We start from the raw sequence: 57671 nt of genomic DNA on the forward strand, positions 1-57671 counted from the left end.
GTATACTTATTTCAGGCTTCGCTGTAACGGGATTTCTAACAATCAAATCTGCAACATACATAATATATTATATGCTTGTATTAGACTATTTATTTTTTCTCTAATATATAGAAACATTACACGACATCATGCCATGTTGGGACTTTTATTTTTTCTGCCCTATCCCATTTATCGTATGGCTTTATATCGAGAACTGGAGTATTGTTAAATGCGTTTATACCTTTACCTATTATAACATTACCTTTAATTTCAACAACTTCAGCTACAGATATACCTATAGGATTTGGTCTGAATTGGGATCTTGTTGCGAAAACTCCCACCATAACTCCCTTCTTTTCTCTCAATAATCTTCCGTCAAAGTTAGCTAGATGTAGATGATATATTACTATAATGTGGGAGAACTCCTCTAATCCTTTTAATCCCTCCTCATATTCCTTATTTATATGGATTTCAACGGTTGCATCTCTAGATGCTGAATTGTCATTTCTCTTTATAAAACCTATATACTTAAAGCAAGCATCCATTAGTATATATTTGTGCTTGAAACTATTAATCTTACTAAGATTTATAAAGATGGAACTATAGCCTTAGACAATTTAACGTTCATGGCGAATAGTAGAGTCGTCACGCTTTTAGGTAGGAACGGAGCTGGTAAGACAACACTAACTAGAATTCTTTCTACCCAATTGTTACCCACTAGTGGGATTGCTCGGGTAGAAGGTTATGATGTAGTGAAGGATGCCAAGAAAGTTAGAAAAATAATAGCGTCAATACCTCAAGAGGCTAAGCCAATAGGCATAGCAAGTCCCATGGAACATTTGGTTATGTATTTAACATCTAGAGGATTATCGTTTAAAGAGGCTACTGAAATTTCTAGGAATGCTCTCAAAGAAGTCGGACTATGGGAGGCTAGAGATAAACCAAGTGACGAGCTTTCAGGAGGAATGAAAAGGAAGATTTTTGTCGCTATGGCTTTAGCGTCAAATGCTGAGTTAGTGCTATTGGACGAGCCTACTACAGGGTTAGACCCATATTCTAGGTTAGAAGTCTGGTCTATACTAAAGAGCATAAAGAGTAAAATTTTATTAACTACACATTATATGGAAGAGGCTGAAGAGCTTTCAGATGAGGTAATCCTTCTGCATAAGGGCAAACTAATAGCTAAGGGAAGCATAAAGGAACTTTTGGCTAAATTTGATAATAAGGTTAGGGTAGAGGGAATTGGAGAGTATAAGATAGGAAGATTAAGAATTAGTTATGTGGATAGGAATGAGGCATCTGATTACGTAGGGAAATACGTTATTAAGCCAATTACGTTGGAGGATCTGTTCATAATTTATAGTGGTGAGAGTCTTGAGGACTAGTTTTCTGTTAGCTTTTACAATATTTTATGGAGTGTCCTCAATAAGGAGAGGATTCGTATATGTGTTAACTTATCTTAGTATACCTTTAGCTGAACTGTTTTTAATATATATCATCACGAGAGGAGATTTCGTAAAGTTTGCCATTGTTGGAGGATTAATTAGCGTTATGGCTAACAACGGTTTTTCACTAATTGGCGATTTAGTGTTCTTAAGGCTTGAAAGTAGACTACAAGATTTGTTGGTTGCAACTAGTATAGGGCCTAGTGAGTATATCATGGGGTTAATGCTTGCAAATCTACTATACTCCTCTCCTGGTGTTATATTATACGTTATACTTGCGTTAGTGTATCACGTTTTGAATTTAATTAACTTCATACCGTTATTAGTTGACATTACTCTTCTCTTGTTCGCAACATCCTCCATAGGGTTCTTTTTGGCTAGCTTGGTACCTCATACAAGATATGGTTGGGGCCTCGCTGGTCTTCTATCTAGCATTTTAACCATAATACCACCTGTATTTTATCCCTATACCTTCCTCTCTAAATCTCTCTACGTTCCCTTGCTCGTAATACCCACTACAGCTTCTGCAATATTCTTACAAGGGATCACAAATTTAGTGAATACAAGTGTTGAAATGTTAGTTGTATCATTTCTAGTTCTATTATTCGAATCTGTATTGTTCTTTTTCCTCTCTGTTAGGTTTAGTAGATGGAGAGAAAGATGATAGCAAAGAAGAATTAGAGTTAACTTCATATTCTATAAATATATAGCCACAATTAGGGCATTTTTTCACAACCTTATTATTAATATGTTCCACCAGAATTTCAACAACTTTACCGCACTTAGGGCATGTTCTTCTAGCCATGAGATACCTCTTTTCCTATTAACCTTTTAAGCGTTTTTCCATATTGGTGAAAGTAGAAGGGCAGTAGTGCATAAAAATTAATTAGAACTATTTTAAGTTTCTAATTATGAACATTAGCAAACTTCTTCAACTGCCGCTAATTGATGATAATGAGAGTGATGCGGCGGTTGTAGTATTAATAGCTAAAGGCCAGTATATCATGTTGATAAAGAGGATTACTAATCCAAAAGATCCATGGTCGGGTCAAATGGCTTTGCCAGGAGGTCATAGAGAAAATAATGAGAGTACTCTTAAAGCAGCTATTAGAGAATGTGAGGAGGAGGTTGGAATCAGACCAAATATAAGGGCCAGTTTAGGAGTATTTTCACCCAATAACGCTAAAATAAAAGTTAGGGCGTATATTGCATTCCTTGATGAGCTAATAGAACCGAGGCCGAATCCAGTGGAGATAGATAAGGCATTTTGGGTTCACGAGAGTGAATTTGTAAGAGGAGATAACGCATTTTACTATAAGCAATATAGGATTTGGGGAATGACATATAGAATACTTTCTAAATTGTTTGAAATAGTCGAACTTAAAATTTAAATTTTATATATAATTAATGGTAACTGAATGATAAGAGCTGAGATTCCAACTTCATTATATATAACTTTTCAAGAGGTGATAAAGGATGTTGCAATTTATGAAATGGATGATGTTGTTATAATATCGTTAGATGACTCTTTAATTGAAATAAGAAGATCCATTAGTTCTGGAATTGCCAATACCGCTTTCTATTATGGAGAGGAAAAGCTATGCGAAATCTTTGATTTAAATGAAGTCCATGACTACGTTAATCAAGGACTGTACAAGTTTAATGATTATAAGGAATCTGTAAGGTATTGCTTATTTTCGATTTCAAAATTTATTAAGGAAAGATCTATTGAGGTCTCTTCTAAGAAATTTCTTTACGCTAACGCTGGGATATTCAGCAATATAAATAATTTTATTGAAGGGAATTATCCAATATTGGGTAAGAATAAAATTGAGGATGAAGTTCAATATTTGATAAGAGCTAATGATAAGGTAATAGTGTTGAGCGTGATAGTATCTTCAATAGAAAATAAGAAGATTTACGCTTTTGCTAGTATCGAAGATGGGGATGATAGTAGACAAATAGCTGTCTTATTTAATGATAGAATATATTATATTGATGAGTTAAAATTTGAGAACATTAATAACATCGAGACTGGGATAAGTAAGATAGTTGATTATATAATAAATTATGACGAGAGTAAGGAAGAAGAAATTGACAATTATTTGCTACTAACGATAAATAAAATAGGTAATCTCTCCGAAAGGTTTATTACTATAAGGAATATTATAGATGCTATAAGTGATATCGCCTCACATGTTAATCTAAGGATAAATTTTGATCACTTTGACGGAGATATTGATCTGAAGTTGATCGAAAGTCAAAATATTATTAGTATAGGTAAGGTTAAAGATAATAAAATACTTACGATAAATGGTTATGAAACAATAAATGACGCATATAGTGCAATTAGAAGATTAATAGAAATTGGGATTGAGAAAATGAGGAAAGAATCTATTTATTATTGATGCAAATTCTCTTTCCTTTTCTCTCAATAAGTATATCACACTCATTGAATGAAATCCAAAATTTTACTAAATCTCCTTCCCTCGAGATAAAGGACGCTGACTCATCTTCAGTTAGTACTTTATAGATTTTATCGTAGTCTGAATAGTTTCTTATAGTCAAAGAAGTATCCATAAACGTTTTTCAAGTACCTTGAGAGAGCCTTTACACCAAGGTGGGAACCGAGCTCATACTTCAAGATGTGGAGGAAGTTCACAACTAGGCCAACAAGCTTCATGTATCCGAGGATCTTGACTACGCTCTTGAACGAACTGCTCCTAAGGCCTAGGACCTTCAAATCCCTTATCACAGTTTCAACATCCCACCTATTCTCCCAAGTCGTTATTACCTCCTCAGAGGTCATGGTTAGGTCGGTCGTGAAGAAGTACCTCCTCCCGCAACCTTTATAATTATTAACTACAATTAATTTAATAGGAACGCCGAGGTACGTGACGGAGAACTCTCCCTCGGGGAACTCGGCGACCGGCACGGATCTACCTCCCTCGGTAACCCGCGCGCTCGCCTTAAGTTCCGAAACAACACCGGGCAGAAGAGTTCTCCTGTTCACGTACCACGAATCGAACGCTATTGAACTAACGTTAAGCCTCCTCCTCACTTTCTCTATCAGCTCAATTGCGATTTCGATCTTCGTTCTGAACTGGACTGGCTTCCCTTCTTGTTTCAAGATATTCACGACTTTTTGTGGTAGGTAGATCTCGAGGTGGATCAAGTAGACCTCGTTGGTTTCCAAGTCCCTTATTGTGGCTACAAGGATTTGGTGTGCTGGGATGTAGGTTTTATCCTTCCTGGAGTAGAAGAATTGGGTCATGTGAGCTGAGACCCACGCGGCTTCAGCGTAGTATTTCTCGTTTAGTGTGTCGTCTATTGAGAGCTGGACCTTGTGTTCCCCTACTAATTCCTTCACTACTTCGATTAGATCGACCTTAGCGACCTCCTCTAACTTCCTCAAGGCGTATTCGTAGTCAATTCCAGCCGTGGTGCACTTGGCCCTCATTGATCCATCCTCGATCAGAGATGCACCCAGTAACTTCACTAGGGATTTACTGCCTAGCGTCTTCTTCACTTTCTCTAGGTACTTCCTTACCTTTGCAAATCCCCTGTTGAAGAGACTCGTTATTTTCATTGTTTAGTCTTGGTATTATCATCCTAAAAAGTTTTTAAGGTATTTCAAATTGACGTCATTTTCAGGAAACTACTATTCAGTGTTTAACCATATTGCATACCTTCCATCCAAAGTGTCCATATGAGATTTGAACTCCACAATCCCTATTTCATCTAGAACTCTTTTAGCTAAAATAAGTTTATCAATCCACGATTTTACGAAATTTACCTTATCCTTAGCTTCCTTTAGTCCAAAATATTTATAGTAAAATAGTGATGGTGTATATATTGCTTCCAATACGGAATTATCACCAATAAAATATATCTTTAGATTATATTTTGTAAGAAACGAGACTATTTCATTGATCTTACTCATTATCTCATCAAAGTTATCGGTCTCGTAAGCGAATCTATGTTTCACTAATTCTGAAATTACATCGTCCACTTGCTCACAGTGGCCGTTCTGACATTTGGATAGTAACAATACATTATCCCTCGTATATTCGAACACATAATAAAATTCTCCACCCTCACAAGGTATCAATTTGTCTTTATTTACGCAGTAAACGTATCTTGACACAAATATACTCTCGATAAAAAACTATTTTTATAATTTATCCACTTTTTTATTAATGGATTGGATTGATGAATTAGCTAGAATCGTCAAAATATCAGACGGAAAAAAAGAAGGCTCTAGTAGATGGAAAATTACAGCTATACCACGAACTTACGAGGAACTTAAGGACGTGATTAAGTTTGCTAATGAAAGAAAATTGTCTATTTATCCTTTTTCATTCAATATGCACCATATAGGTCCTTCCATTAATACCGATATAGGAGTTAAATTAAGCCAATTTGATAAAATTATTGAGATTTCAGACGAGGATCTTTACGTTACATCACAAGTTGGAGTAAAAGTTTCGGACTTATTTGAAATGATAAAAGCCAAGGGCTTATTTCTTCCAGCATATTATGATGGATCCTTAGGAGGATTGTTGGCAACCAACTTACCTACGCCCTTTTCTTCATTTTACGGTTATCCTAAAAACTTAATATTAATGGCTAAGGTGATTACTGGAGATGGTATCATAGTCAAAGGTGGTGGTAAGACCCTTAAATTCTCTTCTGGCTACAAAATACACAAAATTCTATCTGGTATGCTGGGCTGGTTAGGTATCTATCTAGAGGCAACACTAAAGGTATATCCATTTCCTGAAATAATTACCACATTTCAGACTGATAAGATTGCCTTAACAAGTAAATACAGGCCAATTTCCATAATATACGAAGTTGATGAGAAAGGTGAAAGGACTCATGTTACATTTATTGGATTTAGAAAAGCAATGAGCAAAATAGAGGAGGAAATTGGAGTAAAAGGACAAGATGGTTTCTATGACGTGAACTACATTAATGGCGAAAGTGTTGTTTCAATCCATACTGTAAGAGGGAGAGAGGTTGAGGAGATTAAGAAGGCTAAGACTATTATGAAGGTTAAAAGGGGAATAGGAATTATTGGGACTGGTTATTGTAGATTGGAAGTAGATTCATTTGAAAATCTAGAGGTATTGAGGCGAGAAATAAATGGACATGTAGTAGTTGAAAGAGGAGATTATAAGGGAGATTACTGGGGAATTAGCGATAAAGAAACGTTGCATAAGCTTAAGGAAGCTTTTGATCCCAATAATATTCTTCTACCCGGGTTATTACTTTAATAGAGAAGTTTATATAAGTCAGAGAGAAAATAGAAACAGCATTTTATAAACTACCTTGACGACATTAAGTTCGTGATTAACAAACTAGCTGAGATAGTAGGCGAGGAGTGGGTAATAGCAAATGATGAAGCTAAGCTGTATTCATATCCTGCATTCATACCCTTAAAAATAGAACCACCAGTAGTCGTTTTACCTGGAAGTGAGGAAGAAGTAGTTTCTCTAGTGAATTTTCTTAACGAGAATAATATAAAGTATCTAGTAAGGGGTTCTGGGACAAGTTTAAGCGGTGCGACTACTCCGACACAAGGAGAGGTTATAATTTCGTTGACAAGACTAAACAGAATTTACTCAATAGATAATTTTGAAATCAGTGTAGGACCAGGATTAGCAAACTTTCTAATTAATAAAACCCTAGGCAATACTAACCTTTTCTACGCACCAGATCCTTCAAGTTATGTAGTATCATCAATAGGTGGTAATATAAGTCACGACTCTGGTGGGATGCACACTCCAAAATACGGTACTACTTTCGACAGTGTAATAAAATTAAGGGTTCTTCTGAGTAATGGAAAAGTTGAGGAAATCGGTGGTAATAATTTCTTTGATGCTACATCAATATTTGTAGGAGCAGAGGGTACTTTAGGGGTTATTTTAAGAGCAACGTTAAGGTTATTTCCAAAGCCTGAGGTCAGTAGAACTCTTCTAGCCTCGTTCAGTTCAATTGACGATGCAGGAAAGGCCGTTGTAAGTGTGTATAAGTCTGGTGTAACACCAGCAGCAATGGAGTTTCTGGATAGAAATTCGATTATTGCCATAGAGAATACTCAATATAAGGCAAATTACCCTATGGCCGAAGCTATCCTTTTAATAGAACTTGATGGATACGGTGCCAATGTAGAAGAGGAAGAGGCTAGAGTAGTGAAGGCAATAAGAGAGAATAACGGAGAAGTTTTCATTCCTAAAGATGATGAAGAGAAAAATAGATGGTGGTGGGGCAGAAAGGGGGCTTTTCCGTCATTTGCCTACTATTCTCCAGCTTATTTAACACTAGACGCTAATGTTCCTAGATCAACCTTGCCTACAATGTTAAGATTCACATATGAGATCAGTAAGAAATATGGATTGCCCGTTGCGAATAGTTTTCATGCGGGAGATGGCACTTTACATCCACTGATAGGGTTCGATCCCAAAAACGTTGATGAAACGATTAAGGCAATTAAAGCGGCTGAGGAGATAACGAAATTAGCTATAAAATTAGGTGGGGTGCCTAGTGGGGAACACGGTATTGGAATAGAGAAGATAAAGTTTATGAAGCTTTATTACTCAGAAGATGATTTGACCTTAATGCGAAGATTGAAGACAGTATTTGATCCCAAGAGACTTCTGAATCCGTGTAAATTAGTACCCCCGGCTAAGAATGAAATATGTAATACCGTTAATAGGGTGCATACTTACTTATTGGAGGGAGATATATGATCTCATCTTTGAAATTAACTGAAATGTGTACCCACTGTGGATTTTGTCTAGAAACTTGTCCAACTTACGTTGTAACTAGAAACGAGGTTCACTCACCTAGGGGTAGAATAGAAGCAGTGAGAGTTGGAATAAACAGTATTGGATTTGAGACATGTATGTATTGTAGGTTGTGTGAAACTGCTTGTCCAGCAGGTGTTAGATACGCTCAAATTATCACGCCAGTTAGGAAAAGCTCCACAAAGAAAACTTTAATGGAAAAGATGTTAGAGAATCCGAAATTACTAAGTAAGTCATTAAAACTATTAGGTAAGGTAAATAGCTATCCAGATGTAGAAAGGGTTATGAAATTCGTTAAACCTAATGAGATCTCAGAACCACTAGAAAATAATGAAGAAGGGGATATAATATTATTTCCTGGTTGTATAGAATCCGTTATATTTAGGAAAACTGTTGAAAAAGCTTACAAATTCTTAAGTAGAAATTATAAGGTAAAAATTATTAATGGATGTTGTGGGTTAGCTCACATAAGTAATGGAAATTATGAAGGGGCTAGAAAATTAGCAATAAAACTTGCTGAAAAGGCTAAGGGTAAAAAGGTCATTACATTACAGTCTAATTGTGCTGCCTTTATGAAGGAATACAAGGAATGGTTTGGTATAGAAATCAATTCATACGATTTTGCTGAATTTTTGATAAAAGAAGGGATAGAGTTACCTAAGGTTAACGATACATTTACTATTCACTATCCTTGTCACGCATATAGACAAAAGCTAGTTACACATATCCGTAATGCAGCTGAGAAAATGGGAATTAAAATAAGTGAAATGGAGGATCCACATTTTGAATGTGGAGCTGGTGGTGATTATTGGATCTTTCATCCTAAGTTATCTGATATGGTCATGAACATTAAGAGGGATAAGATAGCGAAAAGTGGGGTTAGAAAGGTTATTGTAACTAACAGCGTTTGTGCATTAGCTATAAGGTCAATGGGTTATAATGTGTATCATATTGCTGACTTATTGGATACCTAATAAATTCCATCTCTCGTTAGAATATTTTTCCTTGTAAAGTCTATTAGCTAATTTTATCTCACTTGAGGTTAGACTTCCCATAAATACATCTCTTTCATTCAATGCCTTAACGAAACCTTTTATCATAGCGTCAAAAATTTGATCCATTTCCACATCAATAAATTCGAATAAACCCACTATTCTACTCTTTAAGAAATCCTCAGTAACACCGGGTGCTCTAATCACCTTTAACCAGATCTTAGGTTCAAATCTAAGTAGCAAGGTACCGTGTTGTAATAACGCTTTATCATCCCTTACTTGCGCTGATCCAGATATTTTTCTCCCGGCAACTACCACATCGCTTGATCCACTTCTCAAATAACATAAGTCATGTTTTTTCATATCCCCCAGACCTCTAATGTCAACGTTCTCCCCCAAGATTTGAAGAGTGTATAATATGCCCTTAGCGATCTCTATAGCAGACTCATCAACACTTAACTTAGCTATTGTATTGTTAGTTGATAATACTACACTGTATGTAATTTCGTTGTCTTCTGGATGTAATAATGCACCTCCGCCAGTTGGTCTTCTAACCAATTTAAAGCCTAACTCTCTAATATTATCTAAGTAAGCAGCGTTAGCGTTTTGTCCCCTCCCAAGACTTACACCAGACGGAGACCACATGTATAGTCTTAATGTATCATAATTAACGCTATTTCTAATCAGCATTATTGCTTCATCAATTGCCATATTATAGTATGGATCTCTAGGACCATCAACTATTATTCTTAGCATTTTTGATCGCCTTAAGATAAGCTTCTTTTGCCCTATAAGAGGTCCTAGCTAATGGTGAGGAGATCACAGCTGAAAAACCCATAGCGTAAGCTATTTCCTCAAGCTTCTTAAATTCCTCTAAACTATAACGCTTCTTGACTTCCAACTGCTTACGACTTGGTCTCATATACTGTGAAAGTACTAATATATTAACTCCTACACTTCTCAAATCCCTCATTGTCTCTATGATCTCATCCCAAGTTTCACCAAAACCTAAGAGAATTGAAGACTTCTTTATTACGTTTTCAGCGTTTTTTAAAACATTAAGACTTTGCTCATATGATGCTCTAGGATCTCTTACTATTGGCGTTAATCTTCTTACAGTCTCAACGTTATGTGCAAATACGTCAACTCCGGCTTCAATTATCTTTTTAACTGCGCTAATATCTCCTCTAAAATCTGGAGTTAAAACTTCAATGATCACGTCTCGATTTAGCTCTTTTACTGCCTTTATCACGTTAACAAAATGTTGTGCTCCTCCATCAACTAGATCATCTCTATCAACACTAGTTATCACAACGTAATCCAGGTTCATTTCCTTTACTGCTTCTGCTACTCTTTTGGGCTCTTCATCATCCAATGGTGAAGGTTTTCCTTTTAATACATAGCAAAATCTGCAACCCCTAGTACAAATGCTTCCCATGATCATAAATGTTGCTGTCCCAGATCCCCAGCATTCCATAATATTTGGACATAGAGCCTCTTCACATACAGTAGCAATACTTTTTGCCTTTACAATCCCGGCAACCTTTTTGAAGTTTTCGTTCTCGTAAACTGTAATTTTAACTTTTTTCTCCATTCTCTAAACCTCAATAAACGCTATAACTGACCCTGGCGATACCTTATCTCCTTCTTTTACCAGAACTTTAACTACCTTTCCATTGTACTGGGATAAAATCTTCAATATTGCCTTTTCAATTTCCACCTCAGCTATTACATCTCCTGCTTTAATCTCACTTCCCTCTTTTATATATAATGAGACTATTTCCCCTCCCCAATCTCTTCTTCTAGGCCATATATCTTCTGGGATCTTTAACTCAACTTGCACAAACTATAAATTAATAATGGAAAATAAAAGCATAATGAAGCTCAGAGTACTATTAACTGAATATCCTAATGACCCATATTTAAATGTTGCAATAGATGAAGCGCTCTTATTATCTAGTAAGGACCTTCCTATTTTAAGGATATGGAGGAATGACAAGAGCGTAATTTTAGGTAGATTATCGAGTATAAGTGACGAGGTTAATTTAGATGAAATTGAGAGATATAATGTAAAGTTGGTTAGGAGGGTAAGCGGTGGTGGATCAGTTTTTCACGATATGGGTAATGTAAATTATAGTATTATAGCACGTGGCCAAGGTGGTATAGATTACCTTTATGGTCATTTACTAAAAGGTACGATTAATGCGATAGAAAGTTTAGTGCATGGTAAAGTTGATGTTTATAACGAAACTGATATTGCATTTAAGGGTTACAAGATTTCTGGTAATTCTGGATATATAAACGATGATAAGTATCTTTTACATGGCACATTACTTGTCAAGTCTGATTTGTATTTATTACATAAGCTATTAATTATACCTCCTAAAAATTACGAAAAAAAGAAAAATATTAATATGATAAAGTATAAAGTTAGCAATCTTTCAACCTTAGTAAAAGATGATATAACTTACGATGAAGTAGTTAACTCTTTCATAAGTAGCTTTTCGTCGCTTCTATATTGTGATGATCATTTCCTTGATGACATGACTAACGAGGAATTGAATCTCACAATGAAACTGGTTAAAGAAAAATACTCAAAAAAGGAATTTATTTATAAGGGATTTGAGATTAAATGAACTAACTCATTTCTCACTGGAATATGGTTTTATTGTATAATGGAAGTTGATAACTGATACGTTAACATCTCAACTTCTTTGAAACTTCTGCAACTCTTTTACCTAGGAACTTCGCAATGACGATCTCATTTTCATCTAATTCTTTTTTATTTCCCAAGTGTGATGCTCCATATGGACTTCCTCCAGTAGTGGTACTTGAGACTTCCCTTATTCCATATCCTACTGGAACTATTATCATTCCATGATGATAAGCGTAATTCGCCATTGCCAATATTGTGCTTTCATGTCCTCCATGTATTGTCGATGCCTCAGTAAAGAATCCTACTGGTTTTCCATATAATGCACCTTTCATCCATAGTTCAGCAGTTTGGTCTAAAAACAATTTTAGTTGACCAGTCATATTCCCATATCTAGTTGGAGATCCCATTACGATTCCATCAGCCCATTCAAGATCCGATAATGTAGCCTCCGGTATATCCTTAACAGTATCAATAGGAATTCTGAACTTCTTAACTGTTTCCTCTGGGAGGTATTCCTTTACCCTAGCTAATTTGACTTCATTTGTAACCTCTTTAGCCCCTTCCGCTACATATTTAGCTAAATCTACGATTGAACCATAACCATAGAATAGGACAAGAATCTTAGGGCATTCCATACGATAAGAGTTTCATGATACCTAAAAAAGTCAACTAAACTAGAACAAAAAATTATAGGTTTAAGGAAAATTACTCAAAAAAGTTATTTGGAGATCTTTTGTCCTTTAATCTCTAAAATACCACCTATGATGCTCAGTATTGAAAGTATACATGGAGCAAATAAACCCACTATCCCTCCACTAACCATGTACTTCCAGTTGTTCTTATACACGCCATATATTGTAGTTAAAGAGCCGATGAGCCCTATTATTCCTAATCCTATCACTGCATCCCCAGTTATGAGTAATATCCTTATCAGATGATCAATTAGTGGTTCTCTTGTAATTATACTCACTAAACTAGCTATTAGGGCAATAATACCACCTATACCACTTAGTATTCTTCCTATCATTTTTTATCACCTAGATTTCTATAACACCGTTAATGGATAAAAATTTTACTCCATTCACCTATGTAATAACAGATCTTGTCCAGCAACTGTTAAATATTAAAAAATAATATCTCCACTTTTAGAAATATAAAGTTTACCCTAGAGAATAAGAAAGCTAAGTCCTTTAGTGCATTTAGAATGTAGAAGTCAGATTTCAGATAATTTAACATTTTAGTTAAAAAGTTCTACAAATAAACGTTATATCTAAATGTACATTTGTACACATAACATTTATAAGCCAGATAGATTATTCACTTTTAATTAGTTGAACTAGGCGAATAAATCCAAAAGATTTAATAAAATAATTATATTCTAAATAGTATAAATTCTATCCAATTATATCTTATCGTACTACAAAAGTATATACTTTAACACATATTGCTTATAGTTTACTTCATCTATAATTATATTTGGTGATTAAAATGGCTTTATTCGTAGACATGTTAACAAGTCAACTTATAGCTATGGCAGTCAGCTTCCTAGTATTAGCTTATGCATTAGTTAAGACTTATAGAGTTCACAGTACTGTAGTTGACTATAGGAATGCGATGAAGAGTGCCTATGTACCTCTCCTCGCATTAGGAAGCTTTATCGCAATTACCGGAATTTACGGCCTATTAGTATGGCCATTGATAGGTAGTTATAACATATTATTCTACGACTTATATCCAATCCTAGGAATAGGATTAATTAGCATTGCAGTGAGTGTAAAGAATGATTACAAGCTCGAAGTTTTAGGTTTCATGGGATTATTATATGGATTAGTTACAATATATTATGGAGTGATTGGCTATTTGAACAATATGACTCTGGAGCCAATCGCATTATTAGCGCTTTATGCCTTAACAGGGTTGTCCTCTATATTCTTTTATCCAGTTGCTGTATTTCTTGATAACGCTAAACTCAGTAAGGCATTCTTAATAATTGACGCAGTACTACTGATACTTGCTGCGCTTATAGCAGGATATATAGCTTTAGAGGCAGTACCTAGTCATCTGGTTGGATTCGCTAAATGGACTCCTTTTTTATAAATATATTTTCCTTTTTTATAAATATATTTTCCTTTTTTAAAGTAATCATCTTTTATTATTACGATTTTTATATTTTTACATCCTTAAAGAAGCTGTAGAAGAGAACAGTCGCAATGAGATATAGTGACCCTGTTATGAAAAACGGTATATTCAAGTTTCCAATGTAAAATAAATAACCTGTCAGATTAGGTCCTAAAGATCGGGGAATTGCATCAAGAAGCTGGAGCATACTATTTGCTCTACTTCTTTCCTCTTCTTTGACAACTTTGAAAACTAGGGTATTCATTAATGGGCCAGTTGAATTCATTAATACGTTTCTCATTACGTAGATTACTCCAGCCATAAGTAAGGAAGTGGAAAAGGGTATCATAAATAGGAGTGCTATTGCGGCTAAATGCGTTATTACTATCGCTCTTATCCTCCCTAATGCTTTCGCTAAAAAAGGGGAGGTTAAAGTACCAAATGCTAAAGTTATCTCGGATATCGCATATATTGGAGAAAGCGATGAGGCTGTAGCGTGAAATTTTAAGTTAAACCATAAAGATAGCATAGGTAACAAAACCCCTGCTCCTAATCCTATTATTGCCTCGGTAGAAAGTTTTCCCAACATCTTAAAGGAAGAAATCTTAAGTGTCACTCTTTTTGTTCCTTTATAGTTTTCCTTAACAGGAATTAGTAGTAATACCGATAAGAATGTCAATATTGCATCGACTATTATAATACTTCTATAATTTAGTGCTATTGGCATTAAGGAACCAATTACTGAAAATATTGTATTTAAGGATGATCTGTAAGCCATTTCCTTATCTAAATCTTCACTTTTCTCAGCTAGTATTGAGGAGATTAGACCATAACCTTGATTTGTAAAAAGATATGCATAAGGTGTTATTAGGAGTAGAAGGAAGGAAACTCCTTCAATACCTCTAGATAGGTAGACGAATCTCTTCCTACCGTAAGCGTCTCCCAATACTGCCCAGAATAAGGACAATAACGTATTAACTATTATAGCACTTCCCAATATTGCTCCTATTGTTAAAGCATTTAGACCAAGCGATTTCAGATATAATGCAATTATTACAGTGTTTGCTCCCCAAACTATTCCTCCTACGGAAGAAGCTAATACCAATAAAAAATTCTCTATCTTCACACTTATGATAGACACTTATGTTCTTAAAAAGTTGTTAGAAATATAAGTATCATCATCTATCAAAACAAAATATATTAAAGAATGACTTATTAGTTAAGAGATTAGCTGTAATATTTAAATAGACACTTATAAAGTATAAATATATGCAAGGAGAAAGAGTTGTAATTTTAGGAGGAGGATTTGCTGGAATTTCAGCTAAGTTGACATATCCAAGTGCGATACTCGTTGACGAGAAGGACTTCATGGTTGTTACTCCAAGGTTAGTAGAAGTTGTAGAGAATAACCTTCCTCTATCTCACGCCTTAATTCCTAGGAAAGTTGACATTAAGGCTAAGGTTTTAAGTATCGATTTTAAGGAGAAGAAAGTAGTAACGACTGAAGGTGAAATCAAGTTCGATAAGCTAATAATTGCGTTGGGTTATGAGCAAGATTTAAGCAGGATAAAGGGGGCTGAAAAGTACGGTATAGGTTTCACTGTAGAAAATGTGGAAAAGATTAAATCATTTAAAGAAGGTTCAATAGTTACAATTCTTGGAGGAGGAGCACTTGGCGTTGAGTTAGCTGGAGCGTTAAGGAAAAGGGGTTTTACTGTAAACTTAGTAGAGGCAGAGAACAGATTAGTACCTTATCTGATTCCAGATCTCTCTAATGAGATTCAAAAAATTTTAGAAAGGCTAGACGTTAATGTAATTTTAAGAGCTAAGGTAGAGGAAGTTAAGGAAAATGTGGTAATTACTACGCAAGGAAGAATAAGGAGTGATTATATAATCTTTTCTGCTGGTTTTTCTGGCCCCAAAATAATAAAGGAAATTGGATTATCAAATAAAAACAACAGGATGTTAGTTGACAAATTCCTCAGATCAGTGGATTACGATTTCGTTTATGGCGCTGGTGATTGTGCCAACTTCAAGGACGGGTTTATTCCACAATCTGCACAAGTTTCCTTACAAGCTGGTGAGATTGCTATGAATAATGCAATAAAGGATGAGAAAGTCGAGTTTAAACCAGTACAGAGGGCTATAGTATTTAAGATTGGTGAAGATTACATCGGTTTGGTAAAGAATACCATAATAAGCGGTCCAATTGCTGCACTCATTAAATCCTTCGCTATTGGTTCCTTAGAGAGTAAAGTTAAGAAAGTGAACAGATTCGTTCTAGCTATGTGAATTAGCTTATCCTTTAACTTTATAGGAGTTAAGGGGACTTTCGCCCCATAACGTTAAACTTCCTAATTCTTATTCAAGATATTCTCCTCACCACAAACGACAAATCTGAACCTCACTTCTTCTCCCTCTTTGTGCCTCTTACTATTTGTTGCATAGCCCCCGTCAAACTTCTCGTCTTAAATCTTTTTCACAATTTATTAAATTCTTTATACTATAATTAGCTATATTTCCTCTATAGATTCAATATTGGATAAATAGTATTATTTTTTATGGAATAATTTCGAGTGCATCAGTAAGAACAAAGTAGTTCAGTCTATCTAGTTCTCTATTTCAACGTGACCTTAAAGCATTTTCCAAATAAAAAATATGAAGGGACAATGCTATATATCATTTATAGGAGAGGTATAATTTGAGGAGAATTGAAAGAAGAGCTACTCCCTCTCTATATTGCCCCTAGTTTCATGTGAGATAATGCTTACTGAGATTATCACTGCACTAAGAATGAGCATAGCTATCATTTCTACAAGTGGGAATAACGTTATTGAAGTAAAATAAAGGATAGTTGTGAGAAGTAAAGGGATGAAATTTCCAACCAAGAACCCTATATTCCAGCTTAAAGATACCCCAGTGCTTCTGATCTTAGTAGGGAAGTTCTCATTTACGTAAGTCATTATTCCCCCACCTCCAAATACAGAGACGAAGCCCAGAATTGAAACAAAAATTGGAATTAACGATCTTGAAGATAGAGGCATTAGTATGAAAACGGGTGAAAGCAATATTCCCAAAATCCCACCTATGATTGATATTTTCTTTCTGCCAATTCTTTCACTTAACTCACCTCCTATAAATGCCGAGATGATCGCTATTACACTATATATCAAGGACATGTATCCTATTTCAACCTTTGATAAGTGATTAACGGCATAAAGAAAGTTAGGTAACATGACGTTAACTAATGCGTTCATTGAAGCCCAAAGGGCAGTTAATGTTGATGCCAAAATAAATTGTCTCTTGTACGAGGAGATTAGCACTTTAGCTGGTGATTTCACTCTCTCCTTATTCCTCCTAAACCTTAAGGATTCAGGCATCAAGAAGCCAAAGGGTAATATAAGAAGAGAGGTTAAGAACATTATTCTCCATCCTATTTCAGTATAGTTAGAACTACCTATTACGGTAATTATTATGAAAAATATTACCGATGCCAAGAGGTAAGCTGAACCGCCAACTGCAAATCCAGATCCTCCAAACCAACCTCTATGCTTTTCTGGTAAATCCTCAACACCTACTACAGTAATTCCAGCTGATAGTCCTCCCGTAAAGAAACCTTGTATCATATATAATACTATTAACAATAAGGGGGAGGGATCTGGTATTAGTGCTATTGCAACTAAAGGCAAGGCTGAACCTAAACTGGATATTCTAGTAACTAATTTCCTGCCGTATTTATCGCTTATTGGTCCCAATACGTAAGCTCCTGGTACTCTCATTATTACATCAACTAGTAGTAAGCCGTAAACCCCTAATAGTGAGAGTACGTATGAACCTTTAAATAACGTTTGAGAGATGTATGGTGAGTTAAATACTAACAATATTGAGTAATTATATACCAGAAACGTATAACTCATGAAATTTAGGAATATTAACTTAATTTCCCTGCTTGATAGTGAGCTCATCTCGTTTAAAATTTAACATTTAGATAAAAATAATATCGGTCTTCCCTCAGACAATATAATCTCTTGAGAATACTCGTGTACTCGCCATTTGAAATACTATATTTAGCAATTGTAATAGACTCCCTCTCCTACACAATAGGTGCACTACTTTACGGCTCACCAATTCCAGTTAGAGGAGTCAAAGAGATGGGTCATAAAATGATCGTTAACTCGATTTACGTAGCAGTATTAGCTAACGGTTTTGGTCTAATCCTTTCCATACTATCCCAACTACAAAACATATTAGGAGTAAATTGGAATATCTTTTACTTAGACATAGGTCTCCTCCAAATCCAAACCGGAGTAGCAATTAATATGGGAAAATTTCTATACAGTATTATTGTGATAATACTCAATTATTTTAAGGTACCTAGCCAATTCTACTCTTTAGTAACTCCACTTTTACAATATATTTCATTTCTAACAGATATACTCATTTTACTAAACTTTTACATGGACATAGGTCTTTTCATTCAATCATCATATATGGTGCTAATTGCAATTGGAATACTATTGATGGCTCTCCCATTTCAGATGGGGAGGGGAATTGGAAGCATGATAATAGCCTTTACCATAGTGTTTTACATCGGACTCCCCCTTTTACCAATACTGATATCCAATAGTTCCCCTCTCCAAAACCAAAACTTTGTCTTACAAGACATAGCGTTACAAACTGAGGAGTTCTACGCACAAATTCCAGCTCTATTTTACTCCTTCATCTTAATTCCATTAACGTACATGGGAGTATTGGTGGGATTTTCATTCATTTTACAGAGTTTCCTAGGCGGTTATATTGGAAAATTACCTATCCCAGTTGAAATTTGATGAAAAATCTATATAAACAAGTTAATTACCTTTTATTTGTATGTTATTACAACCAAAAGACGAAGAAGAGAAATTAATCCTTTCAACAGTTGACCAATTAATGGTAAAGTACGACGAGAGGTATTGGTTAGATAAAGATCAAAAGAGGGAATTCCCACTAGACTTTCTCAACGACTTCATGAAATTGGGATTAGGGTCAATTTTGATACCAGAAGAGTACGGCGGTATAGGGAAAGGAGTTAGACTAGCTTCCTTAATCCTTTATAACATCAACTTGAAGGGTGGCAATTCATATTTTGTACATGGACATTATTATAACACTGCCTTACTATCAAAACATAGTGGTAAGAGGATAAGAGAAAAGTACTTCAAGGATCTTGCAAATGGTGCTAAAGTACTATCATTAGCTTTAACTGAGCCAGAAGTTGGGTCGGATACGACGAAAATTAAGACAGTTGCTGAAAAAGTTGGGAATAGTTTCTTCATAAAGGGTCACAAGATATTCATTTCTAGGTTAAAGTACACTGACTTTATGATAGTAGTAGCAAGAACGACACCCTATGAAAAAGTTGAAAAGAAGACAGATGGGATAACCTTGTTTTTAGTTGATCTAAGAGAGGGAAGGGATGGAATTGAGATGAGGGAAATAAAGACCATGTCAAACACCAATGCTTATGAAGTGTTTATAGATGGTCTCAAAGTGCCAGAGGATAACGTTATAGGAGAGGTCGGAAAGGGTTTCTACTATTTACTTGACCTATTAAATGCGGAAAGGTTTATGATAGCAGCTGAAATGATCGGCAATGCGGAGTGGTTCATAAACAAAGCAGTTGAATACGCCAAGAACAGAGTCGTCTTCGACAAACAAATAGGTAGTTTTCAAGGTGTTCAATTTCCAATAGCTGAGGTATATGCTAAGTTGGTATCCCTCTCATCTTATTTTAATGAAGGTTTAAGAGTAATAGAAGAGGGGAAAGATACAAAAACTATTGGAAGTTACGCAAATATATCCAAATACTTAGCTACTGAGATAGCTTGGGAAGCTGGAAATGTCGCAATGGACGTTTACGGAGGTTATGGGTATGCTGTGGAAACTGGAATAGAGAGAAAACTTAGAGAGACTAGGTTATATAAGGTAGCCCCGATATCGCAAAACTTAATCCTAGCTTACATTGCTCATCACATTTTAGGACTTCCTAAATCATATTAACATTATTATCCCTTTTTCAGCTAACCTATTTACGTCCTCTTCTGAGTACCCTAATTCTAGCAAAACCTCTTTAGTATGTTCGCCAAGTTTAGGCGCTTTACTCCTATTTGACGTTATGTTTACTGGAAAGTTAACATACTTTACACCATCACTCTCATAAACTAACCTATTTCCATATCTTTTAAACGCCTCTTCAAGGTTTAATATTGGGGCAACTGGTACATCAGCCTTACCTAACAACTCAACCCAATACTCTCTAGTATTTTTCTCGAAAACTCCTTCCAATTCATTTATTATATAATCTCTATTTTCAATTCTCTTCTGCAAAGTGTCGAATTTACATAAGTCCTCTCTATTTAACGCCTTGCAAAGTCTTAAATACTGCTCATCATTAAACACTGCAACGTAAATATAACCATCAACAACCTTAAACGCTTGATATGGTACTAGATACCTATGTGCAGAACCCATCCTTTTAGGCACTTTCCCAGTATTCAAATACATGTAAGCGTCCTCTAGGGTTAAATAAAACTGAGTATAAATCATTGGAACGTCAATAAAGGCCGGTCCTCCTTTATTTAAAGCCCATAATACCATTACAGTGGCAAGTAACCCAGTAGTAATATCTGAAATTGAAGTTGCGAATTTTACCGGATTTTCCTCACCAGTCATGTCCATTAAACCACTTAGTGCTAGTATTATAGTATCGTAAGCTGGCCTATCTGCCTCTTCAGTGAAATTACCGAATCCCGTTATTGAACAGTAAATTATTTTAGAGTTAATCCTCTTCACACTCTCGTAGTCTACGCCAAGCTTCCTTAGTGCTGAAGGTCTATAATTAGTCACTATAACGTCTGCAGTTTTAACCAATTTCTTAAAGATCTCATAACCCTCCTCACTCTTCAAGTTAATTACAACACTCTTTTTACCTCTATTCGTACTCGCAAAATAGATACTAATTCCATTAATCTCAGGCTTAACTCTTCTCCTATCATCACCGAAAGGTGGTGGTTCAACCTTAATAACTTCCATACCTAAATCAGCTAGGATCTCACCTACTAATGGTGCTGATATGTTACTTCCCAGTTCGATAACCCTAACTTTTTCCATATTTTACGTTAGAAAGTAGAAGATAAATAAGATTATTTGCATGAAATTTCGAACATCTACCCTTTGGAAAGTTTATTAGTTTATTTAATTTATAATCACTTATGAGCATAGCTGGAAGAATAGAAAGACTACCCTGGACGTCTTTTCATACGAAACTCTTAGGATTGTTAACGCTAGGAGAGTTCTTCGAACTCTACGATCTATTCACTGGTGGTTTCGTAGCATCACAAGTTGCATCGTTTTTTAAAGTTCCATCAGCAACTGGAATTTACTACACTGTCGCAATCTTCTTTCTAGGAGCATTTGTAGGTGCAATAATATTCAATTATATAGGAGATTCAATAGGTAGACGAACAGCTCTGATTATTAATATGGCAATTACTTCAGTGGCGTTTGCTGTTGATACCATTTTCCCCCAATATTTTGACCTATGGATTGCTGAGATTCATAGCGGGAATGGGTGTTGGACCAGAGGCAATATTAGTTTTAGATGTTTTAATAACGGAGTTCTTTCCGTCAGCCATAAGAGGTAGGGCTTTAGCTATAGGTTACACTGCAGCGTGGACAGCACCTATAGTTGTCGCAGTTTTAGCTTACTTTTTATTACCTCATAAATACCTTCTATACGGTTGGCAATGGTTATTCATAATAGGAGGCTTAGGGATACTTACAATACTTCCATTTAGGTTCCTAATACCGGAATCCCCTAGATGGCTAGAAAGTAAGGGAAGAGTGGAAGAAGCTGATAAAATAGTTAAAAGGATAGAGGAGATTGCGATTAAGGAAAAGGGCCAATTAGGAGAACCATTACAAGTTCAAGTTATAACTTCGCAAAGGGTTAAGATATCTGAACTATTCTCGCCTTTGTATAGGAGGAGGACGGTGATGCTCTGGATATTTGAGTTCTTACAAGCTGGGGTATATTACGGTTTCGCATCACTGGCTCCATCAGTGCTATTTGCGAAGGGTTTCACATTAGTACATACTCTACAATACACTATGATAATCTATACTTCATATTTTATTAGTTCTTTAGCATCAATATTTATCATAGATAGTCAAAAGTTTGACAGAAAATGGCAGGTAAGTATAGTAATGCTATTAATGGGATTGGTAGGGTTAGCTTTCGGATTCTCCTCCTCTCCTCTGGAGGCAGTAGTATCTGGTTTCGCGTTCGGTTTTTTATCGAACATATTCTCCAACGCTTTCCATCAATACGGGGCTGAACTTTATCCAACCAGAGTAAGAGCTTTTGCAGATGGTGTACAATACTCCTTAAGTAGGTTAGGAAATTACATTTGGTTAACTATATTACCAATAGTACTATATAGTAATGGACCAGTTGCAATGTACACTATAGTGTTCATTATGGCTCTTATAGTGACCCTAGATGTAGCAATCTTAGGGCCTAAAGCGTCAAAGATTGAACTTGAAGAGTTATCAAAATAACAAGATGTAGGTTTTTAAAAAATTATATTAGAACATAAGTGTTGTAACCTTGTTCTGGTATATAGTAGATTGATGGATATTCACTACTTCCACTAGGCCAATACCATAGTATCCCTGGAATTGTTGAGGGTGGTGGATAGCTTGGATACACAAAATACCAGTAACCTATTGCATATAGTTCATTATTCGAATGAGCTATTGTCCAATTATAATTAAGCGTATTATTATATAATGGCCCGTTTTTATACATTGTAGTTGAAACGTTATAAAAACATTGCTGAGCAGTAGGATTATTACTCTGCAGTGTTACAAGATAAGCTTGAGACATAGTAATGGCTGTGATTGTAGATCCAAACTTCACTATTGCTACGTATCCATTAGTTTCCGTCATAGTTGATAATATTGTAGTATTAAGCCATTTTTGAGTACTTAAGTTATAAATTGTAAAATTAACACTATTGGGAGATTGCGGTTCGCTTCCTAAGCTAAAGTTAAGGAAATACCAATTACCTTGATAAAGCGTTAACAGATAAGTTTTGCCTGTAAACAAATTACTGGACAAATCGTAGATTCCGACATATAGTTTATTCCCTACAATCCAGGCTAAAATAGAGAGATTCTTATTGTTGTTACCATTACTACTACCAGTAGGTGTAATGGTAACATTCATAAGGTAAGCTTTAGCAGACGCATTAGAAATAAGTCTAAACCATAATCCAAAACTTAACCCAGTCTGGCTCGTTAATACGTGGGGAGCTGGATTATTAGCATTTTTAGAATTACCAACATAGTTACCACTTCCCGTCAGTACATATACTCCGATCCCTGCATTTGACGGGTTTAGGTAAGTGTAATCTAGTCTATACCACTTTCCTTGATAATAATACAGTATCCACAATATAATTATTTGCCCACTCTTAACATTGGCTGACAATATATAACTTCGATTTGAAGTCAAATTATACGCATAAACACCACTAACGTTGCCAATTAACTGACTCTGTTGAGGTAAATACACATTACCGCTAAATGGAAACTTAGTATTTAATGGAATATATCCCTTAGTACTAGAAAACAGTATAGTTGCGTTTTGACTACTACTAGGAAGAGTGTAAAATGAGTTTAATTGGGGTGAAGCAACGAAAGGTATAACAGTTACATACTTAGTAGGTGAATTAACCCAGACTAGGTAACTAACATTGAAGTAAGTATAGTTAGGTGGTAGTCCCTTAAACGTAACCTGTGAAACAACTACTTGAACTAGTTTAGAAATACCTATTACGTTTTCCTCTTGTAAGAAAGCAAGACCTTGAACTGAAAAGAATGCTGAGTAAATTGCAAAAGCAGAAAGTGCAATCAGCACTGTAGCGATTATTAACAACAAATTCGTGATAACATTAGGCATATATAGAATACTTAGCGAGGATTTATATATAACTTTTTCTTAATACAGAATAGAGATGCCTTCAGAGGTAACAGAAGAGTTCATTATAATTGTTGCAGTTGTGCTAATAGGATTAGTCTTATTCGGTTTTACAATGACGTATTTTCTCCCTCACGAAATATTTAGCCTAGCCCAACAACAAGCTAGCTCAATTTCCTCGTCAACAACAATATCCGTTGGACCATTAATATCTAATTCAGTTAATGCGAGCACTGTAATTGAGGTTTATAACCCAGCATTATCTGGAAACGTTACGCTAATAGTATTCCCAGAACCTTCATATTTACAGCAAGACGTAGGGCTAGTAACCCCACAGTCATCTCCACAGTTTTTTGTATATTCATCAAACGGCAAATTAGCTAAAAGTCTTTCAATAAATATACCAATATACGATGTAAGTGGTAAAATAGTTTACGGCTCTCAAATAACTGCTTATACTGTACCCTTCAATACCCCAGTCACGGTAGTAGTAAATGGAGTAAATGGGAATAACTATATATTAATAGTTTGGGTATTATATAATTCAAACGGTTATTGGTTTAGAATAGGATATACTTTCACGGGGGCGCCTTCAACATGAGGAAAGCCTTATCTTCTGCAATTTTCTTGATAATAACACTTATAATTCTTCTCTCCGTGTTAATACCAGCACTCCTAATATTTAACTCAACTCCTATCTATTCGAGTCAAGGGCAAATTGCAAGTACTGGTTATCAACAACTTCAGAAGAATGAACAAAACCAAGTATTTAGAGGAAATCCCAACATATACTACAATTCCTCCTTAACACCTTATATTGAATTTCTATATGGTTCGATTCCATATCCTCTTAACATAACTCAAATTTATTACTTCAACGGTACTACCTGGGTTCCCACTCTTAAACAACCGATTGTAGTAGCTGGGAATCAGAATATTTACTTACCATCATCAGCGTTTAACAATCCTATCTTAATAGTGTCTTCTCAAGCTAATTTCTACTTCCTAAACCCAAATACCTCAGTGACTACAGTAACAATCAGTGGCCCAGCAGGGAAAGTACCAGTATATGTTACTGCATTTGTTATTAATGGAAGTAAGATAATACCAGTAAGTATCCAAGTAGTTTTAGGAGCTAATCCGCCTTTACTAACCCCGCAAGTCTATTACCTTAATCCAGGTACGTATTCGATTAGTGATAAAAATGGTTCTACCATATTCTTGCAAGGTTATGGTTTGACCGCTACATTCCAAAACTGGACATTGGTAGGGTATGGGAACTTAAATTCACCCTCTAAACTTTCTACCACTTTTACCGTAACTGGACCTCTAGTTTTAACTGCAATATATAAAGCACAGTTACAGAAATTCAACGTATTAATAAATACTAATGGTTTACCACTAGGAAGCACTATAACTCTGAATAATAACCAAGTTACCCTAACCTCACTTAATAAGACAATACCAGTGTTAATAGATAACAAACAATACTATATAGGTTCTAACGGATTACAATTACAATTGACTTATGGATACCACGTAATACAATTTCCGTCTTACTATAATATAACATTCAACTATACCTCGACCTCAAGCAACTATATATCTGCTTATAACGCAATGCCAATTAAGAATGGTGTATCCATGCAGAATAATCAAGTAGTAACAATACAAGGTGGTCAAATAAATTGCTATCAGCTTACTGGATTATCATCATCTACTAGTAAGATAAGTGTAATAAACTCCTATACAGTATTTGTTAATGGGAGTGGAGAAATAACAGCCAGCTATAGAAGCTATTCGACATACTATTTAGTTATCGCAATGAATTATTTCGAATTTCCATCAGGAGTATGGGCTACATACAACAATACTCCAGTTAATGGAAGTATAGCAGGCCAGTTATTACAAGTTCAAATAGGGGGAACTAATCAGCAAATAGTATTAGGTAATCCTCAGAATTACATTCCAGAGAAAATTTACTTCAAAGCCGGTACAGAGTTAACTATTACATTAGATTATTTAATTGACATGAGTGGTAGTTTTACACTTACTATTCAATATTACCAGAATTACCAGATTGTTCACGCAAGCTATCTTCATTCTTATTATCCAATATATGTAACACTATACAATTTAACTACTAAATATGTTTATTTTCCTGAAGCTTCTCAAGGTAATTATGGGACAATAGGTATTAATTCACCAACTATATTGATAAACTATCAAGAGTGGAAATATTATGGAGAACCTTATACTGGAGGGGGTAATAGCAATGGATAAGAAGGGATTATCGAATGTCATTTCAATAATTATTTTAATTTTTATAGTATTGGTGGTTCTAGTTCCCATACTATATTATGTGCAATATTCGTCACAATATAACACTGTAACCCAGTCAATTGTAAACAACTACGTCTATTTGAAGAATCTTCAAATTTCACAAGTAACTACCGGTCACCCATCCCTTTATTATAATGGTAGTTCTATTTTCGTAACCTATTCGAATGGTACTTTTGTACCTCCTTCAAATTTAACCATAGTCTCCATCCTTTATCTTAATTCTAATGGAATATGGGTGAACGTGACATCAATTAAATATCCTTTAGTAATATCTCAAGGTCAACTCATAAATTTACCAAGTTATACTTCCGGTAAGCCTATAATTATAGTAACTTCTTTAGGTAACATATTCTTTCTACAACCTGGATCATCGATTGGACCATTTGCTACAGCAGGTAAAGGCGGAACTGAAATATTAGCGCAAATTTATACTAATAACGGTCCGTTATCAGTTTCAGCCAACGTTACATCTAATATTTATGGCTCATTTAAGAATTACACTACTCCAGTCGCTTTTGGTAACCAAACTGGTACTTTTATTGTGAAAGCCCCACAATACGTTTACTACCAAAACAGTAAGGGTCAAATAATTACTGGAGTATTTTATAATTGGATAAAATTGGGTCAAGCTACCCTTAATTCCACAACAAGCCAAGGAGTTAAAGTAACCTTGCAAGGTCAACCTCTTGTATTAATAGCCAATTACAGTATATTGACTACCACGGTTAACCTTCAAGTTAATACTAATGACCCTAACGTTCCGATTATCGTAAATATTGATGGTAGTAACTACACTGTTAAAGGAAGTAGCACTATCCAAGTTACTGCAGGATATATAAACATTACTATATACACCTTACAATTTAACGATACAACTCAGCAAAACATAGGTATAATTAAGTATTATATTTATTCAAACTCTACTTATAACAAAAACACTTATATTGCAAGATCGTTTATAATATTTGTACCTCCTTCTACGTCACAAACTCCTACAGTTTATATAAACTATAATAACATTTATAATTATTATCATGTATATATTAATGGATATAATTTACCTGGGAGCGTGTGTTTAATTTTAAATAATACAGTTTATAACTATAACTATAACCAAGGTTACTGGATTATTGGAGGAAAGTATAGTTTTGGTCCAACTGAAATATTTAATGGAGAATATACTTTTGGTGCTCAAACTGTAAAATTCAAATATTCTAATGGATCTACCTTTACTTATACATTTCCTAATATTCCGTCTTACGTTTTAATTAATCAGCCTATGACTATTAGTGTTTATTATGGCGAGACGATACAATGGTATCTTCTTTAAATTATAGAAAAAATTGAAAAACTGTTTGATTTTTTATATCTTAGTAAATTTAATCCAATACCATTAGCAAATGGTTTGTACTTATATGGTTATCTATCCGATCTACTTTGTAATATATTATCTGAAAATGGATAATTCAATCAAAAATTATGCAACATATATCTATTTAGTGATGGGCCTTTATGAAATATATTAGGTATGGACATAATGGTTTATTCACTTAATTCTATTAACACGATACGTCTTCAAGCTCATCCTCTCCTAGCCTTACTGTTGAAATGCAGAAGCAATCATTCTAATCTCGATCTACAGAAACAAATTGAAATTGTATAGGAGAGCTGAATTGCGTTATGTTTAAAATAGTAGCTGCTTGAAAATTACGTATGGTATATACGTTTAATTTTTCCAGTGTGAAATCTAAGGCACGTTTATATTATACACGCTGGGTGTATTTACGATTATTTAAATCTTTTTGAGGAGCATCTATGTAAGTATTTAAGGTTTAAGGGATTTGAGGTAAACTTACGTAAAGTACTATTTAAAAATATTCTTCTCATCATACGACAAGGTAATAAAATTGGTGTGAATACTGATTAAATACTGGGAACATTTTTATATCTCGTCACTAATATTATTTAGTGATGTTAATAGTGACGAATTTGATGAAGGATAGCTTAAGAGAGGAAGACAAATACAATTTATGGAATTTATCGGCTATGTCGTTTAATGGAGCTAATGTTTTATCTTCTCTCATTGTTTCACGTTTTCGTTTTAATTGGAACTACTATATTTCAGAATAATGGTGTTAACTTATGAGAAAAGCTCAGTCAGAATATATCGGTTTTATAATTGCTATAATAATAATAGTATTAATTTTGGTCCCCTTGTTTTATATACTTAGTAACTACTCTGTGCCTTCGGCTAAACAACTAGATTACGTTCAAGTTCTTAAGAATCAAATAAATGGGGGTGGAATTCTAATATTCTTCAATTCTACTTATCCAAAAAGTTCCTCAGGTTCGGTTTGGGCTAATTCTACTCTCATTGTACTAAAGGGTGGTGCTAATTTTACGCTAACTGGCGTCTATTACATGAAGGGTAGTGTTATCTATAATGTCACCTCTAAAGTAATACCCTTCATAATATCTAATGGACAAGCACAGCCCCTTAATAACGAGCATCTTCCACAGCCCTTAATTTACAATTTCTCATTACCGGGCTACGTATGGAACTACTCTATTGTTCTTCAAATCAGTGGTTATAATGTTACAGTGTTTGCTCAAGTTTACCCCAATGAGACTGCTTTCACTAGCTAGACCATTTTGTCCCTCTTTTCCTTACCATAAATACTCTATCAAACTCTATGAGTTTCTCTCCTTTTTGATTATATCCATAAGTCCTTATCTTGACTATTCCGAAATCCGGTCTACTTTTAGATTCCCTAACTTCAATGACCTCAGCCTCAGCGTAAATAGTGTCACCGGAAAATACTGGGTGTAAAAACTTTACGTTCTCTATTCCCAGCATAAATCCATTTTGGCTTGTTTGCTCAACTAATAGTCCAGCTACGATTGAGAGTGTTAGGAAGCCATTCACAACTAGTCTACCGTTAAAAGGTTCACCAGGGAAGTACTTTTCTGTATAGTCCTTGTTAAAGTGAATTTGGTTAGAATTATTTGTTAAAAGTGTAAACCAAATATTATCAACGTCTGTTATTGTTCTCCCAACTTTGCTTTTGAACTTTTGACCAACTTTGAAATCCTCAAAGAATGGTCCACTCTCTTCTTGGCTCATAATTATAAGAATCGGTTTAAGCTTTTAAGTATTTTAGGGAAGAGATGATCTTACATAGAGAATTCCTAGCTGTGAATGCAATGGAGGCATAATATATGAATTTATAACTCTTTCTCTCCTTACATTTAGTTAATTTCTTGAGTATTTTTTACGTTTAACTACTATATTTTCAATTAATGGGAAGATATACAGTTTCTGTTTGTGAAGCCTTTTAGCCTTTTGCAAAAATTCATGAAGTCCACAAAGTAACGTTCATAACAACTCTCTTAAATATCAGCGAAAATTTAACAACTCCACAAAGCACGGCTTCTTAGCATATCTTACTAATAAATGGTTATATAACAGCTCATAATATATAGAGTTATGGAAAGTGAGGTTAGAAAACTACTAGATAAGGCAGAAAAGCTAGTTGAGGAGTGTGTTAATTGTTCATCTGAGGATTGTGATGAGTGTGAAGAAGCGGAAAGGCTTCTTGACGAAATAAGGGAGAAGGTTCAATCAATACAAGATAAAAAGGTTGCTAGGAGGCTAACAGTAGTTTTAGACGATCTGGAGAATAAGTTAGAGAACAAGTTGGGTTGATTTACGGTAATATATCCATAGTGAGGAACGGGTTTTTTATTTTCTCATATCCCAACACTGTAAATGGACCGTGACCGGGATAGACTATTATTTCATCTTGTAATTTCTTTAATCTCTCTAAACTTTCTCTCAATAATTTCTCAGATCCACCTAAGTCTGTTCTACCAACTGTTCCGTAAAATAGCGTATCACCCGTAAAGATATATCCATTAGCTATGATACAAATACTCCCCATTGTGTGTCCTGGGGTTTCAATAATTTTTAACTTTTCTCCTCCTAGTTCTATTTCATCTCCCTCCTTTACGTAACCATCTGGTTTTACCACATCTGAAATTGATAGGTTAAGGAATGATTGGGCCATACTGCTTGCTCTCTTTAACAAGCCTAGGTCCTTTTCGTTAATTAGAAAAACTGAGGAAGGGAACTCGCTTTTCATTTGGTTTACTCCCATGACGTGGTCGAAGTGGCCATGTGTTGCTATAACATACTTTATGTTAATCTTCTCTTTTCTTACAGTTTGTATTAGTTCACTCATATCTCCTCCAGGATCTATTACTACCCCTTCCTTTTCGGCTATTATTAGGTAAGAGTTTGTTGCAAGTGGTCCAGTAATGAAATTTTTAACAATCATTATATATAATCTTACACACGTTAGGATAAAAACTTATTATATGAGGAGTTGATAATTCAATTTAATGATAGACGAAGATCAGCTCAATTTCATTAAAAAGAACTTAATGAAGTATTTAATGGAAGATTACCTCCCATTTCCAGTGAATAAAAGTGTTTGCCACGAATGGGCTAATGGTTTAAATATAAGGAAAGGAGGTGCTACAATAATTTACACTGGCTGTTCTTATCAATTAGCTGAGTTAGGAAAGAAATTTGACGAAGTTTTGCCTACTTTATCTAAGTTTAAAGGTGTGGAAAAGTTTTCGTCATTTCTAAAGGTCTTCTATAAGCCTAAGGATACGCGTTCGTATAAGATATTGAGGAATATCGCTTCAATCCTAAAGTCCAGCAATGTTGATTTCGGTTATTTATATGAGGATGAGCCCTATAGTGGAACAATCCTATTGGAAATGGGCATGATGGATGAATTCAAGGAATATGCTAAGAAATTAGTTCAACTTTTTGATTCTTACGGCGTGAAGAGAATAATAACTGTAGATCCTCATACTCACTATACGCTCTATAGGATAAAGGAAATGAACTCTTCATCATGGAATGTGGAAATTGTAAACTACTTCGAACTCATTAAAAACGTCAAGGTAAAGGGGGAGGGGACTTTTGTATTTCACGATTCATGTCTTTATTCGAGGTTTCTAGGGATGAGGAATTCCATTAGAGAAGTGATTAAAAACAGTGGAATAGTATTGAAGGAGGATGAGATGGTGACTGGTAAGGAGACATCAATGTGTTGTGGAGGTCCTTTGGCTCCAATAAATAAGGAGATTAGTGATAAGATAGCGAGGAATAGGGCTGAGGCTTTAAAAAGTGTTCACAACAAGGTTCTCTTAGCTTGTCCATTCTGTTACGCTAATCTTTCTCCTTATGTGGAAGCTTATGATTTCGCAGAGGTGGTAAGTGGTGAGTGATTGGGATATTGCAATAAAGAGGGGTGTAGAGCATAACGTTCCTAGGGTATTTAAGGTATTGAGAGAACATCCATATTTAGAGGATCTAGCTAGGAAGGTTAGAGAGGGAAAATTAGAGGTTCTTAGTAATCTAGATTATTACATAGAGATGACCATGAAGTCAGTGGAGAGGATTGGGGGTAAGGCGTATTTTGCGGAAAACGCTGAACAGGCTAGGGAAATTGTCGGTAAAATTGTAGGTAGTGGCAAGAGGGTGGTTATGGGAAAGTCAATGGTTGCGTATGAGACGGGAATTAGGAAGTATTTACAGTCAATAGGAAATGAGGTTTGGGAGACTGACTTAGGTGAATTGCTTATACAATTAGCTGACGAGCCTCCATCACATATAATTGCCCCCGCTGTACATATGACTAGGGAGAGAATAAGGGAGTTACTAAAGGAGAAATTGGGAGTAGATCCAGGGGATAAACATGAGGATATTGTTAAAGTTGCTAGGGAATTCTTGAGACAAAAGTTCTTGACAGCTGATATAGGAATTACTGGGGCTAATGCAGTAGCTGCAGATGCAGGGTCTATTGTTTTAGTGGAGAATGAGGGTAATATAAGGATGAGTAGTGTAGTTCCTCCAGTCCACATATCAATTACTGGCGTGGAGAAGATTTTACCAAATTTAGAGTATGCAATTTACGAAGCCTTAGTTCAGGCAGCTTATGCTGGTCTATATCCTCCAACTTACATAAACGTTACTTCTGGACCTTCATCAACTGGTGATGTTGAGCAAAAGAGGGTATCTCCAGCTCATGGCCCAAAGGAGTTTCACTTAATTTTAGTTGATAATGGTAGAAGAAAGGCTAATGAGGATCCAGTATTGAGGGAAGCGTTACTTTGTATAAGATGTGGCAGATGTCATTTTCATTGTCCAGTTTATAGGGCTTTAGATGGTAAATGGGGCGATCCTCCCTATTCTGGCCCAATGGGTGCAATGTGGAGTGGTGTAGTTTATAACGATTATAAGCCGGCTTTGCTTTGCTCTCATGCTGGTAACTGTAGGGAAGTATGTCCTATGAAAATAAATATTCCTAAGGTATTAGAATATTTGAAAAGTAAGTACTTTATGATGAAGGCTGGGACAAGGGAAAGGTGACGAGGTAAAAAGTTATCTTGCTGATTATTCTTGTGACACTATAGTTCCTCTTATTTTTATATCCCTTGTCATGCTCCCTATTATAACCATCATTAAACCGGCTACTGATGCTATAAAGAACGTGAGTTGGAATGCGTAATCGGATGGAAGTTGAACTGGTAAAAACGTTTCTTGTCCATTTATCGTCATTGGATATACTAAATATTGATAGTAAGTTGATAATAGAGATCCAGCAATTGATGGTCCAAAAGCTCCCCCGATTAGTCTAAATACCGTATTCATTCCAGTCGCAATTCCTAATACTCTTCTTTCAACTGAAAATGTTAGGATGTTTATTAATACAACGTTAAGCATTGCAGCTCCTAACGTGGCTAAGGAGGAAAGTATTATTATTGTTGCAAGACTATTTGAGGATCCTCCTATTGCTAGTAAACCTAAAATGAAATAGAAGAACGATAAAATTATGGATGAAATTACTACTATGAATTTAGTACCAGTTCTCAGTATAAGTCTAGAGGATAATAGGGCTCCTATCATTTGCATTAATGATACGGGCCACATTAGTAGTCCAGTGGTGAGAATATCTAGGTTGAATCCTACTGGATTCGGAAGTTCAAGGAGATAAGTTATTGCTTGATATGCCATGAAGATACCAAACCCTGCTACAAACGCGGCTATATTCGCAGCTAATACGTTCTTTTCCCTTAACAAGTTTATTGAAATTAATGGAAATGGAGCCCTAATTTCGTATAATATAAATCCAAAGAAGAAGAATATTCCTATAAGTACTGTTGTTAAAAAGTCAAGGGATAACCAACCCCAAGTAGGAGCCTCTGAAAGTGCTATTGTCATTAATGCCAAAGAGAGTCCTAATATTAAAGCGCCTATGTAATCGATTTTAGTGTTTGGATTAGTGTACTTGCTTTCTCTAATTTCCCTAGATGTTAAATAAGTTAGTAATATTACAAACGGTATTATAAAGTGGTAATTATATTGCCATCCTAAATCTTGAGCTACTGTTGCAGCTATTGGCAAACTTATTGCTGAGCCTATACCGAACATTGCGCTTACAATACCTTGGGCTCTTGGGACTAAATGTGGAGGAAATTCTTCCCTTATTAGGCTAAACGCTAGTGGAAACATTCCTAATCCAATTCCTTGAATTGTTCTGAAAATTATAAACAATGTAAAGTTTGGTGCGAATCCATCGAATGTAACAGCAATTGTGTAGATTATCATTACGTAAACTAATATACGTTTCTTCCCGTAAATGTCACCTAGTTTTCCTACAATTGGATTTGAAATAACTCCACTAACTAGATATGCAGTTAAAACCCAACTTACAGTTGCCGTATTTACGTTGAAGTCGTTCGCAATTGTGGGTAAAGATGGTATTAGCATTGCTTCAGTGTACATTACTGCAATCGCTATTGGAGCTAGGATAAACAGTGCTCTGTAAGCGTATCTCAGATCGTAATTATCGGACATTAAGATATATCTTTTTGAGTAATTTATAAACTTTATTTCATTGGCTTTTAACTTTATGGAGTTAGAGTGGAAAGTCCTCTTCCATAACGGTAGACCCAAGATCACCCCCTTAAAAATAAATCTACAGTATTACTAAGCGTTTTCTCTAATTTAACTAAAAATACTCTATATTGAATATATTATTAGTAAGTGAGAGAATGGATAAAAGCCTGAAATCCTCCTTCTTCACGTTACTCTTGAACAAGGTGAAGAGGGAATAGAGGAGCATTGCCAATAAGAAGGTCAACGTGCGAAACGCGAACTTTGTCGAACTGGTGTACAGAGAGGACTTTTCAACTTTGTGAGGATGCCTTTCTCACACTAATAACTCTTAAACGAAATTGCATAAATTATAAGGGTCAAAAGATAAGAATGAGTTAAACTTTTAACTAGCGCTAAGTTAAACATTTATACTTACAATTTAACATTTACTCCGTGGAAAGACATAAAGTGAAGGTTTATAAAAAAGGAATAATAGTTATTCCTAAGGAAATAAGGGAAAAGCTTGGAATAAAAGAGGGAGATATAATAGAATTAGTCGTTAATGGAGATAAGATAAGTATAGAAAAGCCTTTGACACTTTTGGACCTTTTTGGAATAGACGGAGATGATGCTTTAGAAATTGCTAAGGAGATAGTTAAGGAAAGGAGGAAAGAAGTTGAGAGAGAAATACGTTCTTGATGCAGGACCTCTATCTTTATTATTTGCCGGAAGAAAAGAAATTAAAAAGTATTTTGAAGAAATTTATACTGGCAATGCGATAATCTATATGAGTGAAGTAAATTTAGCTGAATTTCTATATATTTATATTTTAAAGAAGGGAAAAGATGTTGCGTTAGCTAGACATAGATACATTAGAAATTCTCCAATTAAAGTAATATATCCCAATGAAAGAATAACTGAAAATGCTGCTTTATTGAAGAGTAAATATTCTTATTTATCACTAGCTGATGCATTTCTAATAGCTACAGCAAAGGAAGTCAAAGGGAAAGTTATTACTACTGACGAAGACATAGAAAAGACTAAAGAAGTTGAAACAATAAAAATTCCTTTAGATTAAAGTTGACTAATTGAATGTATTTGAGAGTATAACCATTAAACTACGAACTATATTTCTGCTTTAAACTACACTAAAATTATCTAAAATTGTATATGTATCTTTCCTTGTAATTGAATTTAGTGCACATCATATCGCATGAAATATTATAGTGGTGATAATTTTCTATTTCTTGTCAACTTCGACAACGTTATGAGCGTTATAGTGTAAAGTACTTTTATACATAAGATGAATCAATATTATGATGATTTGGATAGAAGACGAGAATGGAAATAGACATCAGTGTGATAGTAACGGAAATTGCGAAAACTTAGCAATAGTTAAGGTTAATGTGAAAGAGTATGATAATGACGGTAAAATATACAGCGTTGAGGCAAAGTCGTTTGTCAAACTATCTAAATTTCCCATTACATTTAAGCTTAACCTGAAGACTGATCAGATTCTCTCATTAACTACTCAACAAATTTATTCTGAGATATATGGAAAGGCCTTTGCGTACTACAATCAATTAGCAATTGACATCGAACCTGTGACTGAACCTCCCAAAGAGGTAAAGTATGAGACTAAAAGCCTCGATCATGAGAAGTACATAAGGACATATCCATGCTGGCTCTATCCTGTCATTAACAATATTCCAGAGTATACTGTTTTCACGTTGATTAAGAGCGGAAATTCATATCAAGCACTATTCACACTTTCCAATAATTACGTTACAGCATATCTTTTTGGAGACTCAGTTAGACTCTACACTGGTTTTAATACTGATGAAATTAAGAGGAGCTATTTCCTCTCTGTAGGTACTTCAGATAATCCATACAAGGCTATTGAGAACGCAATAAACATTGCGTCAAAAGAAACTTTTACTTTCAAATTGAGAAAGGAAAAGGGATTTCCTGACAAAGTGATGAATGGATTAGGATGGTGTAGTTGGAACGCATTTCTAACAAAAGATCTGAATGAGGAGAATCTGATTAAAGTTGTAAAGGGAATAATCGAAAGGGGGCTAAGGTTAAATTGGGTAGTAATAGATGATGGTTGGCAAGACCAAAATAACGATAGAGCGATAAGGAGTCTAAACCCAGATAATAAGAAGTTCCCAAATGGGTTTAAAAATACTGTAAGAGCGTTAAAGTTACTAGGTGTTAAATATGTTGGCTTATGGCATGCTATAAATGCACATTGGGGAGGGATGTCTCAAGAATTAATGAAATCGCTCAACGTTAATGGACATTTCACCAATTTTCTCAATAGTTATGTACCCCCTCCAGATCTTGAGAGTGCAATAAATTTCTATAAGGAGTTTGATGGAAACATCTTAAAGGATTTCGATCTTGTTAAGGTTGATAATCAATGGATAATTCACGCGATATATGATGGGTTTCCAATAGGTTTGGCTAGTAGAAACATTCAACTTGCTTTGCAATATTCAGTAGGTAAGGATGTTATAAACTGTATGTCGATGAATCCAGAAAATTATTGTAACTACTTTTATAGTAATGTGATGAGGAATTCTATTGATTACGTACCATTCTGGAAAGATGGTACAAAACTTCACATTATGTTCAATGCGTACAACTCCTTACTAACATCTCATATAGTTTATCCAGACTGCGACATGTTTATGTCTTATGACCCTTACGCAAAGGTTCACTTAGTTGCAAGGGTTTTTAGCGGAGGGCCAATTTATATTACGGATAGACATCCAGAAAAGACAAACATTGAATTGCTGAAAATGGCAGTCCTTCCAAATGGTGAAGTTATTAGAGTTGATGAGCCGGCTTTAGTAACTGAGGATTTATTGTTTAAAGATCCACTAAAGGAAAGGGTTTTGTTGAAGCTCAAAAGTAAGGTCAAAGAATATAACGCTATTGCTTTCTTTAATCTAAACAGTGAAGAGGTAGAGGAAGAATATAATAATTATGAGGATTATTACTATTATAAGGTATTTTCTGCGGAATTCGGAGTAGGTAACTTTAAGGTTAGGCTAAAAGAACTTGACACTGAAATTGTTATTACTTTTCCGAAAAGTAACAAAGTTATAGGTTTAAGAGAATACATTTTACCACCATTTACTGTGATAACGAGCAATAATGTAGTAATTCCTAAGGCAGATGGCACACTATTATATGTTAAAGACTCTAAGCTAAATGAAGTTAAGGTAAGGGAAGGAATTCCAGTTATTATAGAATAAGGAAGATTTTCTTTCCTTAATATAATTTCTATTCTAACTGAATAGATTATCTCTAACGCTTATGAGGGAGTTGACCCTTAAGGAGAGCATTCTCGTAAAATATCAAGGATTTTTTTCATTCTATCTTCTGCGCTTTCGTGATACCCTACTATACCCTTTTTAATAATACTTAAAGATGAGACAATTTTAGATTCGTTACTCAATGGTCTTATTTCATCGTCATCGTAAACGAATATTTCATCTTCACTATATGGTACATCGTAGAAATCGTGATATAATATTAATCCATTATTCTCTCTCATTATCTCGTTTATCTCACTTCTCTTCTTCTCTAGCGTTTCATAACATTTACCCGTTATATCCTTTTTGTATCTCTTAAAGCCCTTTCTGTAAACTATTGCGTCGAAGAATTCCTTCCCAGCCTCATTCAATTTAGAAATAATTAGAACGTCATTCAGCTTTAAGTAATTTTCAGGTATGATATTAGGTATAAGATTTTTTTGTATCAATTTAGCTATCGCGTGAGATAACACAGCGTTATATAATCCTACCACACTATGAAAATAAATTGTCTCATACATGTACATCCTAGCCAAGAGGAATTGTTCAACAACTGGTATAGCTTTTTTCAATACTGCTAACTTTCCATTAACGTAAATTAATGATCTCTTAATCCTTTCGATATCGAAGTTTCCGTATCCCACACCAGCGAAATAAGAATCCCTCAGCAAGTAATCTCCCCTATCTGCATCTAATGGACTTGAAATTATTTGTGAGGCTAAGCTTTCCTCTTTAGTCTTTGGAGTAGACGATATCACCCTTTGTACGAAATTCACAACATCATAATTCTTAGACAGTTTATCAAGATAATTACCCAAGTGATAGTCTATAACTCTATTCCCAAATATCACATGAGTTTTCTTTCCATAATATTCTACATCAATCCCATACACTTCCTTAGTTAAGGATAATGCGTTTTCAAAAGTGTGAGAAAAGGGTAGATGTCCTATGTCATGAAGTAAACCAGCTAAACCTACTAATTTCAAATACTCATCATTAACAAAATCTAAATCAGTGTATTGTTCAGAATTTATCTTAATGTACTTGGTAAGTTCCTTGGCTAAGTGCATTACTCCTAAACTATGTTCAAACCTAGTATGTCTCATTCCCGGATACACTAAGTAGGCTAATCCAGTTTGTGTAACGTATCTTAACCTCTGAAATATTTCAGTAGAAATAATTGATAATACAAAATCCTCAACCTCAATATAACCATGAATTGGATCTCTTATAATCTTCATTAAAAATAAATTCGCAAAAGTACTTATTAACTTCACTTAAACTTTACCTTGTTAGGATTCATGTTTATAAGTATAAAATGGCCTCTTACTATTATGATAAAAAATATCAGAACGTATAAGTTATGTTACGAAGGAATAAACGATGAAAAGGATGCTTTAGCAATTAAAGGTTTAGCAGAGCATCCCATGGAGATTGTAGTAACTGAAATCGAGACTTCCGATGGTTACGTAGGTTATGGTGAGTCATTAGCATATGGCTGTTCTGATGTAGTTCAAGTCATGATAGAGAAAGTATTGAAACCGTTGCTTCTTAAAGAAGATGAGGAACTCATAGAATACTTATGGGATAAAATGTATAAAGCTACTCTAAGGTTCGGAAGAAGAGGAATAGCCATAGCTGGAATTAGTGGAGTAGATACCGCCCTATGGGACATAATGGGAAAGAAGGCAAAGAAACCAATTTATAAGTTACTTGGGGGAAGTAAAACGAAAGTAAGGGCTTACATAACTGGCGGTTACTATTCGGAAAAGAAAGATCTTGAAAAACTTAAGGATGAGGAAGCGTACTACGTTAAAATGGGATTTAAGGGAATTAAGGTAAAAATCGGTGCGAAAAGTATGGAGGAAGATATCGAGAGGCTTAAGGTAATTAGGGAAGTAGTTGGAGAAGAAGTCAAAATAGCCGTTGACGCTAACAACGTTTATACATTTGAAGAAGCCTTAGAGATGGGAAGAAAATTAGAGAAGTTGGGTATCTGGTTCTTTGAAGAACCAATTCAAACTGATTATCTTGATTTAAGTGCAAGACTTGCAGAGGAGTTGGAAGTTCCAATTGCTGGTTACGAAACTGCTTATACCAGATGGGAATTTTACGAAATAATGAGAAAGAGAGCAGTCGATATTGTACAAACTGATGTAATGTGGACGGGTGGAATATCTGAAATGATGAAAATAGGTAATATGGCAAAGGTAATGGGATATCCGTTAATTCCACATTATTCAGCGGGAGGTATATCGCTTATTGGTAATTTGCATGTTGCAGCGGCATTAAATTCACCTTGGATAGAGATGCACCTAAGGAAAAATGACTTAAGAGACAAAATATTCAAGGAAAGCATAGAAATTGACAATGGCCACCTTGTCGTTCCCGATAGACCGGGATTAGGTTATACGATTAGAGAGGGAGTTTTGGAAGAGTACAAATGCAAGTCATGAATTATTTTTTATCCCAATAATTAGAACTTTCTATCATGGAGAGAATAGGAGATTTACTTTCTAACCTTCCTACGGATTATGCTAAGGCATTAATTCAAATACTAACTGCTGATAATTGGAATAGACTAGATAGAGACGTTAACTTCTATCAGTTAGGTTTGGGTATAGGAAAAGTTGCAAATAGAATTAATAAGGAGACACTAAAGGTGCTCGTTAAGTCCTGTGAATATTATCAAAGCTTATGTAGAGGAATAGCGAGAGGAATGGATGGAATCGAATTAGACAAGGATTTAGTACTATATTTAGGAAATTTGAGCCCAATTATGGCAATGGAATTATTAGCGAATCTAGAACTTTACAAATATCCAGACATTATGAAGATGTTAGCTGTCAACGTCGCTCAATTAAAGCATATTCCAAATGTGGGGAGTAATATTGCAAGGCAATTCGATAAATTACCTTTTGAGATAAGGAAGCAGATATTAGATATATTTAAGGATAATTCAATGTTCCTCTATGAGTTTTTGCAATCAGTCAACCTAAACAAGGTAGATAACATTGAAAACTTCTTGAACAAAATTAAGGAAGTTGACGAGATAATAGGTTATAGATTTTATGAAGTTAACGATAAAATAAAGGAAAAATTACTCAATTTTCCAAGTATTAGCGTAGGAGTAGGGAAAGGCTTTCAAAACTTGTCATATCACTGGAAGATGAAGGTTATGGAAAAAGTTAAAAGGGATAAGGAATTCGCTAAAGGCTTTCTATCATCGATTGATTTGTCTTTATTAGAAGATGAATTCTTGGACATAATAATTAAGATAGGTGAAAATGATTTGGAATTATCCAGAGTTTTAGGTAGAAATTTTGGAAATTCTCTGCCATCTTTGACTGAGGATTTAAAAAGTCTTGCTTTTAACATGGCTCAACGAAATCCCGATTTCGCACGCGGGTTCGGGGAAGGTATAAGTGAATCTTTAGGGAGTTTCATTGGTTTCATCAGAGGTAAGGTTTATGAATTAAAGAAGGAAGATCAAGAAAAGGTTCTGGATTTAGCCTTATCTAACGATAACTTCGCTAATGGGCTTCTAACTACATTCAATGCAATATTCTTTTTTGACAATAAAGATAAGGTATTAGAGTTGATGATTAAGCATCAAGAATATTTACAATCATTTATAGAACAAATTGGAAGAAGAATAAATGATTTTGATCTATTCAAACTTCTCTCTTTAAATAGTAAGTTAACATTAGAACTAGGTAAAATATTATGCAGAAACTTCATTTACTTAAGCAAGAAAAATAAGGAACTTGTATTGGAGTGGCTATCAAAAAATATTGAACTGAGAGAGGGATTCTTACAATGTTGAACTTCTACTCCATTTCCTTCCCTTTAGTCTCTTTGAGTACAGCTATCGCAATTAGCGATATAGTGAAGTAAGCCGCGAATACCGCACCAAATGCCCACCAATTCCCTAAATAGTTCTCTCCTACTAGATCGGCAACAATTATCGGTGCTAGCCCGCCAGAAAATGGTGCTGCCATGTGATAAGATAATCCAGTTCCAGAATACCTATATTTCGTAGGGAAATTCTCAGCAAAGAAAGCTGGAATAATAGCGTAAGATCCTAGTATTGCTATTACCATCAGTACTTGTGATAGAAGTACTAGTGGAAATGATTTTGAAAATAGCAGTAGAACATACGGAAAACTAAAGGCTAAACCAAATCCAAAGGCTATCATCATTCCTAGTCTTCTCCCTATCTTATCGCCTAAAATTCCAAATAATATCGTTACGAATATACCTATCACCGCAGAGATCGTCACACTTAAGAGGCCGAGAGTCTTTGGGAAACCTATTCCAGAGAGAAAGGTTACTGAATACACCGAATATAAATAGAAGCCAGCATTTTGAGCCGCCCATGAAGCTGCTAATAAGAGTATTTTACTCCAGTATTTCCTCCAAACTTCTATGGATGGTACTTTCGACACCTCTCCTTTTTCTATTACTCTTTCAAATAATGGACTCTCCAGTAATGCTAACCTTATAACTATACCTATTACCGCCGCTATGCCTCCTATCCAAAAAGCTATTCTCCATCCGTAATTCGACAAAGCTAGAGGTGAACTACTAGGAAATAGTGCGAAAAGACCTAATATTCCTGTAGCCCATAATAAGCCTATGGGAACACCTTGTTGAACCCAACTTCCCCAAAATGCTCTCCATCTTGATTTAGAAGCGTATTCAGTTAACCAAGTAGTAGCTCCTCCCCATTCACCCCCAACTCCAATACCTTGCAGAATTCTACTGATTGTAGCTATCGTTAAGGCCAGAAAACCTATTTGCGAATACCCCGGTAGTAAACCTATAATCCCAGTTCCTATACCCATTAGTATTAAATCCCACAGCAGTCCCGTTCTCCTACCTAACTTATCTCCTAAATGTCCAAATATCATCGCACCTATTGGTCTTGCTACAAATCCCACAGCGTATGTGGAAAGGGATACTAGCAGAGCAGTTAGTGGAGAGTAGGACGGTGGAAAAAACAGTTTAGGGAATATTAGTGAGGCCGCATATCCGTACAAGAAGAAATCGTACCACTCTATAGTAGTACCTAGGAAAGTACCTACAGCTACCTTAATTATTTGTCCAGTACTTATTTCCTTTCCTCCCATAAGAGTTTTTTTCCTTCCCTTATTAATAAAGTTTACTATTAACTATAAATATGTAATTATACAATATATATTTAAATCAATCCATTCAAAATATAGTCAAAAATAGTAAGATATAAGTCTAATCAAGTTTATTTATGATAGATAACTCTAAATTTGAGTAAGTTTAAGTAGCAAGTTTATCTCATTAGACAAGAAGTTAATGAACAGATCTACTCCCTTATAAAAACCATGCTAGGTCTCTGTAAAAATAAAGTATATTAAGAATCTTTACCAGTAAAGCTATCTATTTAAATATTTCCTTAATGATAATTTACTTTGAGGAGGGTATGTCACAGTACTCCAAAGAGGAGATAGATAGGGGTATCAAAAAAATATATGACACAGTCTTGAATACAAAAAATATAACCGCAAGGTATATAGTAATTTTAGCATTAGCTAGTCTCTGGCTAGATGCCTATGATTTCGCGAGTATGACATTCGGTACTGCATCCCTCAAAAACACTTTCCCTTCTGTATCCCCTATTCTAATTTCACTAGCAATAGGTGCAGTACAGTTAGGAGCGATTATAGGTGCTGTTGTTGGCGGTTGGCTGAACGATCGTATCGGTAGGAGAAATATGTTCATACTTAATATGATACTATTTACAGGAATGGCTATTCTGGGAGGATTATCTACTGACATTACTGAGTTAACGATCTTCAGAGGACTTTTAGGTTTCGCGTTAGGGGCTGATACTGCAACAGGTTTTGCATACATTTTTGAGTATTTAGAGAAAAAACAAAGACTATTTTGGTCGAATCTGTGGCAACTACAATGGTATATCATGTACGAGGTTACCATAGGTTTAATAGTGGTCCCATTCTTCTTTACAGTTCATTCATTAACATCTCCCTTATTATGGAGGATCATTATGATAGTTGGAGGTGTTTTAGCTTTAGTAATATTACTACTGAGAAGCAGGATACCAGAGTCAGTATTGTGGATAGCTTACCAGGGTAAATTAGCTACCGCTAAGAAAATATTAAAAGAGACCTACGGAATCGATTTGCCAGATGTCCCAGACGTGGATGTGCAATTAAGGGCACCAGCTAGAGGATTCAAAAGTGCATTTAGTATATTTAGAGCGAGTAAATGGAGAGAGTTGGTTTATTCCTTTAATGGTAACTTTGAGCAATCATTCATATTCTATACATTTGGCTTTTATGTACCTTATATATTATTGGCGCTAAAATTGGTAGGACCACTTGCCTCAATAGCGGCTTCAGCTTTTCTATATGCTGGAGGCGTAATAGGTGGTTATTTAACAGCATGGTTAACACCTAGAATTGGAACCAAATCACAATATGTAATAGGAGCAGTAGGTGAAGGAATTTCAGTAGGGTTGATCGCGCTCACGTATATTTATCACTTACCATTAATATACTTCGTTGTGTTCTCTTTCCTATTTTACTTCTTCCATGTCATAGGTCCAGCAAGTCAAGGTATGACATCCATAAACGCGTTCTATGGAGCAAAAGAAAGGGGTACCGCTGCTGGATGGGGATATTTCTGGGTTAAGCTGGCCGCGTTTATAGGTTTGCTAATAGGAATACTTGGAATAACTTACAATCCAGTAAATCTAACATTAGGATTAGCTGTTTACGGTATCTTAACTGGCATAATAGGTCTAATTATAGGCTATGATGCTAGGAGTTATAAGCTAGCAGACGTGGAGGAATTAGAAGAAGAAAAAACAGTTAAATAAATAAAAGGAATGTTTTTTCAAAAACCTATCTTTTTCCTCTCTTTATAACTGGAGTTATTAAGGTTCCTATATTGCTTATACTTATCTCAACTACGTCTCCATCTTTAAGTCCTTTATCTCTTCCCGGAACGATTGCTGTCCCTGTAGTTAGAATTGTCCCATCTGGTATAGGGTTATCCCTAATTAAATATTGGATTTGCTCCTCAATTTTCCTCCTCATTTTGCTTGTATTTACTGAACCTTCAAAAAATACTTTACCTCCTCTCATAATTTTCAAGGTGATATCAAGGCTATATGGATTCTTAATCTCATCTGGGGTAACTATCACTGGCCCAAAGGCACAACAACCTGCATATATTTTAGATTGCGGTAAGTATAAGGGATTTTCAGCCTCTAAATCTCTAGCAGAAACGTCATCCATTATGGTGTACCCTAAAATTGTACCGTTGGAGTTAAGTACTACGGCCAATTCAGGTTCGGGTAGTGTCCACTCAGAATCGCTCCTTACTGCTATGGCCTCGCCATGTCCTACGCATCTATTTGGAGTAGCCTTAAAGAATATTTCTGGTCTAATAGCATCATACACTGTTTCATATATTGTCTTACCTAATATTTTGGCTACGTTCTCTTCGGAGTATCTCTCCCTAGCCATTTCGTACGATATTCCAGATCCCCAAACTTCAGGAGGCTCAATTGGTTTAGTTATTCTAATATCGTTAACTTGGAAGTTCTTTAGCAACGACTGATAATCTATTCCAGTAACCTTATCTCCCAATATCTCCTTATTTTCAGCATATCTCATTAGAGCCTTGATCGGATCCTCATCTAACCTTATTATTGTATTATTATCTAATATTGCGTAACTTATATAATACCCTCTTTTTACAACTCTAAATAATTTCATCATGATAAAAATGCATTTAGCATATAATAAAGTTGGTAGTAAACATGTTAGCATACCAAAATAAAAACCATTAAGGTGATATAGCTAATATGAAATCTTATCAAGAATTAGCTGACAAGTGGATTAAAGGGAGTGGGGAAGAATACCTTGATATTAATCCGGCTGACAAGGACCACGTACTAGCTAAAATTAGAACATACACAAAAGATGACGTCAAGGAGGCAATAAACAAAGCTGTAGCTAAATTTGACGAATGGTCGAAAACCCCAGCACCCAAGAGAGGTGCAATATTACTTAAGGCAGGAGAATTAATGGAACAAGAAGCTCAAGAATTCGCATTATTGATGACGTTAGAGGAGGGTAAGACCCTAAAGGATAGTATGTTCGAAGTAGTTAGGAGTTATAATTTGCTGAAATTTTATGGAGCGTTAGCATTTAAAATATCTGGAAAAACGCTTCCTTCAGCAGATCCTAATACTAGAATATTCACGGTAAAGGAACCCTTAGGTGTAGTTGCCTTAATTACTCCGTGGAATTTCCCATTATCAATACCAGTATGGAAATTAGCCCCAGCTCTAGCAGCAGGTAACACTGCAATAATAAAACCAGCGTCAAAAACGCCATTAATGGTAGCCAAATTGATAGACGTATTATCTAAAGCCGGATTACCTGAGGGTGTTGTAAATCTAGTAGTTGGTAAAGGAAGTGAGGTCGGAGATACTATAGTAAGTGATGAAAATATAGCCGCAGTCTCATTTACTGGATCGACTGAGGTAGGTAAGAGAATTTACAAACTTGTAGGAAACAAAAACAGAATGACAAGAATTCAACTAGAACTAGGAGGTAAAAACGCGCTATATGTGGATAAGAGTGCAGATTTAGCGTTAGCCGCTGAATTAGCCGTAAGAGGAGGATTTGGACTAACAGGTCAATCATGTACTGCAACTAGTAGGTTAATAGTTCACAAGGATGTGTATGGCCAATTTAAACAAAGACTAATTGAAAGAGTTAAAAGGTGGAGAGTAGGGCCGGGTACTGAAGACGTTGATATGGGTCCAGTTGTGGATGAGAGCCAATTTAAGAAAGACTTAGAGTATATAGAATATGGAAAGAATGCCGGAGCAAAATTAGTTTATGGTGGAAATACAATACCGGGAAAGGGATATTTCCTAGAGCCTACGATTTTCGAAGGAGTCACACCAGATATGAGATTATTCAAGGAGGAGATATTCGGTCCAGTATTAAGTGTAACTGAAGCTAAGGATTTAGATGAGGCCATAAGGCTAGTTAATGCTGTAGATTACGGACACACAGCTGGAATAGTTGCAAGCGATATTAAGGCGATTAACGAGTTTATCAGCAGAGTAGAGGCAGGAGTTATAAAGGTTAATAAACCTACAGTTGGATTAGAATTACAAGCACCATTTGGTGGTTTTAAGAATTCTGGAGCTACTACTTGGAAAGAGATGGGAGAAGAGGCTCTAGAGTTTTACCTTAAGGAGAAGACGGTATACGAAGGTTGGTAATCAATTCTTTTGCTCATTTACTCTTTAAGTTCAAAGTTATAAGTCAAGACTTTTTATTATCTTATCACTCCTAATTATAATTATGGAAGGTCATTTTATAAATGTTGAAGAAGGTTATAAGAAGATCTTTGGAATAAACATCTACTATAAGTTGTATAGAGTAAAAGGTAGTAATAGGAATTTAGTCACTCTACATGGTGGGCCTGGAGGTTCTCATGACTACCTAATACCTCTAGCTGACTTGTCAAATTATGGAATTAACGTCTTATTTTACGATCAATTCGGTTGTGGTAGGTCCGATGATCCTAAAGATATTTCTGATTACAATATAGATCATGGCGTAGAGGAGTTAGAAGAGCTTAGAAAGCAAATTTTCGGAAATGAGAAGATTGTATTATTGGGTCACTCTTACGGGGGAGCGTTAGCAATTGCTTATGCGCTCAAGTATCAGCAATTCTTGAAAGGTCTTATTATAAGTAGTGGGCTGTCGAGCGTTCCCTATACCGTTAAAGAGATGAGAAGATTAATCGAGGAATTGCCAGATAAGTACAAGACAATTATAAAGAAATATGAGAGTTTGGGTGATTTTAAAAACCCGGAATATTTAGAGGCAGTAAATTTCTTCTATAGTCGTCATTTATTAAGACTTAAGGAAATGCCTGAACCAGTTAAAAGGACCTTTGAATTTATAGAGAAGAGGAGGACATATGAAATAATGAATGGTCCAAACGAGTTTACGATCGTTGGAACAATAAAGGATTGGGACGTTACTGATCAGCTATACAAAATAACTGTTCCTACTCTAATAACTGTTGGGAAGTATGATGAAGTAACAGTTAATGTAGCTCAGCTGATACATGAAAATATTAAGGGATCCAGACTTATTATTTTCGAGAACAGTTCCCATATGGCCATGTGGGAGGAAAGGGATAAATACCTTGAAGTTATTAAGGAGTTTATTGATAAGGTATATTCATCTAATATGGTCAAGTGATCCTTCTTTTTAATAATAATGAAATTTTTCATTAAAATCAGTAGCGAGTTAATGTAGTTGATATGGCTATCTTCTTCTCCAGAACAATACTACAATAATAAAAATATAAGTATATTAAGCTCTGTAGACATATCAAGATTTGATGCAAGTTTATAAAGTCAAGCTTGACCTTAAACACGATTCGTGTTGGACTTATAAAACGTCTGATTTCAAAGTAAAGGCTGAGGTAAAATATCTCTTCCCACTTATAACTAAGAATTCAATTTTCGAAATAGCTGAGATTTACTCAGATTATAAAAATGAACTTTCAGATTTCATATCTACAATTAGTAGGAGATATGGTAATAATATAAAAGTAGCCAACATAGATAGGCCAAGATCTAGCAAAGTGGCCTTATTGTATTATTTTAAAAACTTTGATAACTCAGTTACAAGGGTAATGATAGAAAACAATGCAGTAATAACGAATTTATCAATAAGTAATGGAATAGAAGAATGGTATGCGTATTTCTTCGGAGAGGAAGAGGAGATTCTTTCAAATATCTCACATGATCTGAAAAGAATAGACGTTAAAGTAGAAAATATTGATATGGAAAAAACTAAAGTAAATGATATAAAGAATGATCTAGTTATAATTAACTCCCTAACTCCTACAGAAAGGGAAATACTTGCGACTGCAATTAGGCTAGGATTCTTCGAATACCCTAAAAGAGTCAGATTAGAAGAATTGGCTGAGATGTTCGGAGTAACTAAGGTAACTTTAGATAGGCATATAAGAAATGGATTAAGGAAAATTTTAAGTCAATTGTTTATAAACTCCTAATAATTTGTTCTAAAATTTAAAGACGTTTTTTATATAATCTTTAGTGAGGTATACTCTTCTTATACTTTCCTAATAATCTTTAATCCTAATTACAAATGTTTAAACGTAAGTAGTAATCCTGGTCGCTCAAGGAAAACTGCGTCTAGCTTATTATAGTACTTTACGTAAATTTGCCTCAAATCCTTAAATACTAACATAGATTCTCTTCAAGAAGATTTAAGTAATCGTAAATACACCAAGCGTAAATAGTATAAATACATCCTTACTTATATTGTAAAAATTAAACGTTATATACTATACTTTATTTTCAGGAAATCGTTACTTATTATATCAAAATTAGAAATTAGCAAAGATGAAGTCGGAGTGATTACTGTGTATGCAGATAGTACCTTAAATGTTTATAAGTTCTCAAGTTTAGTGAGTTACGCTGACTTTCTTCTTGTCTAAAAGAGTGAGATTTCGGTTTTATTGTAACCTTGTCTCTACATTATATTTGCGTAAATTTTTGACTTTCTCTCAATCTTAATGATTTCTTACCTCACTATTTGTAAAGTCTAAGGCTTTAATACCTTTCTCACCTTTTTTCTTATATGCGTAAATTCTGCGATTTAAGCGGAAGGATAGCCATTATAACTGGAGGTGCTAGTGGAATAGGGAGAGCTATAGCCTTCAAGATGGCGAGTCTGGGAGCTACTATAATTTTAGGTGATGTAAAATTGGAGGAACTTAAAAACGTCGCAAGCGAAATTACTCAGCAGACTGGTTCTAAAGTAGTTCCCCTTTATGTAAACGTTGGGGATTTCAATTCAGCTAAGGAATTCTATCAGAAAGCCATAGAGATCCTAGGAGTAGATTATGTAGATATCTTAGTAAACAACGCTGGTATAAATAGGGACGCTTTATTTGTTAAGATGACTTTTGAGCAGTGGGATGAGGTAATGAAGGTTGATCTATATAGTATGTTCAATATGACTAAACAAGTTGTTGATGGAATGATAAAGAGAAACTACGGAAGAATAATAAACATGTCGTCAATGAGTTGGTTGGGAAATATTGGACAGGCAAATTATTCAGCAGCTAAAGCTGGCGTTCTAGGCTTTACGAAAACTCTAGCAAGGGAGTTGGCTAAATATAACATAACCGTAAACGCCATAACTCCAGGTTTCATTGATACTCCAATGACGAGGGCAGTTCCAGAGAAGGTTAGGCAGAAGATAATAGAAAGGATACCAATGGGTAGAGTTGGTAGTCCAGAAGAGGTTGCTAATCTAATAGCTTTCCTATCCTCTGAAGAAGCATCCTACATAACAGGAGAGGTAATAGGTGTTACCGGGGGTTTAGTGTTATGATTGCTGGTTTTGCCAGTAGTCTTTATAAAAAGTATGAAGGATCAACCTTTGAATTATTAGCTGATACAGTATTTTCAGCATTAGAAATTGCAGGTTTGGATAAGAATTACGTAGATGGGATTTATCTCACATATCTGCCAGGTACCTTTGATGGTTATGTTAATTCCCATTTTTTCACAAACCAAGTAGCTCAATATCTTGGAATAAGACCTAAATTTGCCCAGATCTTTGACTATGGAGGAGCCTCTGCCTTAAGTATGATATATAGGGCATATAAGACGATTAAGAGTGGAGAAGGTGAAACAATATTATGCATCGTAGGTGGAAAGGGTTCAGAGTTAAGAAGTAAAGGAGTTACTGTGGATGCAATAGACAAAGCATACCCTGACGTATCTCTAACACCATTTGATAGACTTTTCAGAGGACTCAATGATCTAAACCCAGTATCAGATTACGCATTAGTAGCTACCAGACATAAGTATCTCTTTAAGAGTACGGATGAACAAAGGGCCTTAATAGCTGTTAGGCAAAGGTTTAACGCGATGCAAAATAGTAAAGCTATGTTTAGAGATCCGTTAACTATAGAACAAGTGTTGAAGTCTCCCCTAATATCTTATCCTTTACATCTTCTAGAGATAGTTTACCCTATAGATGGTTTTCACGTTTTTGTGGTAAGTAAAAGAAATAGTAAGTCAGCCCTAAGAAACATAGATATTTTAGGATACGGAGAAGCTCACTGGCCTTTTATGCCTACAGAGTTAGATGAGATAGTATATACTCCAGCTATTGAGAGTTCTAAGGGATTATTGAACGGAAAGATAGATGCTTTTGAACTTTACGATTCTTTTACCATAACTGTTATGCTACAAGTTGAGGATATTGGTTTAGCAGAGAAAGGTAAGGGAGGCTTGTTCTTTGAAAATCACGATACTACTTTCAAGGGTGATGTTCCTATCAATACTGGGGGAGGTAGTTTGAATACTGGTCAACCGGCTTACATGAGTGGTGGAGTTATTTTAGAAGAAGCATTGCTTCAATTAAACGATATGGCTGATGGTCATCAAGTTAAGGGAGCTGACGTTATATTCCTAAATGGAATTGGAGGGTGGAATAGGTCTCATTCGGTATCTATAGTATTAGGTGAGAAGGAATGAGGCTAGAAGAAATATATTCCGCTTATGATAAGATAGTACAGAGCGGATATTTACCATATATTAGATGTAAGAAATGTACACATACTTTCTTCTACGTTAGGCATTGCTGTCCTAAATGTGGTTCAAGAGATTTAGAGGTTCTAAGAAGTGAGGGAATAGGTAAAGTTTTCTCTTGGACTAAGATATTTAGGAAGAATGATACTTCTATATACGGTATCGTGGAATTAGAGGAAGGATTTAAGGTATATTGTAATTTTACAAGTGACGTGGAGATAGGTGATAATGTAAGAGTTAAAATTGACTCCTTAGGAGATGGTAAGTATAAACTATTAGCATATAAGCTTTAGCTAAATATATTCAAGTTTTATTATCATTTTATCTTTAAAATTAATTATGTATAGATCTCCTTTTTCTGTTACCACGTCGCATTCTGATCTTTCCTTAATACACTTAATCCACATACCTTCAAAGTTAGTTCCCTCCTTCACTGTTGTTTTAGAAATTGATTGGAAAGTATTGCTTTCAGAAAAATTTGCTGCTTTCCTCACACTAACTTTAAATCCCCTAATTGAAGGATTTTGCAATATGCTTTTTATATCCTCAAGTTTGAAACTCATTTCAAATCTAAATTTCTTATAAGAGAATATAAAGCTTATCTTGTTAACATTTTTACTTTAAAATAGTTAATAGTATTCTAAATAATAATTTCTATATCTACAATTAACGTGTTAAATAGGTCGCGAAGCTTATCCCCCATATTATTTCTGGATAGACTATCATTCTCTCCAAACCGCCTGGTCCTAAAGGTCCATAATCTTTGAGAATATATAGGATCAGTGAAGCTAATGTTACTAAACCCAATATAGTCCAAAAATAATTCCTCTTAATGGAAGTAACTATGGCCCCTATCCCTCCGAAAAGAAAAGTTATTAATGCCGCAATCAAATGTGGTAGTCCAGTATTCTCCGGGAATATACCTACTAATGTTGCCCCTATCCCTACTAAAAAGATTATTGGGGAATAATTTGCCCTTAGCAATATTGATGCTATGATAACTAATAGTCCCATTACGATTATTGATGTGTTGAATATTACTGCAGTTCTTCCAACTCCTAAGTCACTAATATAATTATATTTGACCGAGTAATTTTGATATAAGATTTCTGATATTATAAAAAATAGCAAAAATTGCGATACACCTACTAATATGAGATAACCAGATGCTTTAGTTCTATTAAGAATCATCAGTATTTTTTGTACATTATTAAACTTAAATATTTATCTATTTCCAACTCTTAATTATAATCCCAAGACCTCCAGCCTCGTTTGTTAACTTATATAATTTTACGCCTTTCTGTTTAGCGAAGTAATAAGGAGCTTTAGTGAAATCTAGGTTATCTATAAGCAACACTCCACCATTTCTCAAGTAGTCCCACACGATATTTAGTTCAAATGTTACGTTCTCAAACGTATGCTCGCTATCGTGAAGGAAAATATCAACCTTACCTAACCTCTTTAATAGATCAGGCAAGATATCTCTGCTCCTTCCGATATATAACTTCCATTTACTCCTTAACTGTTCTTGTACTAGAAATCCTACTTGCTTTCCATTCTCCAAAGTCTCCCTTACATCAATGGAGTATAGCGTACCCTTCTCTAAAGCAGAGAGGATTATTGTACTTGATACACCTGGAGCAACACCAGTTTCAATTACTATGTCTGGATTGTAGTATTTTATTATAGAATATAGAATATACCTCTTGGTTTCGCTTAGTGCGTATCTAAAATCGTTCCCTAGAGCCCTCTTAATCTCATTGTTTATTTCTTCAGCTTCATCCCAGTACTTGTTGAGATCCACATTAAATATTTCCTTTAGAGCTTTGGATATCGATTCCGAGTTCCTCATACTGATATTTATCTTTAATGATGATTATAAAGATAACTACTATTTGTAACTTAAGATTTCCTTTTCTTCTCTATAAAGAACGAAATTCCCATTCCTAAAAAGTATAGGCTCGATAGCGATAATCCTATTATTGTTTCCATTACTCCTCCAGTTGTTCCCGGTGAAATTATCCACGCAATAATAAATGAGACTAAAACTCCCCATCTCCAATAATTCCTCCATGTCTTAGCCTTAATTATTCTTAGGTAAGTTAAACCAATCATTATCAATGGCATCTCAAATGCTAATCCCAATGATCCCATTAATAAGAAAGTTGTAGATATGAACGAACTTAAACTTATGGTAGGTTCTACCGCTGGACCTAAGGACTTTGTATAAAATGATATCATGTCAAACATTAAGGGGATTAATATGAAAAATGCAAACATAGACCCAGAGAAGAAAAGCAGAAATGCAGGAATTATGGTTAGCTTAAATATTCTCTTTTCATGCTCATACAACCCCGGAGCTAAAAACGCCCAAGTTTCTCTAATTATTATGGGAAGCGTAGTCAATAACGCAAGATAGAGTGAAACATAAAGCGACGCATATAGCGGATCAAATAAGTTTATTATTATTATCTTAGTATTAGCCGGTAATTCATGATAAATAAAGAATTTGGTTACTTCTACTGCTATACTATCGTAAAATGACGGATAAGGAATTGGAATTTTTGAGATATTTATCCCAAGAAATGGTATTTGTAATGGATCTATATTAATCCACTCAATACCCATCATGAAGTAAAAGAAGAACGAGATAGCTAATGCTATTATAATTCTCCTTAGTCTTATTGCTAACTCTCTTAAATGATCTAATAATGACTTCTCTTCAAAAAAACTCTTATCTTCTTTTCCCTCCTGCTTTACTTTCTCTTCCACGTTGAATACCTCAAGTCTTCTTACTTTGCTTCAAGGCTTCTAATTGTTTTTGTAATTCTGCTATTTTCTTCTCAAGCTCTTCTACACTTTCATTACTCCCCCTCTTTTCGACTACGTTATTAGACATCATTTGTTGCATTTCCATCTCTGCTTCTAGTTGGCCCTTCTTGAACTCTCCCATTGACCTTCCTAAAGCCCTGAAAAGCTCTGGTATTTTAGATGATCCAAAGAAGAGTATAGCAATAACTACTAAGATTATAATTATATCTGTTGGGCTATCTATCATAATTTACCCTCCCACCCTCCCTTGTATTTATATTTTATCATTTATGATTAATAAATTTTGCTACGAACCACTCTCAAACTGCTATCTGACTTCCTTCTCTTTCTTATGTTTAAGTTATTACCCTCATCCCCGCCCTAATTTTGTGATTTAAAAGTATGTTTCATTCATCTTGCCGTGAAGGGCAGGGTTTTCTACCAGTAGCGTCGTAAAATAAGGTGAAATGGTTCTACTGGGATGAAAGATACGTGAAAATCCTCTAATTAAACCTAACTTGTAAACATGATTACTTATTAGCCTCCGTTCGGATTTCTCTATATGCCAACAAAATTGAATAGTCCCTCAAGATATCATGGAGTATATAATGCTCCACATAGGGCATTTTTAAGATCTGTTGGTTTAACAGATGAAGAGATAGGTAAACCATTAGTTGCCATAGCTACAGCATGGAGTGAAGCGGGGCCTTGTAACTTCCACACACTAACGTTAGCGAGAGTAGCTAAAGAGGGTGCAAAAGAAGCTGGTTTATCTCCATTAGCATTTCCAACAATGGTAATTAACGATAACATTGGAATGGGATCTGAGGGAATGAGGTATAGTTTAGTTAGCAGGGACTTAATAGCAGACATGATAGAGGCACAATTTAATGCTCATGCATTCGATGGATTAGTGGGTATTGGAGGTTGTGATAAGACAGAGCCCGGTATATTAATGGCAATGGCTAGGTTAAATGTTCCTTCAATTTACATTTATGGCGGATCAGCTGAGCCAGGATACTTTATGGGTAAAAGGTTAACAATAGAAGACGTGCATGAGGCAATAGGTGCTTATTTAGCAAAGAGAATAACGGAAGATGAGTTATACGAAATAGAGAAAAGGGCTCATCCTACATTAGGAACTTGTTCTGGGTTATTTACAGCTAACACTATGGCCTCAATGTCAGAGGCATTAGGAATGGCATTACCAGGGAGCGCATCACCAACTGCTACCTCATCAAGAAGGGTAATGTATGTAAGAGAAACGGGAAAAGCTTTAGGTAGTTTAATTGAAAACGGAATAAAGGCTAGGGATATATTGACTTTTGAGGCCTTTGAGAATGCGATAACAACGCTAATGGCAATGGGTGGTTCAACAAATGCAGTACTACACCTATTGGCAATAGCTTATGAGGCAGGAGTGAAATTAACCTTAGATGATTTTAATAGAATTTCCAGAAGAACACCCTATATTGCAAGTATGAAACCTGGTGGAGATTATGTGATGGCTGATTTAGATGAAGTTGGAGGCGTTCCAGTAGTTTTAAAGAAGCTATTAGATGCTGGACTTCTTCATGGTGATGTTTTAACAGTTACTGGAAAGACTATGAAGAAAAACCTTGAAGAATACAAGTATCCCAACGTACCCCACAGTCATATAGTTAGAGATGTCAATAATCCGATTAAGCCCAGAGGAGGTATAGTTATATTAAAGGGATCATTGGCTCCAGAAGGTGCTGTTATAAAAGTAGCTGCAACCAGCCTTGTTAAATTTGAAGGAAAGGCTAAGGTTTACAATTCCGAGGATGACGCTTTTAAGGGTGTTCAAAGTGGGGAAGTTAGGGAAGGTGAAGTAGTAATTATAAGATATGAAGGTCCTAAGGGTGCTCCTGGGATGCCAGAAATGTTAAGAGTTACAGCAGCAATCATGGGAGCAAGTTTGAATAACGTTGCCTTAGTTACTGATGGTAGATTTTCAGGGGCAACTAGGGGGCCAATGGTAGGTCATGTAGCACCAGAGGCAATGGTAGGCGGGCCGATTGCAATAGTTGAAGATGGGGATACTGTAATAATTGATGTTGAAAACGAAAGGTTGGACTTAAAGTTACCTGAGGAGGAGATAAAGAATAGACTAAAGAAATGGTCTCCCCCACAGCCTAGGTATAAATCTGGACTATTGGCGAAATATGCTTCTCTAGTCTCGCAAGCTTCTATGGGTGCTGTAACTAAACCTGTATAATTTTTTATTTGTTTTCCTATATCCTAATTTATGTATGAAGATATTTGGGCAATTGAGCACGCAATAAGTTTACTGGATTGGGATATTCAAACTTACATGCCCCAATCTGGAATTGAGGCAAGAGGAGAGGCTTTAGCAAGGTTAAGTAACTTGAGAAGGAAACTATTATTAAGTATTAGAAGTAATGTGGAGAAGTTAGAGCCTAAAAATGACGTTGAAAGAGGCTTAAAACGAGTATTAGATAGGGAATATAAGTATTATGATGCTGTACCAGAAGAATTAGAAATGAAACTTCGCAGAATAACATCAGAAGCTACAGTAGTTTGGAGAAATGCTAAAGCTAAGGGAGATTTTAACACTTTTAGACCTTATTTAGAGCAAATAGTTGAAATCGAGAGAGAGATAGCGAATAGATTAGGCTATAAAGATCATCCATATAGCGCTCTCTTGGATATGTATGAGGAAGGATTTACTGTTTCCGATGCAGATAGCGTATTTAATCAATTACTACCCAATTTGTCAAAGATTCTTGACAAAGTCGATGATAAGTTTACTAGAAAGTATCATTTTGAAGATGATAGATACGATGTTTTTCAAATGAGTAAAATTATAGAGAAGATAGCTTATGACGTACTAAAGATGCCTAGGGATAGATTTAGGATTGACGTTTCTCCTCATCCCTTCACTACCTCAATGAGTAGAAACGATGTTAGAATAACAGTTAGGTATGAAGGGTATGATTTTAAGAGAGTCTTATATTCTCTAATACATGAAAGTGGTCATGCAATATATGAGTTACAAATAGACCCAAGCTTAGAATACTCTCCTCTATCCAGAGCTCCTTCCATGGGTCTTCATGAATCGCAGTCCAGATTTTGGGAGAACATAGTGGGAAGAAGCTATGAGTTCGTTAAGACTATTTATCCCTTGCTTAGCGTTAAAGACAGTGTTGATGATGTATATTACTACGTTAATGGGGTAAAAAGGCAACCAATAAGGGTTGATGCAGACGAAGTCACATATAACTTTCATATAGCAATCAGATATGAAATTGAAAAGAAGGCAATAGAGGGTAGTTTAGAGGTTAACGAGTTCCCCTCACTATTTAATGACTTGATGGATAAATATCTGAATATAAGACCTAAAAATGATGGAGAGGGAGTTTTACAAGACGTTCATTGGAGTCAAGGCTCTTTCGGATATTTTCCAACTTACACATTAGGGAATGTTATAGCTGGTATGGTTTACTATCACATGAAGAGGGAGGTTGGTTTTGATATTAGTAATGTGG

General features: G+C 35.2%; 57 protein-coding genes and 1 pseudogene (2 of these 58 running past the window's edge). 34 read left to right on the forward strand and 24 right to left on the reverse strand.

Features of this window, described 5'->3' with window-relative positions; genetic code table 11:
- Window positions 1-61, reverse strand: the start of a protein-coding gene (locus GFS03_RS11885) for a CBS domain-containing protein (protein WP_153424283.1). It extends 335 nt beyond the left edge of the window; 61 of the gene's 396 nt are visible here — the first part of the coding sequence; it begins with the start codon at window positions 59-61; the stop codon falls past the left edge of the window.
- 55 nt (window positions 62-116) lie between these two features.
- Window positions 117-524, reverse strand: coding sequence for a tRNA (N6-threonylcarbamoyladenosine(37)-N6)-methyltransferase TrmO (gene tsaA, locus GFS03_RS11890; protein WP_153424284.1), 408 nt, complete (start codon window positions 522-524; stop codon window positions 117-119).
- 12 nt (window positions 525-536) lie between these two features.
- Here tsaA and GFS03_RS11895 point away from each other — a divergent pair, with 12 nt between their 5' ends.
- From GFS03_RS11895 to GFS03_RS11915, 4 genes are all read left to right on the forward strand, one after another.
- Window positions 537-1364, forward strand: coding sequence for an ABC transporter ATP-binding protein (locus tag GFS03_RS11895; protein ID WP_153424285.1), 828 nt, complete (start codon window positions 537-539; stop codon window positions 1362-1364).
- The gene (locus GFS03_RS11900) at window positions 1345-2088 is read left to right on the forward strand and encodes an ABC transporter permease (protein ID WP_153424593.1); all 744 of its coding nucleotides are present in this window, start codon (window positions 1345-1347) and stop codon (window positions 2086-2088) included. Before GFS03_RS11895 ends, GFS03_RS11900 begins: the two co-directional genes overlap by 20 nt.
- A 247-nt stretch (window positions 2089-2335) precedes the next feature.
- The gene (locus tag GFS03_RS11910; protein WP_153424287.1) at window positions 2336-2815 is read left to right on the forward strand and encodes an NUDIX hydrolase; all 480 of its coding nucleotides are present in this window, start codon (window positions 2336-2338) and stop codon (window positions 2813-2815) included.
- Between the two features lie 27 nt (window positions 2816-2842).
- A complete protein-coding gene (locus tag GFS03_RS11915) occupies window positions 2843-3832 on the forward strand; it encodes a hypothetical protein (protein ID WP_153424288.1) in 990 nt (329 codons plus the stop codon).
- Between the two features lie 128 nt (window positions 3833-3960).
- Here GFS03_RS11915 and GFS03_RS11925 read toward each other — a convergent pair whose 3' ends face one another.
- On the reverse strand, window positions 3961-5013 hold the full coding sequence (locus GFS03_RS11925) for an ISNCY family transposase (protein WP_153424290.1): 1053 nt from the start codon (window positions 5011-5013) through the stop codon (window positions 3961-3963).
- Window positions 5014-5085: 72 nt separating this feature from the next.
- On the reverse strand, window positions 5086-5571 hold the full coding sequence (locus GFS03_RS11930; RefSeq protein WP_238699118.1) for a hypothetical protein: 486 nt from the start codon (window positions 5569-5571) through the stop codon (window positions 5086-5088).
- 52 nt (window positions 5572-5623) lie between these two features.
- Here GFS03_RS11930 and GFS03_RS11935 point away from each other — a divergent pair, with 52 nt between their 5' ends.
- From GFS03_RS11935 to GFS03_RS11945, 3 genes are all read left to right on the forward strand, one after another.
- Window positions 5624-6703 (forward strand): FAD-binding oxidoreductase, encoded by a 1080-nt coding sequence (locus GFS03_RS11935; RefSeq protein WP_153424291.1) that lies wholly within the window; start codon window positions 5624-5626, stop codon window positions 6701-6703.
- A 72-nt stretch (window positions 6704-6775) separates the two neighbouring features.
- A complete protein-coding gene (locus GFS03_RS11940; RefSeq protein ID WP_153424292.1) occupies window positions 6776-8179 on the forward strand; it encodes an FAD-binding oxidoreductase in 1404 nt (467 codons plus the stop codon).
- The gene (locus GFS03_RS11945; protein ID WP_153424293.1) at window positions 8176-9210 is read left to right on the forward strand and encodes a (Fe-S)-binding protein; all 1035 of its coding nucleotides are present in this window, start codon (window positions 8176-8178) and stop codon (window positions 9208-9210) included. The genes GFS03_RS11940 and GFS03_RS11945 overlap by 4 nt, the downstream gene beginning before the upstream one ends.
- Here the strand turns inward: GFS03_RS11945 and GFS03_RS11950 are convergent.
- From GFS03_RS11950 to GFS03_RS11960, 3 genes are read right to left on the reverse strand one after another with little or no spacing between them, the layout of a single operon-like run.
- Window positions 9196-9984, reverse strand: coding sequence for a lipoate--protein ligase family protein (locus tag GFS03_RS11950; RefSeq protein WP_153424294.1), 789 nt, complete (start codon window positions 9982-9984; stop codon window positions 9196-9198). The two genes, GFS03_RS11945 and GFS03_RS11950, sit on opposite strands and share 15 nt — an antisense overlap.
- Window positions 9965-10822 (reverse strand): lipoyl synthase, encoded by an 858-nt coding sequence (gene lipA, locus GFS03_RS11955; protein ID WP_153424295.1) that lies wholly within the window; start codon window positions 10820-10822, stop codon window positions 9965-9967. The genes GFS03_RS11950 and lipA overlap by 20 nt, the downstream gene beginning before the upstream one ends.
- Window positions 10823-10825: 3 nt before the next feature.
- Window positions 10826-11071, reverse strand: a complete 246-nt coding sequence (locus tag GFS03_RS11960; protein ID WP_153424296.1) for a biotin/lipoyl-containing protein — start codon at window positions 11069-11071, stop codon at window positions 10826-10828.
- Between the two features lie 34 nt (window positions 11072-11105).
- On the opposite strand from GFS03_RS11960, the gene GFS03_RS11965 reads away from it, so the two are divergent.
- Window positions 11106-11864 (forward strand): lipoate--protein ligase family protein, encoded by a 759-nt coding sequence (locus GFS03_RS11965; protein WP_153424297.1) that lies wholly within the window; start codon window positions 11106-11108, stop codon window positions 11862-11864.
- Window positions 11865-11925: 61 nt separating this feature from the next.
- Here GFS03_RS11965 and wrbA read toward each other — a convergent pair whose 3' ends face one another.
- The gene (wrbA, locus tag GFS03_RS11970; RefSeq protein ID WP_153424298.1) at window positions 11926-12519 is read right to left on the reverse strand and encodes an NAD(P)H:quinone oxidoreductase; all 594 of its coding nucleotides are present in this window, start codon (window positions 12517-12519) and stop codon (window positions 11926-11928) included.
- A gap of 83 nt (window positions 12520-12602) precedes the next feature.
- On the reverse strand, window positions 12603-12911 hold the full coding sequence (locus GFS03_RS11975; protein WP_153424299.1) for a hypothetical protein: 309 nt from the start codon (window positions 12909-12911) through the stop codon (window positions 12603-12605).
- A 461-nt stretch (window positions 12912-13372) separates the two neighbouring features.
- On the opposite strand from GFS03_RS11975, the gene GFS03_RS11980 reads away from it, so the two are divergent.
- Complete coding sequence (locus tag GFS03_RS11980) at window positions 13373-13981, forward strand: DUF981 family protein (RefSeq protein ID WP_153424300.1); 609 nt, start codon at window positions 13373-13375, stop codon at window positions 13979-13981.
- Between the two features lie 67 nt (window positions 13982-14048).
- Here the strand turns inward: GFS03_RS11980 and GFS03_RS11985 are convergent, their stop codons facing one another.
- Window positions 14049-15128 (reverse strand): MFS transporter, encoded by a 1080-nt coding sequence (locus tag GFS03_RS11985; protein ID WP_153424301.1) that lies wholly within the window; start codon window positions 15126-15128, stop codon window positions 14049-14051.
- A gap of 143 nt (window positions 15129-15271) precedes the next feature.
- Between GFS03_RS11985 and GFS03_RS11990 the strand changes: the two genes are divergently transcribed.
- A complete protein-coding gene (locus GFS03_RS11990; protein ID WP_153424302.1) occupies window positions 15272-16294 on the forward strand; it encodes an NAD(P)/FAD-dependent oxidoreductase in 1023 nt (340 codons plus the stop codon).
- Window positions 16295-16725: 431 nt separating this feature from the next.
- Here the strand turns inward: GFS03_RS11990 and GFS03_RS11995 are convergent, their stop codons facing one another.
- Window positions 16726-17979 carry an MFS transporter gene (locus tag GFS03_RS11995; protein WP_153424303.1) on the reverse strand — a complete coding sequence of 418 codons (1254 nt, stop codon included), beginning with the start codon at window positions 17977-17979 and terminating at the stop codon, window positions 16726-16728.
- A 63-nt stretch (window positions 17980-18042) separates the two neighbouring features.
- Here GFS03_RS11995 and cedA point away from each other — a divergent pair, with 63 nt between their 5' ends.
- The gene (cedA, locus tag GFS03_RS12000; RefSeq protein WP_153424594.1) at window positions 18043-18831 is read left to right on the forward strand and encodes a DNA import protein CedA; all 789 of its coding nucleotides are present in this window, start codon (window positions 18043-18045) and stop codon (window positions 18829-18831) included.
- Between the two features lie 40 nt (window positions 18832-18871).
- Complete coding sequence (locus GFS03_RS12005) at window positions 18872-20041, forward strand: acyl-CoA dehydrogenase family protein (RefSeq protein ID WP_153424304.1); 1170 nt, start codon at window positions 18872-18874, stop codon at window positions 20039-20041.
- Here GFS03_RS12005 and GFS03_RS12010 read toward each other — a convergent pair.
- Window positions 20033-21151 (reverse strand): CaiB/BaiF CoA transferase family protein, encoded by a 1119-nt coding sequence (locus GFS03_RS12010; RefSeq protein ID WP_153424305.1) that lies wholly within the window; start codon window positions 21149-21151, stop codon window positions 20033-20035. The two genes, GFS03_RS12005 and GFS03_RS12010, sit on opposite strands and share 9 nt — an antisense overlap.
- Window positions 21152-21252: 101 nt before the next feature.
- On the opposite strand from GFS03_RS12010, the pseudogene GFS03_RS12015 reads away from it, so the two are divergent.
- Window positions 21253-22600, forward strand: a pseudogene (locus GFS03_RS12015) (MFS transporter).
- A 22-nt stretch (window positions 22601-22622) separates the two neighbouring features.
- Here GFS03_RS12015 and GFS03_RS12020 read toward each other — a convergent pair.
- Complete coding sequence (locus tag GFS03_RS12020; RefSeq protein ID WP_153424306.1) at window positions 22623-24005, reverse strand: hypothetical protein; 1383 nt, start codon at window positions 24003-24005, stop codon at window positions 22623-22625.
- A gap of 55 nt (window positions 24006-24060) precedes the next feature.
- Between GFS03_RS12020 and GFS03_RS12025 the strand changes: the two genes are divergently transcribed.
- From GFS03_RS12025 to GFS03_RS12040, 4 genes are all read left to right on the forward strand, one after another.
- Entirely contained in the window at window positions 24061-24624 is a 564-nt protein-coding gene (locus GFS03_RS12025; protein WP_153424307.1) for a hypothetical protein, read from the forward strand.
- Window positions 24621-26306, forward strand: a complete 1686-nt coding sequence (locus GFS03_RS12030; RefSeq protein WP_153424308.1) for a hypothetical protein — start codon at window positions 24621-24623, stop codon at window positions 26304-26306. The genes GFS03_RS12025 and GFS03_RS12030 overlap by 4 nt, the downstream gene beginning before the upstream one ends.
- Window positions 26299-27696: a hypothetical protein gene (locus tag GFS03_RS12035; RefSeq protein ID WP_153424309.1), complete on the forward strand. Its 1398-nt coding sequence runs from the start codon at window positions 26299-26301 to the stop codon at window positions 27694-27696. Before GFS03_RS12030 ends, GFS03_RS12035 begins: the two co-directional genes overlap by 8 nt.
- 812 nt (window positions 27697-28508) lie before the next feature.
- The gene (locus tag GFS03_RS12040; RefSeq protein ID WP_153424310.1) at window positions 28509-29012 is read left to right on the forward strand and encodes a hypothetical protein; all 504 of its coding nucleotides are present in this window, start codon (window positions 28509-28511) and stop codon (window positions 29010-29012) included.
- Here GFS03_RS12040 and GFS03_RS12045 read toward each other — a convergent pair.
- Window positions 29005-29490 carry a MaoC family dehydratase gene (locus tag GFS03_RS12045; RefSeq protein ID WP_153424311.1) on the reverse strand — a complete coding sequence of 162 codons (486 nt, stop codon included), beginning with the start codon at window positions 29488-29490 and terminating at the stop codon, window positions 29005-29007. The two genes, GFS03_RS12040 and GFS03_RS12045, sit on opposite strands and share 8 nt — an antisense overlap.
- A 363-nt stretch (window positions 29491-29853) precedes the next feature.
- Between GFS03_RS12045 and GFS03_RS12050 the strand changes: the two genes are divergently transcribed.
- On the forward strand, window positions 29854-30072 hold the full coding sequence (locus tag GFS03_RS12050) for a hypothetical protein (RefSeq protein WP_153424312.1): 219 nt from the start codon (window positions 29854-29856) through the stop codon (window positions 30070-30072).
- Window position 30073: 1 nt separating this feature from the next.
- Here GFS03_RS12050 and GFS03_RS12055 read toward each other — a convergent pair whose 3' ends face one another.
- Window positions 30074-30703 (reverse strand): MBL fold metallo-hydrolase, encoded by a 630-nt coding sequence (locus GFS03_RS12055; RefSeq protein ID WP_153424313.1) that lies wholly within the window; start codon window positions 30701-30703, stop codon window positions 30074-30076.
- Between the two features lie 64 nt (window positions 30704-30767).
- On the opposite strand from GFS03_RS12055, the gene GFS03_RS12060 reads away from it, so the two are divergent.
- Complete coding sequence (locus GFS03_RS12060; RefSeq protein ID WP_153424314.1) at window positions 30768-31670, forward strand: (Fe-S)-binding protein; 903 nt, start codon at window positions 30768-30770, stop codon at window positions 31668-31670.
- Window positions 31663-32814: an LUD domain-containing protein gene (locus tag GFS03_RS12065; protein WP_153424315.1), complete on the forward strand. Its 1152-nt coding sequence runs from the start codon at window positions 31663-31665 to the stop codon at window positions 32812-32814. The genes GFS03_RS12060 and GFS03_RS12065 overlap by 8 nt, the downstream gene beginning before the upstream one ends.
- Before the next feature lie 24 nt (window positions 32815-32838).
- Here GFS03_RS12065 and GFS03_RS12070 read toward each other — a convergent pair whose 3' ends face one another.
- Complete coding sequence (locus GFS03_RS12070) at window positions 32839-34302, reverse strand: MFS transporter (RefSeq protein ID WP_153424316.1); 1464 nt, start codon at window positions 34300-34302, stop codon at window positions 32839-32841.
- A gap of 474 nt (window positions 34303-34776) precedes the next feature.
- On the opposite strand from GFS03_RS12070, the gene GFS03_RS12075 reads away from it, so the two are divergent.
- From GFS03_RS12075 to GFS03_RS12085, 3 genes are all read left to right on the forward strand, one after another.
- Window positions 34777-35022: an AbrB/MazE/SpoVT family DNA-binding domain-containing protein gene (locus GFS03_RS12075; RefSeq protein WP_153424317.1), complete on the forward strand. Its 246-nt coding sequence runs from the start codon at window positions 34777-34779 to the stop codon at window positions 35020-35022.
- On the forward strand, window positions 35000-35401 hold the full coding sequence (locus GFS03_RS12080) for a type II toxin-antitoxin system VapC family toxin (protein ID WP_153424318.1): 402 nt from the start codon (window positions 35000-35002) through the stop codon (window positions 35399-35401). Before GFS03_RS12075 ends, GFS03_RS12080 begins: the two co-directional genes overlap by 23 nt.
- Window positions 35402-35639: 238 nt before the next feature.
- The gene (locus tag GFS03_RS12085) at window positions 35640-37589 is read left to right on the forward strand and encodes a Sip1-related alpha-galactosidase (protein ID WP_153424319.1); all 1950 of its coding nucleotides are present in this window, start codon (window positions 35640-35642) and stop codon (window positions 37587-37589) included.
- 77 nt (window positions 37590-37666) lie between these two features.
- Here the strand turns inward: GFS03_RS12085 and GFS03_RS12090 are convergent, their stop codons facing one another.
- A complete protein-coding gene (locus GFS03_RS12090; RefSeq protein ID WP_153424320.1) occupies window positions 37667-38890 on the reverse strand; it encodes an HD domain-containing protein in 1224 nt (407 codons plus the stop codon).
- A 93-nt stretch (window positions 38891-38983) separates the two neighbouring features.
- On the opposite strand from GFS03_RS12090, the gene araD reads away from it, so the two are divergent.
- Together araD and GFS03_RS12100 are read left to right on the forward strand one after the other, a co-directional pair.
- Window positions 38984-40105, forward strand: a complete 1122-nt coding sequence (araD, locus tag GFS03_RS12095; protein WP_153424321.1) for an arabinonate dehydratase — start codon at window positions 38984-38986, stop codon at window positions 40103-40105.
- A gap of 35 nt (window positions 40106-40140) precedes the next feature.
- Window positions 40141-41475, forward strand: a complete 1335-nt coding sequence (locus GFS03_RS12100; protein ID WP_153424322.1) for a hypothetical protein — start codon at window positions 40141-40143, stop codon at window positions 41473-41475.
- A gap of 4 nt (window positions 41476-41479) precedes the next feature.
- Here the strand turns inward: GFS03_RS12100 and GFS03_RS12105 are convergent, their stop codons facing one another.
- Window positions 41480-42781 carry an MFS transporter gene (locus GFS03_RS12105; protein WP_153424323.1) on the reverse strand — a complete coding sequence of 434 codons (1302 nt, stop codon included), beginning with the start codon at window positions 42779-42781 and terminating at the stop codon, window positions 41480-41482.
- A gap of 326 nt (window positions 42782-43107) precedes the next feature.
- Here GFS03_RS12105 and GFS03_RS12110 point away from each other — a divergent pair, with 326 nt between their 5' ends.
- Complete coding sequence (locus GFS03_RS12110; RefSeq protein WP_153424595.1) at window positions 43108-44526, forward strand: MFS transporter; 1419 nt, start codon at window positions 43108-43110, stop codon at window positions 44524-44526.
- Window positions 44527-44551: 25 nt separating this feature from the next.
- Here the strand turns inward: GFS03_RS12110 and GFS03_RS12115 are convergent, their stop codons facing one another.
- Window positions 44552-45433, reverse strand: a complete 882-nt coding sequence (locus tag GFS03_RS12115) for a fumarylacetoacetate hydrolase family protein (RefSeq protein ID WP_153424324.1) — start codon at window positions 45431-45433, stop codon at window positions 44552-44554.
- An 86-nt stretch (window positions 45434-45519) separates the two neighbouring features.
- On the opposite strand from GFS03_RS12115, the gene aldhT reads away from it, so the two are divergent.
- The 6 genes from aldhT to GFS03_RS12145 all read left to right on the forward strand — a co-directional run bounded on the left by aldhT (window position 45520) and on the right by GFS03_RS12145 (window position 51623).
- Window positions 45520-46956, forward strand: a complete 1437-nt coding sequence (gene aldhT, locus GFS03_RS12120; protein ID WP_153424325.1) for a 2,5-dioxopentanoate dehydrogenase — start codon at window positions 45520-45522, stop codon at window positions 46954-46956.
- Window positions 46957-47038: 82 nt separating this feature from the next.
- On the forward strand, window positions 47039-47950 hold the full coding sequence (pip, locus tag GFS03_RS12125; protein WP_153424326.1) for a proline iminopeptidase: 912 nt from the start codon (window positions 47039-47041) through the stop codon (window positions 47948-47950).
- 142 nt (window positions 47951-48092) lie between these two features.
- A complete protein-coding gene (locus GFS03_RS12130) occupies window positions 48093-48773 on the forward strand; it encodes a helix-turn-helix domain-containing protein (protein ID WP_153424327.1) in 681 nt (226 codons plus the stop codon).
- A 590-nt stretch (window positions 48774-49363) separates the two neighbouring features.
- A complete protein-coding gene (fabG, locus tag GFS03_RS12135) occupies window positions 49364-50122 on the forward strand; it encodes a 3-oxoacyl-ACP reductase FabG (protein ID WP_153424328.1) in 759 nt (252 codons plus the stop codon).
- Entirely contained in the window at window positions 50119-51276 is a 1158-nt protein-coding gene (locus GFS03_RS12140) for a thiolase family protein (protein ID WP_153424329.1), read from the forward strand. The genes fabG and GFS03_RS12140 overlap by 4 nt, the downstream gene beginning before the upstream one ends.
- Window positions 51273-51623, forward strand: a complete 351-nt coding sequence (locus GFS03_RS12145) for a Zn-ribbon domain-containing OB-fold protein (RefSeq protein ID WP_153424330.1) — start codon at window positions 51273-51275, stop codon at window positions 51621-51623. The genes GFS03_RS12140 and GFS03_RS12145 overlap by 4 nt, the downstream gene beginning before the upstream one ends.
- Here the strand turns inward: GFS03_RS12145 and GFS03_RS12150 are convergent, their stop codons facing one another.
- The 5 genes from GFS03_RS12150 to GFS03_RS12170 form a co-directional block, all read right to left on the reverse strand.
- Window positions 51624-51893 (reverse strand): hypothetical protein, encoded by a 270-nt coding sequence (locus GFS03_RS12150; protein WP_153424331.1) that lies wholly within the window; start codon window positions 51891-51893, stop codon window positions 51624-51626. It abuts the gene before it with no gap.
- Window positions 51894-51996: 103 nt separating this feature from the next.
- Complete coding sequence (locus GFS03_RS12155) at window positions 51997-52521, reverse strand: DUF998 domain-containing protein (RefSeq protein WP_153424332.1); 525 nt, start codon at window positions 52519-52521, stop codon at window positions 51997-51999.
- Window positions 52522-52558: 37 nt separating this feature from the next.
- Window positions 52559-53182, reverse strand: coding sequence for a class I SAM-dependent methyltransferase (locus GFS03_RS12160; RefSeq protein WP_153424333.1), 624 nt, complete (start codon window positions 53180-53182; stop codon window positions 52559-52561).
- A gap of 50 nt (window positions 53183-53232) precedes the next feature.
- Window positions 53233-54102, reverse strand: coding sequence for a twin-arginine translocase subunit TatC (tatC, locus tag GFS03_RS12165; RefSeq protein ID WP_153424334.1), 870 nt, complete (start codon window positions 54100-54102; stop codon window positions 53233-53235).
- Window positions 54103-54112: 10 nt separating this feature from the next.
- On the reverse strand, window positions 54113-54388 hold the full coding sequence (locus GFS03_RS12170) for a twin-arginine translocase TatA/TatE family subunit (protein ID WP_153424335.1): 276 nt from the start codon (window positions 54386-54388) through the stop codon (window positions 54113-54115).
- Window positions 54389-54703: 315 nt separating this feature from the next.
- Here GFS03_RS12170 and ilvD point away from each other — a divergent pair, with 315 nt between their 5' ends.
- Both ilvD and GFS03_RS12180 read left to right on the forward strand, forming a co-directional pair.
- The gene (gene ilvD, locus GFS03_RS12175) at window positions 54704-56380 is read left to right on the forward strand and encodes a dihydroxy-acid dehydratase (protein WP_153424336.1); all 1677 of its coding nucleotides are present in this window, start codon (window positions 54704-54706) and stop codon (window positions 56378-56380) included.
- 30 nt (window positions 56381-56410) lie between these two features.
- On the forward strand, window positions 56411-57671 hold the 5' portion of the coding sequence (locus GFS03_RS12180) for a carboxypeptidase M32 (protein ID WP_153424337.1). Its footprint extends 143 nt past the window's final position; 1261 of the gene's 1404 nt are visible here — the first part of the coding sequence; it begins with the start codon at window positions 56411-56413; its stop codon lies beyond the right edge, outside the window.

This window comes from Sulfolobus sp. E5-1-F (assembly GCF_009601705.1).
In the GTDB taxonomy this organism is placed as follows: domain Archaea; phylum Thermoproteota; class Thermoprotei_A; order Sulfolobales; family Sulfolobaceae; genus Saccharolobus.

Excerpts from the sequence above, each read along its gene's own strand:
- tsaA (WP_153424284.1), bottom strand. The coding sequence starts at position 524 with ATGGATGCTTGCTTTAAGTATATAGGTTTTATAAAGAGAAATGACAAT.
- GFS03_RS11910 (WP_153424287.1), top strand. The coding sequence starts at position 2,336 with ATGAACATTAGCAAACTTCTTCAACTGCCGCTAATTGATGATAATGAG.
- GFS03_RS11915 (WP_153424288.1), top strand. The coding sequence starts at position 2,843 with ATGATAAGAGCTGAGATTCCAACTTCATTATATATAACTTTTCAAGAG.
- GFS03_RS11925 (WP_153424290.1), bottom strand. The coding sequence starts at position 5,013 with ATGAAAATAACGAGTCTCTTCAACAGGGGATTTGCAAAGGTAAGGAAG.
- GFS03_RS11935 (WP_153424291.1), top strand. The coding sequence starts at position 5,624 with ATGGATTGGATTGATGAATTAGCTAGAATCGTCAAAATATCAGACGGA.
- GFS03_RS11945 (WP_153424293.1), top strand. The coding sequence starts at position 8,176 with ATGATCTCATCTTTGAAATTAACTGAAATGTGTACCCACTGTGGATTT.
- GFS03_RS11950 (WP_153424294.1), bottom strand. The coding sequence starts at position 9,984 with ATGCTAAGAATAATAGTTGATGGTCCTAGAGATCCATACTATAATATG.
- lipA (WP_153424295.1), bottom strand. The coding sequence starts at position 10,822 with ATGGAGAAAAAAGTTAAAATTACAGTTTACGAGAACGAAAACTTCAAA.
- GFS03_RS11965 (WP_153424297.1), top strand. The coding sequence starts at position 11,106 with ATGAAGCTCAGAGTACTATTAACTGAATATCCTAATGACCCATATTTA.
- wrbA (WP_153424298.1), bottom strand. The coding sequence starts at position 12,519 with ATGGAATGCCCTAAGATTCTTGTCCTATTCTATGGTTATGGTTCAATC.
- GFS03_RS11975 (WP_153424299.1), bottom strand. The coding sequence starts at position 12,911 with ATGATAGGAAGAATACTAAGTGGTATAGGTGGTATTATTGCCCTAATA.
- GFS03_RS11980 (WP_153424300.1), top strand. The coding sequence starts at position 13,373 with ATGGCTTTATTCGTAGACATGTTAACAAGTCAACTTATAGCTATGGCA.
- GFS03_RS11990 (WP_153424302.1), top strand. The coding sequence starts at position 15,272 with ATGCAAGGAGAAAGAGTTGTAATTTTAGGAGGAGGATTTGCTGGAATT.
- GFS03_RS12005 (WP_153424304.1), top strand. The coding sequence starts at position 18,872 with ATGTTATTACAACCAAAAGACGAAGAAGAGAAATTAATCCTTTCAACA.
- GFS03_RS12010 (WP_153424305.1), bottom strand. The coding sequence starts at position 21,151 with ATGGAAAAAGTTAGGGTTATCGAACTGGGAAGTAACATATCAGCACCA.
- GFS03_RS12020 (WP_153424306.1), bottom strand. The coding sequence starts at position 24,005 with ATGCCTAATGTTATCACGAATTTGTTGTTAATAATCGCTACAGTGCTG.
- GFS03_RS12025 (WP_153424307.1), top strand. The coding sequence starts at position 24,061 with ATGCCTTCAGAGGTAACAGAAGAGTTCATTATAATTGTTGCAGTTGTG.
- GFS03_RS12030 (WP_153424308.1), top strand. The coding sequence starts at position 24,621 with ATGAGGAAAGCCTTATCTTCTGCAATTTTCTTGATAATAACACTTATA.
- GFS03_RS12035 (WP_153424309.1), top strand. The coding sequence starts at position 26,299 with ATGGATAAGAAGGGATTATCGAATGTCATTTCAATAATTATTTTAATT.
- GFS03_RS12040 (WP_153424310.1), top strand. The coding sequence starts at position 28,509 with ATGAGAAAAGCTCAGTCAGAATATATCGGTTTTATAATTGCTATAATA.
- GFS03_RS12045 (WP_153424311.1), bottom strand. The coding sequence starts at position 29,490 with ATGAGCCAAGAAGAGAGTGGACCATTCTTTGAGGATTTCAAAGTTGGT.
- GFS03_RS12050 (WP_153424312.1), top strand. The coding sequence starts at position 29,854 with ATGGAAAGTGAGGTTAGAAAACTACTAGATAAGGCAGAAAAGCTAGTT.
- GFS03_RS12055 (WP_153424313.1), bottom strand. The coding sequence starts at position 30,703 with ATGATTGTTAAAAATTTCATTACTGGACCACTTGCAACAAACTCTTAC.
- GFS03_RS12060 (WP_153424314.1), top strand. The coding sequence starts at position 30,768 with ATGATAGACGAAGATCAGCTCAATTTCATTAAAAAGAACTTAATGAAG.
- GFS03_RS12070 (WP_153424316.1), bottom strand. The coding sequence starts at position 34,302 with ATGTCCGATAATTACGATCTGAGATACGCTTACAGAGCACTGTTTATC.
- GFS03_RS12085 (WP_153424319.1), top strand. The coding sequence starts at position 35,640 with ATGATGATTTGGATAGAAGACGAGAATGGAAATAGACATCAGTGTGAT.
- GFS03_RS12090 (WP_153424320.1), bottom strand. The coding sequence starts at position 38,890 with ATGAAGATTATAAGAGATCCAATTCATGGTTATATTGAGGTTGAGGAT.
- araD (WP_153424321.1), top strand. The coding sequence starts at position 38,984 with ATGATAAAAAATATCAGAACGTATAAGTTATGTTACGAAGGAATAAAC.
- GFS03_RS12100 (WP_153424322.1), top strand. The coding sequence starts at position 40,141 with ATGGAGAGAATAGGAGATTTACTTTCTAACCTTCCTACGGATTATGCT.
- GFS03_RS12105 (WP_153424323.1), bottom strand. The coding sequence starts at position 42,781 with ATGGGAGGAAAGGAAATAAGTACTGGACAAATAATTAAGGTAGCTGTA.
- GFS03_RS12110 (WP_153424595.1), top strand. The coding sequence starts at position 43,108 with ATGTCACAGTACTCCAAAGAGGAGATAGATAGGGGTATCAAAAAAATA.
- GFS03_RS12115 (WP_153424324.1), bottom strand. The coding sequence starts at position 45,433 with ATGATGAAATTATTTAGAGTTGTAAAAAGAGGGTATTATATAAGTTAC.
- aldhT (WP_153424325.1), top strand. The coding sequence starts at position 45,520 with ATGAAATCTTATCAAGAATTAGCTGACAAGTGGATTAAAGGGAGTGGG.
- pip (WP_153424326.1), top strand. The coding sequence starts at position 47,039 with ATGGAAGGTCATTTTATAAATGTTGAAGAAGGTTATAAGAAGATCTTT.
- GFS03_RS12130 (WP_153424327.1), top strand. The coding sequence starts at position 48,093 with ATGCAAGTTTATAAAGTCAAGCTTGACCTTAAACACGATTCGTGTTGG.
- fabG (WP_153424328.1), top strand. The coding sequence starts at position 49,364 with ATGCGTAAATTCTGCGATTTAAGCGGAAGGATAGCCATTATAACTGGA.
- GFS03_RS12140 (WP_153424329.1), top strand. The coding sequence starts at position 50,119 with ATGATTGCTGGTTTTGCCAGTAGTCTTTATAAAAAGTATGAAGGATCA.
- GFS03_RS12145 (WP_153424330.1), top strand. The coding sequence starts at position 51,273 with ATGAGGCTAGAAGAAATATATTCCGCTTATGATAAGATAGTACAGAGC.
- GFS03_RS12150 (WP_153424331.1), bottom strand. The coding sequence starts at position 51,893 with ATGAGTTTCAAACTTGAGGATATAAAAAGCATATTGCAAAATCCTTCA.
- GFS03_RS12155 (WP_153424332.1), bottom strand. The coding sequence starts at position 52,521 with ATGATTCTTAATAGAACTAAAGCATCTGGTTATCTCATATTAGTAGGT.
- GFS03_RS12160 (WP_153424333.1), bottom strand. The coding sequence starts at position 53,182 with ATGAGGAACTCGGAATCGATATCCAAAGCTCTAAAGGAAATATTTAAT.
- GFS03_RS12170 (WP_153424335.1), bottom strand. The coding sequence starts at position 54,388 with ATGATAGATAGCCCAACAGATATAATTATAATCTTAGTAGTTATTGCT.
- ilvD (WP_153424336.1), top strand. The coding sequence starts at position 54,704 with ATGCCAACAAAATTGAATAGTCCCTCAAGATATCATGGAGTATATAAT.